This is a genomic window from Bacteriovorax sp. As-1 (assembly GCF_058446905.1).
Window position 1 is genome coordinate 3471616 of sequence record NZ_CP184341.1, and the last position, 57351, is coordinate 3528966.

Sequence of the window (57351 nt, forward strand, 5' to 3'; positions counted from 1 at the left end):
GCTTGAATGGTTTTCATTGCGTGGTCTCTACGTCAAACTGCCAGATGCGTCCGTCGATGTCTTTAATAGAAAGACTTTTTTCGTCTTCGCTCTCTGAGGCGATCTCTTCGCTGATTTTTTGGTCGGATTTGCGGTAAAGAAAAAAATTGTATTTGCTTTTGATTTCCTGGATCTGCTCTTTTTCCTTGAGCTTAAAAGCAAACTTAATCCCCAGGGACTTAAAGTTTTCTTTTTCTACTTCAGGAAGTTCGATGAGTTTTAAATTGAGCCCATCATTTATCACCAGGTCTTGTTCGGGGTCGACTTCAAATTCAAACACGTCGGATAGAAAATCCATCATTCGGATTTTATCCTGACTGTAAAGAATAAGGGGCCCACAAACATATTCCATATATGTTTATGGTAAAAAAGTTTCTATAGTTTGGGAATATATTTAAGTGGCAAATAAGTTGAGCGCTGAACACTTTCTCCGCGGCACTCTTTGTCCCCACACTTTGCCGGGCGGTCACACCCTAATTGAAAGTCGGTTTTAAAGTCGTCGTCTCCACGAACCAGGATTCCTTCAACCATTTTTGATTTGATTCCCAAAACAGGAGAACCAGAGTTTCCTGAGAAGGTGTCGGCATTAGTCTTAAAAACGAAGTCCAAAGTGTTGTCTCTGATCATAATATTAGAAGTCAGCATTTTTGGCATTCCCAATGGATGCCCGATCACCATTAGTGATTCATTGGTTGCCGTTTTTCCATCTCTTCTAATTTTTAATGGGGCTCGGTCCGTGATGGGACGCTCAAGCCTGATTAAGGCGTAATCTAATTTTCCGTTTTGCGACCAGCTCACCAGCTCTTTACACGCATAGGCCTTCTCTTTAGAAAAAGTCACCGTGCTTTTTGGTGGAAGAAAATCCATGCGGTCGTCGTAATCTAAAACCCAGGTCTGCTTTTTACATTCGTATTTGTCTTTTACACAGTGTCCGGCCGTCACGATTAAATCAGGCGCCACCATAAAGGCCGTGCATGCAGAAACGAGAGGTTGATCTAAAAAGCGCTCTCCATCACAGAAATTAAGCCCGGTTTTTAAATCGCGGGTCTCAATTCCAATCGTCGTTTTATCATTAGACGTAATTCGCCAGTTAGGAATTTGAGCCAGGATAGCGCGGGAAAAAGTAAGCGCCTCAGCGTCGTACTGGACATCCAGATCGCTTATAAGCGTGCGGTTGTCTTCGCCATAAATGACCTTGTCATTGAAGGCGTCAACAGTGTTAGCGTGAGTGATATCGGCCTGAACCAACACCAATAATAATGGCAATGATAATAATAAATTCATGCCCTACGATTTATAGAATGGGCCGCATTTTGATAAGAAACAATCGAAAGACAGGTATTTTTTACAGGATTTTTGGGTCGTGAACTCTAAATAAAATTTTAATTTTTGCCTTGGATTGGATTTTTTGAATAAGTTTTTTGTGAAGCTCTTCCAGTTCGGTTGACTCAGTGGTGTTTAAGGCCTTTTTAAGAAAGGATTTTTTAGAGAGACCAATGACATGAGGGTTTCTAAGCCCACGGGCCAGAAGCTCTTCTTCAAGCTCACTGTAGCGATTAATCAGCGCCCAGTTTTGCTCATAGGTCTTGGAAAAACCAAACCCGGCATCAAAGAGAAGCTGCTCCTCCATCCCAAATTCCTTAAACCAGTTATAGGCCTTATGAAAAGCATCAGCAGTGGACATGACAATATCTGTGGATTCATCAAGAAATTTCATATGATCTTGGACTTGTTGGCGGGAAGGAATATGCGAAAAAGTGTAGATATAAGCGAATTTCTTTCCTTTAAGAGATAAAAGAGCTGATTTTAATTTGTCGTCTAAAACGCCGCTTACATCGTTAAAAATAAAACGAGCATCGTCGTGAAGAGCGCCGAACATCTCACTCATCATCAGAAAACTTTGAGGCTTATAAGTATCAAAAGAAATCAAGCGCCCCTGAAAGTTGTAGTCTCTGCTGGCGTCCAGAAAATCGCGAAAGCGCGCGACTTCTTCATCCAGTGGCACAAAACTATTCATGGGTGCGGTAGACTCAAAACCAAAATCACAAATAACACTTTTATCGGCGAGAAAAGATGTGAGTTGTTCTTCAAAATGTTTTTGATTAAGAGAGCGGCCTTTATCAGAAAAAGAGTCGGGAGTCCTGTTGATGACTCCCAAACTCTTATATTGGTCTAAATTCATTAAGCTAGTACTGGGTCTAATCCTTTAGAAACTTTTGGCCCTTCATCTTTTGAAGAAGAGTCAGATCTTTTGTCCGATTTTAGCGGAACACCGATATCAATTCCCGCCACAACATCTTTTACTTGTTGGAAGTCGATTGTCTCCCAAGCCATTAAAGCGTGGGCCAGACGGTCAAGACCATCTCTGTTTGACTTAAGAATATTGATCGCCTGACGGTAGTTCTTTTCAACGATGCGGTTGATTTCTTCATCGATCTCTTGAGCTGTTTTCTCAGAGTAATCTACGTTTTCACCCATACCTGTGAAAGCAGATTGACCCGACTTATGGTAGTTGATCGGTCCCAACTTCTCACTCATACCCCACTTACAAACCATTGAACGGGCCAGTCCCGTTGCTCTTTCAATGTCGTTAGAAGCTCCTGAAGTCATCTGTCCGTAAACGATTTCTTCAGCACAACGTCCACCCATTAAGAAGGCAATGAAGTTTTCTGCGCGGTCATTTGTTAGAGAAAGCATGTCTTCATTTGGAAGAGTTTGAGTCACCCCAAGAGCTCCACCACGAGGCATGATTGAGACTTTGTGAATAGGGTCAGTGTGTGGAAGGTTCATACCAACCAGCGTGTGACCTGCTTCATGGTAGGCAGTCATTAGTTTTTCTTTATCAGAAATCACAAGGGACTTTCTTTCAGGTCCCATTAGAACTTTATCTTTTGCTTGCTCGAAGTCTTCGTTTGAAAGCTTCTTCTTGTTGTTTCTAGCAGCGTTTAGCGCAGCTTCGTTAACAAGGTTAGCAAGATCGGCCCCAGTAAATCCTGGAGTTCCTTTAGCGATTGTTTCTAGATCAATATCGTCTTCAAGTGGAGTCTTTTTCGTGTGAACTTTAAGGATTCCAAGACGACCGCGAACATCTGGAGCACCAACCATGACTCGTCTGTCGAAACGACCTGGGCGAAGAAGAGCTGGGTCAAGAACGTCAATACGGTTTGTCGCTGCAATTAAGATTACACCTTCATTTGATTCAAACCCATCCATCTCAACAAGAAGCTGGTTAAGAGTTTGTTCGCGTTCATCGTGTCCACCACCAAGACCTTGACCTCTATGGCGTCCAACCGCATCGATCTCATCGATGAAGATGATACATGGAGCGTGTTTTTTACCTTGCTCAAATAAATCTCTTACACGTGAAGCCCCAACCCCTACGAACATTTCTACGAAGTCCGATCCTGAGATTGAGAAGAATGGAACGTCTGCTTCACCAGCAACAGCTCTTGCTAGAAGAGTCTTACCAGTTCCTGGAGGACCAACAAGGATAACCCCTTTAGGGATCTTCCCACCAAGTGCCGTGTATTTTTTCGGGTCTTTTAGGAAGTCGACAACTTCTTCAAGTTCTTCTTTGGCTTCCTGAACACCTGATACATCAGAGAAAGTGATTTTCTTTTCATGTGGATTTAGCATTCTTGCACGTGACTTTCCAAAGCTCATCGCCTTGCCGCCACCAGCTTGGATTTGTCTCAGGAAGAAATAGAAAATAACAATCAGAAGAATCATCGGTCCCCAGTTAAGGAGAAGTGATGTGAAGAATGTTTGCTTTTCTTCTTCTTCGTAGCGAGGAACAATGTTGTTTTCGCGAAGAATGTTAAAAGTGTTATCTCCCGTGCTTCCAGTTAAAGTGAAGCGAGAGCCATTCTCGTATCCTGGTTTGAATTTACCAAGGATTGTTTTATCACCTTTGAAAGTAACTTCTTCAATATTCTTTTCCTGCACGGCCTGAACGAAAACCGGGTATTCAATGTGCTTGATATCGTTTTTATTAACAGTCGCTAGTTTTGCAACCAGGGCCATCAAAAGGATTACGACAATCCAAAGTGTGAGAGTTTTTTGCTGAGGTTTCATTTAAATTCCTTCTTAGTCGTGTGGTCTATTCAAAATTGAATAGGCCTTATTATTCTATAAACCCAAGACAGAAGAATCAAGTATGAGAGCGGCTTTAGCTAACATTTGTCTATCAGGTGCGCAGAGTAATGGAGTAAAGGTGTAGGAGATTCCATGCTTCTTTAACCACTCACAAGTAACTGGCAGTAAGGGATGCATGAATTTGGAGCTCTTTTTTAGTTTTTTTTGGGGGTCAATCGCCAGCAGCGGAAAGGATAAAGACGCTGAAAGCTCAGGAATCTGCGTTTTTCTGGAGATGTAATCCCTTAATTTTAGGTCGAAGTCTCGGTAAAAATCTTTATGCTTTTCCCCTAAAATCAGCAAATGGGTACGCATCAAATAAGCGCTCACGCCTCCAGAGAGATTGACCGGGCCTTTAAAAGGAAAAGTCGCCGGGTTTTTCATGATCTCGCTCTGGGCATTGAGAAGCTTGTTCACTTCCTGATCAATTTCACCACGCGTACTTTTTGAGAAGCGATGAATAGTGTCTTTAATTTTATTTTTATAAAGCGCGAGATTATCGGAAACAAACAGGGCCCCTCCAGAGGCCTCTTCAATCACCGAGACATCACATTGCCTGCATTTGTGGTGCAGATTATTCATCACGGCCAGTTGATTGTGGCGAGAGACATAATGCTTAAGCGCCTGTGGGTACTTGGCATGAATCTGATGAGTGACTGATAAGCGCAGGGCATTTCGCTCGAACTTATCACTGTGGTTACTCATGTCTTCAAGCCAAGAAAGTTTTTTGGCGCGGGCATAGCGCAGGATTTGTTTTTTACTCACGCACATAAAAGGACGAACGATTCCCCTATTAAAAAGCGGAATCCCCAATGTGGATTTCACGTGCGACTGTTTAAAAGACTGCATCAGCGTCCATTCAAAAGAGTCATCGATATGATGAGCGGTATAAACCCAGTATCCCCTTTTGATAAAATCGCTGTAGATTTTTTTTCTTTCGGCCCTCGCCTTTTCTTCAAAATTTTTTTCATCTAACGATAAATTAAAATGAAAAATATTGACCTTAACGTCGAGCTGATCTGCGAGCTTTGTGACCAGGTCTTCTTCTTTTTTATTTTCTAGAGGACGGGTTCCATGATTGAAATGAATGAGTTCGAAGTCCTGATTAAAACTTCCTAAAACATCGGCCAAGGCCACGGAATCGACTCCGCCCGAGACAGAAATGGCCATCTTCTTATCCGGGTGGATAAGCTCGTGTTCGCGGATAAAACCCCTTACGTGTTCTTTGAAATTCAGGCAAAAGAGATGATGTTTTTTATGGCGTAATTCACTCATACTTAAAATTAATTCTAAACTGTTTGATCTTTTTTTGACAGGATTCTTGACAGATAACTCCCTTAAATTTAGTATGACCGAAAACTTTTTTATGGCTTGGTAGCTCAGTTGGTTAGAGCGATGGATTCATAACCCATAGGTGGGCAGTTCGATTCTGCCCCAAGCCACCAAAAAAAATCTTTAATAAATCCCCCGACTTTTACTTTAGGAAGAATGTTATGATCAGAAATCTAGTTCTTGCGTCAATGGTTCTTGCTTTAACGGCCTGCACGACTCCTTCTCAATCAACTTCACCAAAAGCTGAGGACAAAACTCCTGCTGCTGCACCGGTAGCAAAAAGTAGTGAGAAAAAATCAGATAAGTCAGCTCCATCAATGAAAAACAAAGCAAAAGAGTGCATTTGCACTAAACTTTGGATGCCAGTTTGTGGGGAAAACAACAAAACTTACGGAAACTCTTGTGAAGCGGACTGTGCTGGTGTGAAGTACACTGAAGGCGCTTGCAAAGACAAACTCCAAGACGTTTAACATCCGTTTAAAAAATCATTTTCTCTAAACGTTTGGCCGCTAAGAAGGCCATCGTAAAGCCGTTCTTATAGAGTCCATTGACTCTAAAGAGCTTCTTTTCTTCATCCAGAGCGCCGGCAATTAAAAGGCGCTTAGGTCCCTTGTGGCGAAGACCAGTGGTGATCTTATAATCTTTCATCTCACCGACATCAAAAGTTAAAAGACCTTTCATCTTTAAAAGAAGTTTCGATAGGCCATAGACGTCTGGAGCTTCAAAAGCTCCGATGGTTGTAAGGCTGCCGATAATAAGCTTTTTTTCCTGGGCATTTTTTCTATAAAGAACGTAATTCCCATCAATCGAGATATAAAAAGATTTCTCTCCCAAATCGATATCGCGCTCTAAAAAACTCCCAGCTTTAATAGTGTTTTTTTCTTCAATAGACTCAGCACCGACAGGAGCGTGAAAGCGTTCAAAGATTTTAGCAAAGGCCCCCGTAGCAAAAAGAATTTTGCGAGCAAGCACTTCTCTTCCATCTGCAAGCTTTACCGCAAATAACTCCCCTTTTTTCTCCAGGTCTTTCGCAAAAAAAGGAAAATTCGTTTTAGCGACAGTGATTTGTGAAGTCATCCACGCAGAAAAAATCTCCGGTGAAATAATATAAGAATTGTACTCCGTTCCCTGATGTTCATCATGGATTCGGGCATTTTTTATTGTGTCGAGTTTTTTATAACGACGTAAAAGTTTTTTAGTGTCGTTTTCATTGGTAGAAATGACTACACGTTTGACTTCTTCAACTCCTTTTGGACGATACTTCATATAAAGATCATCAAAAAGAAAAAAGGCTTCGCGCATATCATTGCCCAAAGGACTTACATCTTCTTCGATTCCATTGAGAGAAACGGTGGCACAAGTGCGCAGTGAACATGCGGGAGCAATCTCATTGGAGAAAATATGAGCAATAGTAAAATTCTGACTTTTGCTGGCAGACAGTGAGAGATTCCAAAGAAAACTCTGTGCCGCTACGCCATTACCAATGACGGCTAAGTCAAAAATTGTTTGTTTTTCTGAATTTCCCATAAATACACAATATGAAAAAGACTATTCATTTGCCAACACTTTTTATTATGATTATCGTTTTATTTTACAATTTTTAGATCACAGACAACACAGAAACTATTGGAGAATTACGAAATGTCACTAGAACAAAACGCTGTCATTTTTGCCGCTCAAGAAACGCAAATCAATGCGAGAAACGTCTTAGCAGTTTTAAACCTGCTAATCACAGAGCAATCGACGGTTCCCTTTGTAGCACGCTATAGAAAAGAAGCGACAGGTGGAATGGATGAAGTACAAATCAGAAACATCCATGAAGCGTACGAAAATTATTTAGAAAGAGAAAAGCGCCGCGAATACATCTTAGATGCCATCAAAAAAATGGAACAGCTGACTCCTGAGCTTGAAAAGAAAATCAAAGCGGCCGATACAATCAACCAACTGGAAGATTTATACGCTCCTTATAAGGCTAAGAAAAAATCAAAAGGGATGCTTGCGAAGGAAGCTGGTCTTGAGCCACTGGCAAATATCATTTTAGGAACACCAAAAACAAAAGAACAATTAAAAGCAGAATTTGGCGACCATTTCAATAAGCCTGATCTCAAGATCAAGTCGTTTGAAGACGCTTATTCGGGAGCTTTCGACATCATTATCGAATCAATGGCCCACGATACAGAAGTTAAAGACATTCTTCGCGCTGATTTCTGGAAAGATGCTGTTTTAAAATCTTCAAAAAGAGATAAAGCTGAAGAAGAAGACAAAGAGTGGATGAAATACAAAGACTACTTTGAATTCTCTCAAAAAATTTCTGAACTAAAAGAGCCAAAAGCAGGCCACCGTTTCTTAGCAATGAGAAGAGGTATGACGTCTAAGACTCTAAAGGTTGATGTTGTCTTCCCTGAAGAAGTGGCACTTGGATTACTAAAGAAGAAATTCTTTAGCTCAGGAAGCCTTGGCTGTCTTTCAGATCTGGAGCTTGCAGCTAAAAAAGCTTATATGAATTACATCTACCCTTCACTTGATCTGGAAGTTAAATCAGAACTAAAAAGAGTTTCTGATGAAACAGCGATCAACGTTTTTGGTGTTAACTTAAAAAACCTTCTGCTTCAGCCATACCTTGGTCCAAAAGCGGTTATCGGTGTTGACCCGGGAGTAAGAACAGGTTGTAAAATTGCCATCGTTGATAACACAGGGAAGTTTCTTGCAGACTGTGTAATCTATCCGCACGAACCACACATGAAAGTTAAAGAGTCGGCAACGATTCTCAATGCAATTATTGAGCAATTTAAAGTTCACCACATTGCTATTGGAAACGGAACTTATGGACGTGAGACACTTGCTTTCATTCAAGAGAACGTTAAGGAAGTGAAAGAAGGAAAAGTTAACGCCACTATGATTTCTGAGGCCGGTGCTTCTGTGTACTCAGCAAGTGAAATTGCCGCTGAAGAATTCCCGGATAAAGACGTTACAGTAAGAGGCGCGATCTCAATCGCTAGACGTTTTCAAGATCCTCTCGCTGAACTAGTAAAAATTGACCCAAAATCAATCGGTGTTGGTCAATACCAGCATGACGTTAACCAAGCTCGTCTAAAAAAATCACTAGAAGGTGTGGTTGAATCGTGTGTTAACTTCGTAGGAGTTGACATCAATACTGCTTCAGCTCCTCTACTTGCTTATGTTTCAGGTATCGGACCTGGGCTTGCAGGAAACGTGGTTAAATACAGAGACAGCCATGGAGCTTTTAAAAACAGAAAAGAAATTTTAAAAGTGACTCGTTTCTCGCCAAAAGTTTATGAACAAGCGGCAGGATTTCTTCGTATCTATAACGGAGAAGAGCCACTAGATGCCACATTCATTCACCCTGAGCGCTATGATCTTCTAGCTTCATGGGCAAAGAAAAACAATGTAAACACAAAAGAGCTTGTATCTGATAAAGAATTGATTTCAAAACTTGAAAGAGATTCATCACTAAAGGCAGAGCTAGGAGAATTAACTTTTAACGATATCGTTAAAGCACTTAAAGCTCCTTCGCAAGACCCGAGAACTGAGTTCAAATCTTTTGAGTACAGAAAAGACGTTTCAAAAATCACTGACCTAAAAATTGGTGAATGGTATCCTGGGCTAGTGACTAACATCACTCAGTTTGGAGCTTTCGTTGATATCGGGATTAAAGAAAATGGACTTCTTCACGTCTCTCAAATCTCTGACAACTTTGTTGAAGATGCAATGACGGCTCTAAAAGTTGGTCAAGAAGTTAAAGTTCAAGTTATGGACATCGACTACGACCGCGGAAGAATCTCTCTGACAGCAAAACAAGGAGCACAGGTTAATAGAAGTGCTCAGGCAACACCTGGCGAGAGACCAAGACGTGATGGACCATCTAAGCGTGATATGGAAAAAGCTCAAGCACCAAGTCCGGCGCTTAAGAACAACGCTTTTGCAGGATTAAAGAACCTGAAACTGTAATGACATCAAGTCGATTCAAAAAAAAGCTTATCCTATGGCTGCAATGTTTTGTTGTGGCCATGGGTCTTATCAGACTTGTCGGCGACACCTTTAGAATCAAAACACTCGACCAGATTGGATTTGCTTCTGGTTTTTCTCCACTCCCTCTGGTTTTTTCTGACCGCCAGGGTGTTGAAGACTTCGCTCACTTAATTAAAATTGATTACCAAACAAAAAGCGGCCTGAAAAAAAGCACGGTCTTTGATCAAAAATTTTACTCCAACATAGAAGGCCCGCTTAATTTAGTGGGCACTTACTCTGTGGCCATTGCATACTTCCCACGTTTTCCTGAAATGCTCTGGAAACCAGCACTCACCTATGGTTTTTGCCATCAGGGAAGCCTGGCACGGGCGATGAAAGAGACAGAAAATATCAGCAGTGTGGAAATTAATATCCATCACCTGGAGAAATCATCAGGACACTGGAAAGAGAGCTTTACATGCGCTCCTTAACCAACTCACAGTTTTTTTCGTTAGTGAGAATGCTCTTTGGGTTGTGGCTTATCCAGCATTTCCTTTTTCTTATTCCCTATGGCAGAGAGCTCTATAGTTCTGAAGGAATGAAAGTAGCGGGAGGTGCTCTTTATTTAAAAGAGTTACTTGCTCCTTTGCGCTCTCCTGCTGGCATTTCAACCCTGCTTGGTCTCTCTCTCTTAAGTTCCATTTTTTTTACACTGAAAATTAAAAGAGCATTAAATTCTCTTTTTCTTTGTTTCACTTGGGTGTTTTTCTTTCATCAGGACCTTCTGACTTATAATCCAGGAGTTCCTTATATTGGATGGATGCTGCTTGCTCTTTCACTGGTGCCGGATAACGAAGAGAGATTTTTCTGGGAGAATAAATCCCCTGAGTTTTCTTTTCCTCCGGTTTTATTCTGGGGTCTCTGGTTGGTTGTCACTCTAGGATACACGGCCAGTGGACTTCACAAATTTTTCTTCTCGCCGCTTTGGCGTGAAGGACGCGCGCTTACGTATGTTTTTGATTACCCGGCCACGCGAAGTGAGACCCTGGCCCAGCTCTATTTTGGGCTTCCACTCCTTATTCAAAGGATAGTTAATTGGTCAATTATTATTGTTGAAGGATTTTTTTTTCTGGCCCTTTTTATTCCGAAAGGAAGAAAGACATTGTGGATTCTCAACTCACTTATGCATTTAGGAATCCTTATCACTCTGAAATTCGCCTCATTATCAATTGTTATGTTAATCATTCATGCCTTCATGATTGAGGATGGATGGTTTAGTCCATATGGCGTTTCCAAACTTAGAGTATCATCAAAAAAATAACATTAGTCATTTAATAATTATTTATAAAAAATTTATCATTTCCAAGGGTTTTGACGATAAAGCTTTTGACTAACTTAAGCTAATGTCCCTTTTGGAGCTTCTTTATGACTAAATCAAAACGTTCGCTGATGTTCCGCTTGATGACGGCAATCAACCTGTCGGCACTTATTATTTTAATTGCCATGGGCGCTTTCAATCTCAATAGGACAACCACTGAGGTTGAGAAGCAAATTGACGATGCCACTGAAGCACTTATTCAATCTGTAAAATTCACGACTGCTGAATATGTAAAAAATGGAAACTATAAAAACATTCAATCTATCGCTGAAGACATGGTTGATGATGCCAGCATTAATGAAGTTTTCTTCTATGATAAAGATAAAAAAGTCATCGCTACTGCTAAAAACAAAGACACCACTGTTCACTCGCAGACAGAACATATCTTCAAACAAGAAAGTCCAATTATTAAACTGGGTGAAGAAAATAATGGTGCCGTGGGATACGTAACAATTAACTATAACCACAATGAAATAGCCCCTATCAAAAAAGATTTCATCATAAGCGGTATCATAGCCAACATCATCTCTCAGATCATCCTTGCCTTTGTTATGTGGTGGACATTGTCACGAAGCTTAAAAGCAATGAATTTAACGACTGACAAACTTAAAGAAATTACAACGGCCACAAGAGAGAGCTCTACTGAACTTGAAAGTATTTCTCACGAAGTTTCAAGCTCGGCCAACGAACAGGCCGCTTCTATTCAAGAAACGGTGGCGACTCTTGATGAGATCACCTCACAAGTTAATACCACTGTAGACAGTGTTGCCAACTCTACGAAAAAATCTGAAGAGTCACTTTCTATCGCAACGGATGGAAAACATGTTGTAGATGAAATGATCGGCTCGATGGAGGCCATCGGAAAAAGTAACCAGGATATTATGGAAGAGATCGCCCGCGGAAATGAGCGCATTGGTGGAATTGTTAAGATCATCAATGAGATCTCAGAAAAAACCAAAGTCATTAACGATATCGTTTTCCAGACAAAACTCCTTTCATTCAACGCTTCTGTTGAGGCAGCACGCGCTGGTGAACATGGAAAAGGCTTCGCAGTAGTAGCTGAAGAAGTTGGAAAACTTGCTCAGGTGTCTGGTAAGGCCTCAACTGAGATCGCCGACATCCTGAATGACAGTATTGTTAAAGTAAATTCAGTTATTGAAGAAACAAACCGCAACGTGAAGACTTTAACTGATGCCGGAAGCCTGAAAGTTGATGACGGTATGAAGATTGCTGCTCGCTGTGGAACGGTATTAGAAGACATCGTAACAAATGCTACTGTTGTAAAAAATATGCTTAACGAAATCTCGATTGCTTCTAAGGAGCAGGCCGAAGGTGTCCGTAATATCGCTGCGGCCATGAATCAACTTGACCAGGCCACTCTAAGCAACAATAAGGCAGCGGCCCAGTCTTCTGAAAATGCAAAACATCTCTCAACTCACGCTAACTTTCTTCAAATTGCCGTCACAGACCTTGAGACGGAAATCTTTGGAGGGAAAATAACCGTTGAAGCCTCTCAAAAAAAGGCCCCAAAGAAAGAGATGCCAAAAGAAGTTGAAGTTTATAAAGAAGTGACAAAAAAGATTGAAGTTAAAACTGAAGTGCATGCTGAAAAGCATTTAGACATGCCTAAAAAGGAAGCACCAAAAGCAGAGGCCCCAAAGGGCAAGAAATCTTTTGAGGCCCCTAAAAAGGACAACGTCCTGCCAATGGTAGCAAAAAAAGAAGTGAAGCACGCTGCGCCAGCGGCAAAAACAAAAGTGGCAGCGAACTCTACTCCTGCTTACGATGACCCAAGATTTGAAGACGTTTAAAAACTGCCCCACTACAGTGGGGCTTTTTTATTTTTTATTTGACAATATCCCTTTCAATCTCTGAATTCACTCCTAAAAGTGGCCCTTCTTTTCAGATGATTAAGTTTCATAAACAATTTCGTCACTTGCATTTATTCACCCATGAATCCAGGCTGCCCGAATTCAAAATGCAATTACTTTCAAAAAAACACCTTTTGTAAAAAAGATGGATATTACCTGCGCAAAGATGACTCCCGCCAAATCCAGCGCTACAAGTGCTCCGCTTGCTCTAAAAAATTCTCTCGCGCAACTGGCACCTTAGAGTTCGGACAGAAAAAGAGACGCATCAATAAAACCATTTTTAAAATTCTCTCTTCCGGAGTCTCGATGCGACGATCAGCGATCATTCTCGGAGTTCATCGAACGACGATTGATAGAAAACTCGTCTATCTTGCCCAAAAATCAAGACAAAAGCATGCCGATCTCCTTTTGAAAATTGGCACGCAAAAAGTCGAGCGTCTTCAATTCGATGACTTGATCACTACCGAGCACACCAAACTTAAACCTCTTTCCATTTCAGTCGCCGTCGATGCTCAATCTCGAGTTATCCTGGGCGCTTTTGTCTCTCAAATTCCGGCATTTGGACACCTGGCATCGCTTTCCAGACGAAAATATGGAAAAAGAAAAAGTTATCATAAAGAATCGATGATGAAGCTCTTTGAACAGATAGCTCCGGCGATTTCCTCTCAGGCTGAAATAAAAAGTGATGAGCATCGCATTTATAGAGAAGTGGTTCGAGAATTTTTTCCGGATGCTGATTACAAACAGTATAAGGGCGAAAAGGCGATGATCGCAGGGCTTGGCGAGCTCAAGAAAAATGGTCGCGACCCTTTATTTGCGATTAACCATACGTGCGCGATGTTGAGGGCGAATATTAATCGCTTGTTTAGAAGAACCTGGTGCACGACAAAGAAGCCTAAAAGACTTGAAGATCATCTCGCCATCTACATTGCCTTCCATAATTCTGTTCTATTAAGTTAATTAAAAAAAGATCAAACAAAAGTTAAAATTAAGTAATAAATGCGCCCCACTCTAGTAGGGCAGTTTGTTATGAGACAGAGCGGACATGATCTAAAAGATCATGTTCGCGCTTAAACTGATTAAGCGCAAAGATTGAAAACACCGACGAAATCGCATACGGCACTAAAAAAGAAATCAAAAGCCCCTTTCCTGTAATCAAAATCGGAATCTTTCTATCCACAAAAACATCCGGCATAATTTCCGGCGCATAATGATTAAAAAGCCATAGGAAAACAAGCCCACAACCCACTCCCATTCCTATAGAGAGAATGCTCATTAAATGCAGGAAGTACTTTGTCGCGCGGTCGATCTTAGAAAACGAAGCCCCTAAAATCCAGAAGCTCGCCAGGTCAGACTTAATCTTGTTAAAGAAAATCAGAAGCCCTGAAGTAATACAAAGAGACACAAGTAAACTCATGGCCGCAAAAAGAAAAATCATCACAGTGCTTTCAAGTTTTAAGGCCCACACCAAAGTCGCGTTCTCCTCTTCCCATGTTTTAAGCTGAATACCAGTAGGAAGAAGTGAGCGCAGCTCTTTGAAATCCATGTCGCTATAAATGCGAACGCGGTTTATCAGGTGCGATTGAATTAAATTCTGAACAAGTGGAAGCCTCACCCAAATATGGTAGAGGTCGATCTCTGGAACTTCGGTAGAAATCGTGCGCTCAACCTGGATAGACTGGCTTCTTGGGACATCCCCCAGAAGATCATCAACGTGGGCCGGAGAAATCATCGTTAGTGTCTCAGGAGGTGCTACACCCACTTTATAAGCGAGTTCAATCGGCATAATGGCATCAACTTTTTTTTGATTCATGCTGCTTTGAAGTTCAACACGCAAAAGATCCGGCACATACCCATTCTGGTCAATTCCATGAACGAGAACTGGCGTAATAAAGGTTTGGTAACGAAGCAGAAGTTCGATTTCGTATTCTTTACTATAAAGGGCCTTTTTATCGTCTAATATTTTAAAAAGCTTCTCGTAGCCAGGATCATTTTTTGGGGCCTTATAATAAAGCGTCGCCTTTCCTAAAACGGATTTCGAGCGCACCATCAAACTGTTTTGGAGTCCCCCCATCGTGCTTTGAAGGACAATTAAGGCAAAAGATGAAAGAAAAAGGCCAACGACTGAGAGAATCAGCAATCGTTGGCGATTTTTTGCAGAAATTATATAAAAGAAAAAATACTTAAGATACGTTACAAACACTACTTCGCTTTCTCATAAAAGGTGGTTTTTGTTTCCACCAGGTCCGTTAAGTATGAGTTAGGAGTATAGCGTTCGCGGTCAACTGTTTCACTAAAATTCTTTAAAGCGCCCAGGATTTTATCCAATCCTTCGCTATCGGCGTAACGCAACAGCCCGCCTCTGAATGGAGGGAAACCAATACCAAAGATCAGACCTAAGTCAACATCTGCAGCTGTTTCAACGATTCCATCTTTTAAGATGGCCGCAGCTTCATTGATCATTGGAAGAAAAAGTCTCATCTGAAGTTCAGACTCGCTCATTTTCTTTTTTTCTTTTGGCAGAAGTTCTTCAACTTCAGGGTTTGGACCTGTCACTTTTCCTTTTTCATCGTAAAGGTAAAAACCTTTTGATGTCTTTTTCCCAAGGAAATTCTTTTCAGAAAGTTTCCCTGACATTTTTGAAGGATAAGCGCGCGCTCCAAGACCATCGTGCATAACTTTTCCAACTTTAACCGCAACGTCGATACCAACTTCATCCAGAAGTCTTGCAGGGCCCATTGGCATACCAAAATTTAATGCTGCCTGGTCAAGGTCTTTTACCGAAACCCCTTCTTCAAGCAGGTATCCCGCTTCGTTAAGGTATGGCATAAGAATCCTGTTAACTAAAAATCCCGGACCGTCTTTAACGATAACCGGAGTTTTCTTAACTCTTAAAACCCACTTATGAAGAGCTTCAATCGTCTCTGGAGCAATCTTGTCGTGGATAATGATTTCCACCAGTGGCATCAAGTGAACCGGGTTAAAGAAGTGAAGTCCCGCAAAGCGCTCAGGTCGCTCCAGGGCCTTAGACATTTCCTGCACCGACAGTGAAGACGTATTACTTGTTAAAAGAGTTTCAAGGTGAACTTGTTTTTCTGTTTCAGCAAAAACTTTCTTCTTGATATCCATGTTTTCAACTACGGCTTCAATAACCAGGTCGATTTTTTTAAAACCTGAGTAATCAAGCTGAGCAGTGATTGATCTTTGTTTTCTTTCAAACTCATCAGGTGTAATTTTTTTTCTCTTAAGCGCGCCTTGGAAGTTTTGTGAAGACTGCTTTAAACCTAAGTTAAGAGCGTCTGTCGTTAAGTCTTTCATAATCGGCTGCATACCTGCTTCGGCCATAAGCCACGCAATCCCTCCTCCCATTGTCCCGGCACCAAGGGCCGCTCCACGAGAAAGAACTGGAAGAGGTTTTGTCGATTTTGGACCGTTGTATTTTTTTACGGCCTCTGACATGAAATAAATGTGCTGAAGGTTTTTACTTTGTTCGCTAATTGCGAGCTCACCAAAGGCCTGAGCTTCACTGGCCAAATAACTCGTGCGCCCTTTCATCATTCCTGAGTCCATGACATCAAGAATTTTTAGTGGGGCCTGGTAAAAGCCGTTTGTTTTCTTTAAAACACTTTCACGCACTTTTTGGAAAATGATTTTTCTTGTGACAAAGTTTTCTGTCGCAAGCTCAGTCATTGATTCTTTAATTGATTGAGGTTTTGCTTTTCTGTTAAAGAAATTCGGCGCCATCGCTAAAAGGTTTTCGCGAGGGTAAACTTCTTCAACTAATCCAATTCTCTTTGCTTTATCAGCGCGAAGAGTTTTTCCTGTCAGGATCATGTCTAGTGCATTTGGAAGACCAATCTTTCTTGGAAGACGGTATGTTCCCCCGAAACCTGGAATTAAACCAAGTTTAACCTCAGGAAGACCAAGAGAAGTCTTTGATGAGTTTGAAGCAATGATGGCCTTACATGAAAGTGAAAGTTCAAGACCTCCGCCTAAACACACTCCATCCACGCACACAACAGTTGGAATCTGAAGATCTTCGATACGGTTGTAAACGTTTTGTCCGCGTTCTGCTCCATCAGCAGCTTCTGCTTCTGTTCTCATACTGGCAATCAAGTTGATATCTGCACCGGCAAGAAAACAGTTCTCTTTATGAGAAAAGAAGATCGCTCCTTTTAGAGCTGTCCCTTTAGTGTGAAGCTCTTCGACGATTTCCATTAACTCCGTCATCGTTTCAACATCAAGAGTTGTCATTGATTTTGTGCTATTGTAACCAAAACCAATGTAAGCGATATCATTTTTATACTCTAAGCTGATTTTATTATTTGCCATATACTTCTCTCTTTTTATGAATTAACGAACCAGGTTTTCGACAACAACAGCTCCACCTTGACCACCACCGATACAAAGCGAAGCCAGACCGTACTTCCCTTTTCTTCTTCTTAGCTCGTGAATTAACGTCACCACAAGTCTTGATCCAGTTGAACCAACCGGGTGACCAAGAGCGATCCCTCCGCCGTTGACGTTAACTTTACTCCAGTCTAACTCTCCCCAAGCGTGATCTAATCCAAAACGTGCAGCGACTTCTTTATCTTTTAGACCAATCCCAACTGCCAGGATTTGAGCGGCGAAAGCTTCGTTAAGTTCAAACAGATCGAAATCTGAAAGCTTCAGGTTTGTTCTCTTCATCACTCCATCCATCGCTAGAAGCGGCCCCATTCCCATTCTCTCAGGCTCTAGTCCATGAAAGTGGTAGTCAGTCATTTTAGCAATTGGTTTTAAGTTGTATTTTTTAACAGCTTCTTCAGAAACAAAAAGAAGAGCTGATCCACCATCAGTGATCGGACAGCTGTTACCAACAGTGACTGTTCCTGATTTTTTATCGAAGTATGGCTTCATTTTGCCAAGCCCTTCAACTGTTGAGTTCGCACGAGGGCCAACGTCATCAGTTAAAAGTTTATTCAGTGATCCACCAATCGTGATTGGCAGGATTTCATCTTTAAATTTTCCTTCTTTTGTCGCTTGAGCAGCTTTTGCGTGAGAGTTGTTAGCATACTCATCTTGCATCTGACGAGTGATTTTAAGCTCTCTTGCTAAAAGCTCTGCTGTTTGCCCCATGTTTAATCCACAAAAAGGGTCTGTCAGACCTTGTTCGATAGCAACGATTGGAGTTAGGTAATGTGGACGGAAAGAACTCATGGCCGAAAGTTTCTCGCCCATTGTTTTGGCCTTCATAAGTTTGGCGAAAAGTTCAGTCATCTCTTTGTTGTACATTAAAGGCATTTGCGACATTGATTCAACACCGCCGGCAACAATAACGTCACATCTTCCCGAAGCGATTTTTAAATACGCTTGAGCAACCGCTTCCATTCCTGAAGCACAGTTTCTGTGAACTGAGTAACCAGAAGTTTTTTTATCAAGACCTGCTTCAAGGGCAATCACGCGTCCGACGTTTGGGTATTTCGCTGGAGTTCCTGTGTTTCCAAAGATCACTTCATCAACCTGGTCTGTCGGGATGTCTGTGTTATCAATTAAGTGCTTAACTAAGTAAGCTCCTAAGTATGGCGCTTGCACATCTTTTAAATCAAGGCCTGCTTTTGCTTGTGGCGTTCTTTTTCCATCGACGATGTAGACATCTCTCATTGACATAAAGTTCTCTCCATGAATTGGCTGCAATTAAGATTAATATGTTAATAATTCTATAGCGTCTTATGGATTTTAGAAAGGAATGTTTGAGAGGGAAATTTTTAATACTGGAGCAAAAAAAACGGGCTTCAAATGAAGCCCGCTCTTGTTAGATTTTCGTCAGAAGTTTGTTGGTTAGAATCTGATAACTAAACCAGCTTGAACTGCAGTTACATCACCATCTTCGATTTCTTTAGAGATGTTCTCTAAACGCCCTTGGTCTGGGTTAGTTGAAACCGTTCCAGCAGACTTTGAAATCCCTGAAGTAATGTTCTTTGTGTATGACAGGTCAAGATTTAATCCAATCGTCTCAGAGATATCGAATTCAGCACCTAGCTTAGCAGATCCTGCGAAAGCTGATGAAGAAAGCTCTTCGTTACCAAAGTTAACATATCCACTGTTATATGCTGTGTTGTTATCATACTTTAGACCAGTACGGTTAAAGCTTAAACCTGCTCCAGCATATGGTTTGAATTTCGAGTCTTCAGTAAAGAAGAATTTCCCTGTCGCTTCAACAACCAGCTTTGTGAACTTCATCGCTCTTCCTGAACCATAAGTTCCGTAATAACCAGTGTTATAGTTGTAGTTATAACCTGTGTTTACATATTCGTTAGCAACATCTGAAAGATCCATTGTTGCATAGTTAAGACCTAAACCAACAGAAACCTGTGGAAGAATCATTGTTTCAGCATTAACACCTAAAGACACGTTTGACTGAAGGTCAATTCTGTCACCTTTAATGTTGCTGATTCCAAGAGAAGGAATCACTTTTGATTTCTTTTCTTCTTTTACTACTGGAGCTGGCACTTCTACGATTCTTGTTTCAATCACTGGAGCTGGTGCAACAGGTGCCGGTGCAACTGGAGCAGGGGCCGCTTGAGTTGTTTGAACTTTATCTTCGTTTAAGTTGTTTAAGCTGTTATTGAAAGCACCTTGAAGCTTGTTTGTTAAAGCAATTTCTTGCTTCACGCGAATATCTTCAATTTTCTTTTCAACCATTAGCTTATTTCTTTCTTCTAGTTTTTCTCTTCTTCTCTTTAGAAGTTCAGAAGGAGATAGCTTTCCTTCGATTTCAATCTGGTCCATGTCCAGAGCGTCGCCGTTAGCTAAAGCGTCTTCTGCATCGTCAAGAACATCGTCTTGAGCACGTAGTGGAGCAGTGTGAGCTGTTGCTGCAATTAAAGCCGTAGCTAAAAACAAGCTCATAAACGTTAATCTTTTGTTTTCCACCTTAAGTTTCATAACTTCTCCTCATGTATAGACCTAAGCACTTCGGGGGTAGCCTGGCCTTAATCATTAATATGCCAAATCATGGTTAACGCCACGAGTTTAGCAGACTGAGGATGAATCACATTAACATTATGCAAAGCGTGAAAAGATTACAGAAGGTTGTTTACTTTTTAAACGGGAAATATTGGTAACGTTTTTTGCCACCGGTTGGCTGCACGTAACTATTGATTTTACAAAGGAGCTTACCTTTATTCGAGGGGTTAGAGCACTGGTCAATATTACCTAAGTACCTGGTTCTTATATAGCCAAAAAGCGAGGTCACGATGGCCGTAACCACCACCAGAAGCAGAATGTACTCCACTGCTGTCTGCCCTTTTTGGTTTCTCACAGGGACTCCTGCCAGCGCTTAATTTCAATAAGAGACGAGAAAGTCCCCAAAGAATCTTCATTATATGGGCCAAAATAAAGCACATTTTTAAGACGGGAAATTAAAAGAGGGGCACTGTCTTCCAGCACACCAGTGATCTTCTTTCTAAAACCCGCTTCCGTTCTCTTATAGGCGTTGTAGTCTTTATCTTCGATAAAGACGTCGAGCGTGAACTTCATTTTTGTATCCACCAACTCAAACGCGTATTCCGGAAATAGAAAGTTAAGGTCATCCATCAGAATGCTTTTGACTCTCTCTCGGATAAAATCGATTTTTGTCCCTTCTTTTTTGGCCATAATCATATTAAAAGTGGCCGTCTTCCCCTCAAAGTACACTTCCCAGAATGGTCTTTGCGTTCCGATTTTAATTGGTGAAGTGAAAACACATTTTTTCCCTTGAAGAAGCTTAGGGACCTCATCCTTAAAATGAAAAACTGTATTGAGGCAATTATAAGAAGCAGATTGAGTGGCCTGAAGCTTAATCGGAAGCCCTACCGGGTAACCTCCAATGAAGGCCATTTTTTGTGGTTTAATAAGACCATCATAGCTCTCAAGTTCAAAACTCTTCACTAACCCACTCTGGAATTTTAAGTCCTGTAGATTAAGTTTTTTAAACTCTCCACCAATAGAAAGGTGATGACTTAAAAGATCAGCAATCAATCTTTCGTGATCGAGCTTGTAATAAGGAGACACCAGAGAGAAAAAGAGGTGCATGATCTCCGACTTACTGCCAGTGATGCTTAGACGGTTTTGGAAAAACCCACGCATCATAAAAACCAGGGCATTAAAGTCATAGAGTTCTTGTTCAATCATCCCTTCTTTCTGACTGAAGTGAGAAAAGAAGTGATTGAAGTGCCCTTTTAAATCTTCCGGGATTGAATTTTCAAAAAGAAGCGACATTTTTCCTGCACTCTTCTCATTAAAAAGAAGTGCACTCACCTTCTGGCAGAAGTCATTATAAACAGAGTCAAAAGAGATGATCTCATTTTCATGAGAGAAAGTGCCTGAGAGTTTTTCGGCATTGTAAAAAAGCGAAGGAAACTTGCGGCAAAGCTCGCGGAAATTGCGGTGAGGGACATCGCCAAGCACCACTTGTTTTTTACCGACGTAAAAATACACTTTTCCGGGAGAGAGATAACTTTCAATGTTTCTTAAAGGGGCCAGGTCCATCGACTCACCCCAGGCCTTAATGAATTCCACGTCCAGACTGGTTAGAGAATTTGTGAAGAAATCACCATAATTAAAACGATCATCATCAAGAACTAAAACCTTCTTGCCACGGTTTAACAAACCGATAGACAGTAAAAAGGCAAAAAAATTGTGCCCGACAAGTGCGTAATCAAGATTTCTATTAAGCATCCTTACCCTAGAAGTTCAGCAATCACTGCTTTCATTTCACGCGCCGATTCCACTCGGAGCTCTTCGCGCTTTGATTGATTCAAAGTCTCTAAATTCATCGATTCCTTAATAGTATAAAAGGAATCTGCTCGATTGAGTACATGAATTTCGTCGGGAAGTAAGGAAGAGGCCAGGTCGTATTCTGTCGAGCGGCCGACTTTTGGGCCCACAACAACAGCGTTATTAGAAACAAAGGGCTCTAAAACCGAGTGAATTGATCGCTCATATCCTCCGCCCACATAACTAAGGCTAAAAAGACTATAGAGCTCACAGAGCACCCCGCCCATTTGCAAGATGACAACAGGATGATGAGTGTAGGTCGAATGGTTATTAACCACCCCGACATTCTCTTCTCCAAAAAGTTCAATACAACTCTGCTTTATACGCAGTACAAACTCGTCGTCTAGTTTATGAGGGGCAATCAAAAGATGCAGCTTCTTCTCTCTTATGGCCGCAATTAATTTTTCATCTTTTAAAATCGGCATATCTGAAGGCCAGGCACTTCCCAGGATGATCTTTTGATCAGCAGGCAATGCTTTTAAAACATCTAAATAAGTTGCGAGCACATCTTTTTGCGCCAGCACTTCTGCTGCCTTCTGCATTCTTGCTGTAATCCTCGGCACACGGAAATCGCATGAGAAAACTTTCTTAGGTGTTCCGGAAAAAAGTTTTGTGAAGTTTTCTTTTTCCTTATCTGTAGCGGCGATCACCACATCAAAGCACATAAAACTCTGGAGCTTAAACCACGATGTTTTTTTAAAAGCACCAGAGACAAGAATAAATTTTTTCTTAAAGAGTTTTAACGTCAGAAGTTCCGGGAAAAAATCATAGCGGCAAAAAACCACAACAGGTGCACTCACCCATTCCCATACACTTTGAAAATAAAGAAGATTAAATGGTGAAGCTGATAAAAGTGGAAGCCTTAGGAGACGAATAAGTTCAGGATGACTCTTATAAAGGTTATGGCATTTCACTTCAACAGAAGGAGATGAATAAATAATTTCAACTTTCTTCTTCAAAACGAGCACGGCCTCAATGAGAGGTCTAACCTGCTCTAATTCTCCCTCAGAAGATATCTCAAAACAGTAGTCGGCCTTAAGATTATCTCTTTTAAAGGAGCGACACTCTTCTTCCAGAAAATTCTGGCGCTCAAAGTTGAGTCTTTTTTTGAAAAATGGAACCAAAGGTCTTAACACGACGATCAAAATCGATAATGGTAAGCGGATTAATGTGGCCAACAATAGGAGGAAAATAAAAAATACTTGTGACATCGACGCTCAGGTTCTCAAACCAGTGCCAGCTTGTCACTTAATATTCTGTCACTTGTTGCGCTACGAGCTTTTCGACTAAACATTTCTTACTTTTTCTTACTCTTGGGCCTTTTATCGACAACTAATTAAAATAACATTGTAATCTTGAGTAAACTAATAAAGAATAATGAATCCGATTGCACGGGGTACACTGAAGTAACTATCTAATGAGGAGTGGAAGAGATGTTTTCTAAACTTACTATGAGTCTAGCAATGGCGATGAGCTTAATGCTTGCTAGTAACGCTATGGCGCAAACAACAACGACAAAGAAAAAGGCTGATCCAAAAAAGGCAACTGAGGCAAAAGCTCTAGAAGCTAAAAAGGCCGAAGAAGCTCGTCTTGCTGAAGCTGCAAAAAAAGCAGAAGAAGAAAAAGCACTTGAAGCTAAAAGAGCTGAAGAAGCAAAATTAGCTGCTGAAAAATCAAAAGAAGAGGATCAAGCAAGCATTTGGGGATATCTAAAATCTCACTTCAGCGCTTCTTATCACGGTGAGTATTACTTCACGAGAAAAGACCTAACAAGTTCAAACAAAGAAGATTACGATATTCAAGATTTAAGAATCATGCATAACCCGACTATTATCTATAGACCGGTGAAAAACTGGAAAATCTTAGCTACGTCTGAATTCAAGTACACGGATGCTACCGTTTTAAGAGGAACTTATATCAACCGTCACTATAGATCTCTTGTTCTAATTAGCCGAGAAAACGTTTTAACTGAAAAAGAAAATGGTATTAAGATGGATATCGGCGTTGGTCGTCGTATTTTCGACCGCAACCACGGGAAAGCTGCGGGTTACGGAAACAGTCGTATCAATACAAGCTTAAGCAAAAAATTTGGGGACAACCTTTCCACATCTTTACTAGTGCAATACCTGGCCAATGATCCTGCAAAAGGAAAAATTACTCAGTATACTTGGAAACATAGTTTGGAATTAATTCCATCTTTTACATTTCAGATCACTGATAAACTTTCGTACTTCTTTAATGATGATATCGTTATCAACACTCCATGGTATGGAGATACTTCTAAAGATATCGACTTCTCTCATGAAATGAATATCGGGGTTGTTTCATACCAGTTTAATGATAAAAACAGTGCATACTTTCAGTTTAAGTACTTACATTTCTCATACGCGCCATTTGATAAAGCACCAGATGTTAACGACTGGTTTGAATATTACATTGGTCACACTTACTCGTTTACTCCAAAAGTCAGCTTAACAGGTGAAATTGGATCTAAGATTTTCGCAGGAAGTGACGGGCGCGACTTTTTTGCAAAAAATATCAAATACCCAGAATTCGCTCTTTATTTCGACGTAGCTCTTTAATCAAAAATCAATGGGGTTGGGCCTTTGCCCAACCCTTTTTGTCGCCTAAGTCCTTCACTTTCACCCTAAATAATCTCTCCTAATATCCGATAAATAATCTGATAAACCGTGTTTTTTTAAGCACAAACCAGGGTTCGAGATTATGGCCAATCAAGCATTAAAAACTGTGACTCTTCAGGATTTCCTTTATAGCGAAGGAGAAGCTTGTCAAAACGTCGATGCCCGTGAGCACGTTTTTGAAATAAGAGCTGAAGTTGATTCAAGTTTTGGTTTTATCACGCTCTATGATTTAAAAAACTATTTGATCGATCACCACGATGAAGTCAAAGACTATCAAGTTAGAAATATCGACAGCACTGAATGGATTGCTCTTTTTGAACACCCTTATTTCCAGAGAAGAAAACCACAACTAGTTTCTGCAACAACTTTAAGCACAGACGATGAACAACAGTATTTCATGCTTAGAAACGGCCAGAAAACAGGCCCATTTGAAAAATATGAACTGACAACAATGCTGGAAGATAAAGAAATTCTTCTAACAGATATGGTGTCTACAAACCACGGTCACACATGGATGAAACTCTACCAAGTGGATGGATTTGACCGCAGGTCTCTAAAAGAATCAGATCAACTTCCCGGAGTGCCTTCACAAATTTTAATGCGAGAGCAAGAAACAGTCATGGCGATTTCTCCAGAGACAGAAGCGATCTCAGGGCTTGCTTACTTAAGCAATGTGAAGCGCGGTAAATCTTTTGAAAGAGAAAAAGTTGAAACATCATTTAGTTCAGATTCAAAACCGAGCACTAACAGCAGCACTATTTATAAATGGCTTTTAGTTGTTTCTATCGTGGGAATTGGTTACTTTCTTTTCCACATCAAAAATCAACTAAGCTCACCTTTTAGCAATAAAGAAGCGAAGTCAGTTGGTGAGCAGGCCGAAATGCTTGATCCAGTAAATATGAACGAGCCAATGGCGCCACAGACCAATCCAAGTGCGAGAAGCCAGCTAGGTGAAAGACGTCAAAATAATCAAGTCAATGACCAGGGACGCTCTGGAAAATTTGAAACGAGAAACCTGAATCCAATTAGGCCAAATCAAAGAAAATCATTCATGGAATCATCAAAATTCCAGGAAATTAACGCAGGTGAAGACGATCCGAATTATTTCTATGACAACACCAGTGCCATGGAATTAGACCCGGTTAGATCGCAGGTTTCAAAGGAAAACTTCGACAATTCTGGGTCAGAAGACGGTCCAATTCCTTCGAGTGACAACCTTTTTGAGAGTGAAGTGTCGAACTAAAATCACACTTTAACTTCTCGAATATTTTAGGTACTCTTAGGGTGAGGACAACAACATGAAAGAAATCACCCAAGAATTACTGAATTCATTTAGAGCACCCGCTTTTCCTGGCTCATTCTTTTTGAGCTTTGAAGGAATTGAAGGCGCGGGAAAATCAACTCAGATCATTAAATTAAAAAACTACCTGGAAGAAAAAAACTTCCGCGTTTTAGTTCTGCGCGAGCCGGGCGGAACTCCTTTTGGCGAAAAAATGCGCCAGGCAATTTTAGAAACAAAAACTGAGATCACGCCACTTGCGGAAGCTCACCTTTTTGCTTCTTCACGCGCTCAACTTCTCTCTGAAGTTGTTTTAAAAGAACTGGCCGTACCTAACACAGTTATCATCTGTGACCGCTATATCGACAGCTCTCTGGTTTACCAGGGGCACTCAAGAGGTCTAGGCGTTGCTGAAGTTCTAAACATTCACAACGTTTTCCCACTTAACCTGGTTCCTCACCTGACGTTCTATTTAAGAATCAATGTGGAGACATCAGAAAAACGCCAGAAAATGAGAAATGCTCCTAAGGATTATTTCGAATCAAAAGGTGTGGATTTCTACAAAAAATTAGTCGTCGGTTACGATCTTATGGCAGAGCTTTTCCCTAACAGGATTTTAAAGCTTGATGCAGAAGTGACTCTTGATCAGATGACGATGCAGATTTTTGAAGCGACAAATAAGCTTATTAGCCAGAGCAGGTCTGCTAATATGGAAGAAGAATTATAAGTGTCGTCTTCTCTTACACAGACTCTCCTTTTAAAGTATGAAAAAAACCAATTGGGTTCAGTGTATCTTGCCAGATATGGCGTGCACACTGATCCTAAAGAATGGGGACATGGATTTTTAAAGGCCATCACTCCTCTCCAAGACCACCCGGACGTTTTATGGGTGGAATTAGATAAAAAAGAAAATTCTTACAAGGTTGAGTCTCAGGGGATTTTAGATCTACTAAAATTTCTTAACTACAAGGCCTTTGAACTCAAAAAGAAATTTATTTTCATCACAGATGCACACCTTTTAAGCACCGTTGTCTCAAATAAATTGCTTAAAGTGTTTGAAGAACTTCCGGAAGATTTCTGCCTCTTTCTTTTTGCTCCTAAAGATGAAAATCTTCTGGCCACAGTTGAAAGCCGTGCGATTAAAGTCCTCCTTCCTTCCGGCGAAGACAAAACTGATTATGATGCTCCCCCACTGAAATTTGCTTCCGCTCAGGAACTTCTCGCCGAACTCAAAGCTTCAGAGGATGAACTTCTCTTAGAGAAAAAGTTTATTGAAGAGCGTCTAAATAAAACCCTTAAAAGTGCGAGTTTTAAAGACTGCTCAGAAGAACTGGAAAAACTTAAGCACTACTCAGAAAGTGAAGCTTTCAACAATACCAAGCTCTCACGTTTATCCCTGTTTTTTTAGTTTTGACTTACTGCTATGTGCAGTGACTTCCGTTCGTAATTCCCTAGAATGTAAGGCTAGACCTCATTTTTTACGGAATTTAATTTAATGCAACCCAATTCTCAAGATACAGCATCAACATATGAAGATGCAGATACGCTAAACGAAGAAATTTCAAACGATACCATCGAGATTGATGAGTCAGAAAGCGAAGCTTCTGATGAGACTGTCGATCAAAGCGAAAAAGAAAACTCACGTTTTAAAGAAGGTGAAATCATCACCATGATCCGCGTGCGCTTTCCTGGCAACGCCCGCTCGTTTCCTTTCTTAATCGGAAAACGCAAGTTTGCTTACGGCCAGAAAGTTGTGGCCATGAGTGATAGAGGGATGACTGTTGGTTACATCAACTCATTTCCTTACGATGTAACTTTCAACAAATCAATGCTCCCTATTCGCTCGATTGCCAAAGTGGCAACGGCCGAAGACATTAAGGCGCAGATTGAATTCCGCGATTCTGAAAAACGTGCAGAAGTCATTTGTTTACACTTAATTGAAAAATACAAACTGGATATGATTCTCACTCACGTGGAGTTCACTCAGTTTGGTAAAAAGGCCGTATTCTACTTCAACGCCCCAGCGAGAGTTGACTTCAGAGACCTGGTTAAAGACCTGGTGTATGAACTAAAAATGAGAATCGAGCTTCGCCAGATTTCAGTGCGCGACCGCGCTGCTGCTATCGGTGCGATTGGGGCCTGTGGGCTTCAGACTTGTTGTTCATCGTTTTTAAAGAATTATGGAAACGTGTCTATTAAAATGGCCAAGAACCAAAACCTGGCGCTTATCCCAAGTAAGCTTAACGGTGTTTGTGGTCAGATCAAATGTTGTATCAAATACGAAGACGATGTTTACTCAGACAAGAGAAAAAATCTTCCAAAAGAAGGAACATTTATCAGAGCGCTTAATGGCGACAGGGGTAAAGTTTTAAAACTTCACATCCTTGTTGAGCAGTTTGAGATGCTGACAGACACAGGGATCAAAAGAACATACGCAGTCAATCAATACCACGCCAAAGATTCTGAACTTCCAGGAGACTACCGTTTCCCTGAGACATTTGAACATATCACTAACGAGACATCGACAGTTATTGGTCTTTCAAAAGAAGAAAAACTTAAAGCTGATCAGTTCATGGAACACAACAAACTTAAGACGTTTGATAAAAACCTTGAAGGTGAAGAATTAGAATACGCTGAAAAGAACACTGACTTTGAAGAGTTCGACGATGAGGACTCTAATGAGATTGATGAAGTGATGAACGCTTCAGAAAAAATCACGGCGGAAGCTGAGCAGATTACAAAAGCTCACCAGCACCAGAACCAGAACCAACAACGTCGCCCACAACAACAGCAAGGGCAACGTCCTCAGCAGCAACAACAAAGACGTCCTGAGCACAACAGAAACCCGCAAAACCAAGGGCCAAGACCTCCGCGTCCACAAGGCGAAGCTCTACAAGCTCAAGGGCAAGGTCAACCAGGTGAGCCACGTCCACCAGGACAAGGGCGCAACCGCAACAGAAACAGGAACAGAAACAGGAACAGAAATCGCGAAGGTGGAGCTCCGAACCCAAACAATAATCAATCACAAGCACGTGATAATAACAACAAACCGAAAACCGAAAACTAGGAGAGGCCTTTATGAAAAGATTACTTCTTGCTTGCTCACTATTTTTATCCCTGCCGGTATTTGCTGAGACAAAAGTTCATGGAAATATCGAACTGTCGTCTGAAAAAGGTGTTGAAAGACACTACTACTACTTTGGCGTCCAAAGAGTGCACTCGTACTCATCGATCGCTTATCGTGTAACAAACACAGGTACAACTCCATTGAACATGATCCGCGCGACAATTGGCGGGACAAATTACGGTGCGAGCACAAACTGCCGCACACTTCAACCAAGAGAGAGATGTTCTTTCAGAATCGACTACCGTCCATTCTTCGAAGGATACCACACTGGAAGATTTATGCTTTCATTTGATCAAGACAGCCACATCGTAGTGGATGTTTCTGGACAAGCGACTCGTTAATTTTTAATTGAAATTAAGACAAAAAAAAGGCCCTCGTAATGAGGGCCTTTTTATTATTAGAAGTCACAGTTCTTTGGAGTTCTTGGAAACGGAATGACATCTCTAATGTTGTTCATCCCTGTAATGTACATAAGCGCTCTTTCAAACCCTAATCCAAATCCAGCATGTGGAACTGAACCAAAGCGACGAAGGTCTAAGTACCACCATAGTGGTTCTTTCTGCATGTGCATCTCATCCATTCTCTTCTCTAGTTTTTCCAGAGAGTCTTCACGTTGAGACCCACCAATGATTTCACCAACACCAGGAACCAGGATATCCATTGCGCGGACAGTTTTTCCATCCGGGTTTTGCTTCATATAGAACGCTTTAAATTGTTTTGGGTAATCCGTTACAATGACCGGCATTTTGAAGTGAACTTCTGCCAGGTAGCGCTCGTGTTCAGTTTGAAGTTCGTCTCCCCAGTTTGTCGGGTATTCGAATTTCTTAACAGCGGGGTCAACTTTTCCTAAAATCTCCATCGCTTCAGTGTAAGTGATGCGCATGAATTTTGAATCGCGAACGTGCTTTAAGATCTCCATGTGATTTTTTTCACAAGTCGCATCTTCGCGGTTGATTAAGAACTCAAGTTCCTTAGGAGCTTTTTCAAGCGCGTAAGAAATAAGATGTTTAATGTAGTCTGTTGCCAGGTCTGCAATTTCATCCAGGTCAGCAAAAGCAACTTCCGGCTCAATCATCCAGAACTCAGAAAGGTGGCGAGTTGTGTTTGAGTTCTCCGATCTAAATGTCGGCCCGAAAGTATAAACGGCTCCCAACCCCATAGCGTAACACTCACCTTCTAACTGACCGGTTACGGCCAGGAAAGTTTCCTTTCCAAAGTAGTCGCGAGAGAAATCAAGTTTGCCTTCTTTTGTCTTTGGAGACTTTGTGACATCTGAAGCTAGAGTTGAAACCGTAAACATTTCACCGGCCCCTTCAGCATCTACACCTGAAATGATTGGCGAGTTTAAATAGAAGAATCCTCTGTTAGAGAAGAACTCATGAGTGGCCATCGCTAAATGGTGGCGAACTCTCATGATCGCTCCAAACGTGTTTGTTCTAATTCTTAAGTGAGCTTGCTCTCTTAGGAATTCGAGCGATGTCGCTTTCTTTTGAAGCGGGTACGTTTCATCTGTTTTACCGATGATTTCAACAGACTTTGCCTGCATTTCAATTGATTGAACTTTCCCACCGCCTTTAACCAGGCGTCCAGTCACGGCAACCGCTGAACCAGAGAGAAGAGCTGCGACTTCGGCGTAGTTTGGCAAGACTTCATCGACGATAATTTGCAGGTTCTCTTGAGAAGAACCATCGTTTAAAACCAGGAATGAAAATTTCTTAGAGTTACGAACAGATCTTAGCCAGCCTTTAACCGTGGCGTCTGTATCAACGATCTCTTCTGTTAAAATTTTTTTTACACTTAAGCGGTCCATATTTTTCCTTATCTAATAAAATAATTTTTAAGCGAGTTGTTCTTTGATCTTTTTTACTTGCTCAAGACGTAAACGGGCCCCAAACTGTGTTACCAGTGTTGAAGAAGCAAAACAGCCTAATTTAGCGGCTTCCCCGTACGTCATACCGTTATTAATACCGTATAACATCGCCCCAGCAAAAAGATCTCCCGCACCGTTGGTATCGATCGCTTCAACCGGCATCGTGACAACCTGGATTTCTTCTTTTCCATCAAAAACTAAAGCTCCTTTTGGCCCTAGAGTGATGGCAAACGTCTTGGCAATTTTCTTTAGAGCGCTTACCGCCTCTGTCAGGTCATTAGACTTTGTGTAAGCGTAAGCTTCTGCTTCGTTACAAAATAGTAAGTCAACACCGTCACCGATCATTTCTTTTAGACCATCAGCAAAGAAGTTCACCATGTTTACGTCGGAGAATGTCAGCGCCGTTTTGACATTGTGAGTTTCAGCGATTTTTTTCGCTTTGACTGAAGCGTCTTTCCCTGTCGGGCTCGCTACTAAATACCCTTCAATATAAAGGTAATTAGAATTTTTGATATGCTCTTCCATCAATTCTTTTGTAGAGAAATTTGATGTGATTCCTAAAAAAGTATTCATTGTTCTGTCGGCGTCAGGAGTGATCAGAACGATACACTTTCCAGTGACACCTGATTCAAGTGAGCTTGAAGAAAGGTTAGTTTCAACTCCGTTGTCCATCAGGTCTTTAAAGTAAAAATCCCCTGTTTCATCGCTGGCCACTTTACATGAGTAAAAGCTTTTTCCACCAAATTGAGACACGGCAATCATCGTGTTAGCAGCAGAGCCACCACAAGATCTTTTATGTTGAGTTCCATGAAGAGTGTTAATGATTTCTGTTTGACGTTTTTCATCTACCAGGGTCATAAGACCTTTTTCAATGTTGGCCTTTTTTAAGAAGTCCTCTGTGACTTCAAATTCCATATCGACCAGGGCGTTTCCAATTCCATAAACGTCAAATTTCTTTGCCATAACCTACTCATTCCTTTTAATATAAAATCTCTTTTTTGATTGATTTAGAATAATGAAAAACCGCTAAAAATGAAACAAAATAAACCTGCAAAAGAAAGTGCCACCCGTCTTGTTTACTCCAGCGATGGCTCCCATTTAAAACTCTGCAAAAAATGTGGTGAAGACCCATGCGTTTGCGCTGACTCACCTCTCCAATCGATGCCCATTGATCCGGCCAAAGTGACCTTGAAGTTAAAATTGGAAAAGAACCAGCGCGGTGGAAAGCTAGTGACAGTGATTCACGATTTTCCTTTTAACCCAACTTACTTTGAAGACCTGGCCAAAAAGCTAAAAAATCACTGCGGGACAGGTGGGACTTATAAAAAAGAGGCCAAGCCCCAGATTGAACTTCAAGGGGATCAACGAGATAAGGCCGAGGCCCTTTTAACGAAATTGGGTTTTAAAACTAAGCGCAGCGGCGGCTAAAAAATCTTGTACATATCGTAACGAGTGCTTTTTCCAGTGTAGCTTGCTGTCGGTTTTTCTTTGATTGGTTCAGCTTCAAGCGGACGCTTGACCACCACTCTTTCTGTCGCGGTTTTTAAGGCCCACTCTAAAAATTCTTTTGAGTCCGGGTCATCTCCGACGATTTCCTTAAAGATGCGCATTTCTTTGCGGGCCAGGGCCGATTTCTTTTTCGCCGGATACATCGGGTCGTAATAAATCACTTCGGGTCTTTCTGAAAGTGTGAGTGTTCTGGCATCGCCGAACTCTAAATGAAAATCCACGGGAAATCTTCGCAAAGCGTCTTTTAAGAGTAGAAAAACGGCCGGGTTGCGTTCAAAACTGGTGAGTTTTGCTCCAAAAAAAGAAATCAATAAACTGTCTTTACCCGTGCCACAAGTAGTGTCCCAGATCAGTCTTTTTTCACCACTTCCGCGAATCCCGAGCGCTTTTGCCAGCGGTTCTTTAGAAAGTGCGTACTTTTGTCTCTGGTGATATTTCATGAGTTCTTCAAAATCAAAACTCATCTCCCCCAATTCATTGGAGTGAAATGATAAAATCCCCTCACGGTAGTATAAATAATCGCAGAGATCACATAACTTACGCTCTGGTTCAACTACCAATGAAAAACGCTCATTTTCAGTAAGTGCGGACTTTAGAAAATCCGGCCACAAAGAAGCGTTCTCATCGCTCATTTTTATCTTTATCAACTCATTCATTATTAGCTATTATAGGCGCATATTTTGCGTTTTAAAAGAACCATCCAAAAAGGAAATGAAATGACTACGAATTTCAAAAAGCTTCCCTATGACCCGACAAAACTGCCGCGCGAGCTTAACAAATACTACATCTCTTCAACTAAAGAAGAGCAAGGCGAAATGCTTAAGGCCCTTGGAGCAAAAGAGCTAAAAGATTTATTCTCGCACATCCCGGACAACGTGAAATTTGATAAGGCGCCATTCGTGACAGAAGAATTAGGTTACAACGACCTGATCGCTCACATGGAAGCTCTGGCCGCAAAAAATAATTTAAAAACTTGTTTCATCGGCGATGGTTTAAAAAACTACAAAGTTCAAGACATCGTTCCTTACGTTTGTGACCTTAGAGGGTTAACAACAGCGTACACACCATACCAACCAGAAAGATCACAAGGAACACTTCAAACTCTTTGGATCTACTCTTCAACTCTTTCAATGCTGACAGGTTTTGAAGCAATCAATGCTTCTTTCTACGAAAGATCAACAGCGCTTTATGAGGCGATTCAAACAGCAACAAGACTAGTAAAAGGTTCAAACACTGCTCTTGTGTGTGAATCACTTTTCCCGGGTGATATTGAAGTTCTAAAAACTCAAGCAAAAGAAACTGGGTTAAACATCATCACTGTTCCTACAGATAAAGACACAGGGATCACAAACCGCGACACTCTTCACAAAATGGCCACAGAACTTGGTGGGAAATTGGCATGTATCGTATTTCCTCAAGTCAACAACTATGGAAACCTTGAAGACGTTCACGCCTTAACTGACCTGTGTTCAGAACTTCAAGTTCAATCGATTGCGATTTTCGATCCAATGCTACTGGCCACTGAAGGACTTATTCAGCCATCTGAATTCGGAAGTCAAAAGCAAGGGGCCAACATGATTGTTGGTGAAGGACAACACTTAGCCATCGGTCCAAACTTCGGAGGCCCAGGTCTTGGGATCTTCGGGATTCGCTACAACGACAAAAATAAAAACGACATCAGACAAACAGCAGGACGTTTCGTAGGAAAGGCCCGCGACATCAACGGAAAAGACGCTCTATGTATGGTTCTTTCAACAAGAGAGCAACACATCCGTCGCGAGAAAGCGACATCAAACATCTGTTCTAACCAATCTTTCATAGCAAGTGCGGCCGGAGCTGCAATTCTAGCTCGCGGTGAAGATGGTATGACTGAAGCTGCTCTAGCAGGTCGCGATTACGCTCTTCAAATGGCGCAAATCCTGACTCAGAATAAGGGAGTTAACCTGGCTTTCCCTTCAACTCCTTTCTACAATGAATTCGTGCTTGAGCTTCCAGTAAAAGTGAAAGACCTTCAAGCAAAAGCTTCTAAAGCAAACCTTCAACTTGGTGTTGATGTCTCTAACCGTCTTCACGACGGCAGAAACCTGCTTCTTCTTTCATTCTTCGACGTGCATAACGATGAAGACCTGGAAAAATTAGAAAACTTCTTTGCAGAGAATTTTGAAGCAGAAGAAAACGATGAATTCCTTCCGGAAATTCCAGAGGACTTCTTAAGAACAACTCCAGTTGGTCTGCCAAATCTTGAACTTGAAGACATTAAAGCATTCTATAAAAAACTAGCTGACCTAAACGTAAGCCCGGACGACAACATCTACCCGCTTGGTTCATGTACAATGAAATACAACCCGTATATCAATGATTGGGCAGCAGGACTAAAGGGCTTCACAGACATTCACCCTCAAGCGCCAATTGAAGACGTACAAGGGTCACTGGAAGTTCTTTATGAAATCCAGGAAATGTTTAAATCAATCACTGGTCTTCCAGCTGTCACAACTCAACCGGTTGCTGGAGCTCAAGGGGAACTTGTTGGTCTAAAACTTTTCCAGGGCTACCACAGAAATAATGGTGAAGCTGATACAAGAAACATCGTTTTAATCCCAAGATCTGCTCACGGAACAAACCCGGCAACAGCAACAATGGCAGGATTTGAAACAAAAACTGTCGATGGTGTTCAGTACGGAATCGTGATCATTGAAGCGGATAACCGCGGTCATATCAACTTCGATCAATTAAAAGCTGAAGTGGCAAAATACAACACTCGCATCGCTGGTGTTATGGTAACGAACCCAAATACATCTGGGTTATTTGAAACGTCATTTAAAGAAATGGCCGATTTAATCCACGGAGTTGGTGGTCTGGTTTATATGGATGGCGCGAACATGAACGCGATTGCTGGATGGATCGACCTGAACAAAATGGGCGTCGATGCTGTTCACAACAACCTTCATAAGACTTGGACAATCCCTCACGGAGGTGGTGGTCCTGGAGATGGTATCGTTGCCGTTTCTCACCGCTTAGTTGACTACCTTCCAGGTATCCAGGTTGTGAAAAAAGGAAACTTCTTTGACGTAGAAAAAGCTCCTAAATCAATCGGGTCTTTCCACCGTCACGTTGGTAATTTCGCTCACAAAGTGCGCGCTTACACATACATCAAAGCTCTTGGTGGAAACGGTGTTCGTGACATGTCTGGGGTTGCAGTTCTTGCTGCTCGCTACTTATATGAAAAACTAAAACCAGTGTACCCTTCGCTTCCAGAAAACTGTGAAAATGAAACTCGTATGCACGAATTCATTCTTACAATCTCAAAAGAGACATTTGATAGAATCGAAAAAGGCGGAACACCAAAAGCACAGGCCATCGCAAAAATTGGAAAGCTATTCCTAGACTTCGGTCTTCACGCTCCAACTGTTGCCTTCCCTGAAGTTTACGGATTAATGATTGAGCCAACTGAGTCTTACTCAAAAGCTGAACTAGATCGTTTCGTGGAAGTTGTTAAGGCCATCAATGGACTTATTAACGAAACTCCACACGTCCTAACAACAGCTCCTCACTTTACACCGGTAAAGAAAGTAGACGAAGTAGACGCCAATAAAAATTTAACGTTTATGGAGGAGTTAAAGCACCTTCCTCACCTTTACCACAACGTGATTGAGCCGACTGTTCTATCGAACATGAACATCAATGAAATCTGTGTGGAAATTCAAAAAGCACACCAAAAGTGTGTTGAAGCTTAAAAAAAAATAAAAAGGCCCTCATTAAGAGGGCCTTTTTTTGCTCTCATACTACAAACTAATCTACATCAGGGAAGAAAAATGCATGATTAGCTTCTGTCATTTTATTGATGTTTTTAATATCTCTTTCAATTTTCTCTTCTAATGTTTCCCAAATTTTAAACTGCGTTTTTAGTGGGTTCTTCAAAATCACTTTTGTTTTTGGAGAAATTTCCACCGCACCTCTTACGATCCCTTCAGTTAAAGCAACTGTGTAGTCTTTAAAGATATTAATTCTTTTTCCATTGATTAAGGCCTTGGCAATTTTTGGCCCAAACGGAGTTTTTACCCACTCCAGAGTCATCCCTGAGAAACTTAGAGGCTGGCCAAAATGCGCCAGTGTTTCACAAAGAGTTCTAAGAAGAAGCCCGTTTACTTTTACAGTGTAAATTGACCACCCATGGGTGTCTTTCATATCAAACACTCGTGGAATTGAGTTCATAATGTCGCGTCTATTAATGTTTCCGATTGGGAAGTTTTCACCATTCATTGAAGAGACATGCATCGCTAGGTCTGTTCCCGCTTTTTCTCTAAGAGCATCAGCGATAAAATAGGCCCACTTTCTCGATCCCGACTTATCTTCTTCTTTTAAGTCTGAGTAACCAACATCTTCATTAAGCCACTCACGACCGTACATCTTATCTAATTCGTAATCAGCGTCTTCAACCAGTGATTTCACTTCCTGGTCTTCTCCGTTATATTTCACCGGAACAAGTTGGTAGGAAACCACTTTTAAAGGTTTTCCTTTTTCTAAATCAACAACGATTCTTCCTAAGTATTTAGTGTGAAACCCCGCCTGAACAACTGGAACTTTTACATCTCTTTTGTTTTTTTCATAAAGAGGTTCAAATAAAGTTGTGTGTGAGTGTCCACCGACTACTAAGTCGATATTGCTGGTTTTTTTAGCAAGTTTAAGATCGCGGTTGACTCCAATATGAGTGAGAGCAATGATGAAGTCGTTGTTTCTTTTCTTTAAGATTTTTTCATAGTCTTGAGCCGTCTTATAAGGGCTTTCAATCGTGCTTCCATCAAGAGTCCAGCTGAAGAAAAAATCACTTGTTGTCAGTCCTAGAATCGCAATTTTAATTCCATCGATTTCTAGTTCTTTATAAGCTTGCAGTTTGTCTCTGATATTTGGGTATTTCGAGCTCGATGCCACGTTGGCCGCAAGAAAAGAGAAATTTAAATCGGTATTCTTTAGGATGTCATCTAAACCTTGAGCACCCATCAGGTAATCGTGATTGCCCAGGGCCACGGCATCGTAACCGACGTTATTGTGGACGTTAAAACTCTTTTGACCTTTGTCGGCCATGTAATAGATATTTCCTTCTAAGAAATCTCCACCATCAAGAGTGATTGTTGAAATTCCCTCTTTTTTTGCTGCATCTTTGTAGTAGTCGATCAGCGCTTTTAGCCTCGAAGAACCCCCGACTTCTGAGTCGTGATTCGTGTTATTGAGGAAAGAGTGAGTGTCATTGGTGTGGAGGATCTGGACTAATTTTGCATGAGCATCGCTAAACGTTAGACTGACCCCTAGAGAAAGAGCTAAAAATGATGTTTTAAGCATAAGTACCTACTAGGTTGAGTTTGTTTTTATGCCTGACTTTTCGGATTCTTGACCCGACGCTAAATATTTTCTATCATAGCTCCCGCCTGATTAAATCAGACCGGAAAATAGTGCTTCACCCGTTGGTCTCAATGTGTTAAAAATGCGAGACTTACCTTTTATTTAGGATCATTCATGCTTAGTTCAATGAACACAGCTCCGCGCTGCACATTCGCCATTATTTCCCATCCCGATGCCGGTAAAACAACGATGACTGAAAAGTTGTTGTGGTTTGGTCAAGTTATTCGCGAGACCGGAAAAGTGAAAGCAAAAGACGGCAACTATGCAAAGTCGGACTGGATGGAAATTGAAAAGGAACGTGGGATTTCAATTTCATCTTCTGTAATGAGCTTTCCTTACAATGAAAGAGCAATGCACTTACTCGATACTCCGGGACACAAAGATTTCTCGGAAGACACTTATAGAACCCTAACAGCTGTTGAATCAGTTCTTATGATGATCGACTCTGCTAAAGGGGTTGAGGCGCAGACGATTAAACTTATGGAAGTTTGTCGTATGAGAGATACGCCGATCGTAACGTTCATGAACAAGTACGACCGCGAAGCGATGGACCCGTTTGCTTTACTTGAAAACGTAGAGAAGATTTTAAATATCCAGTGCGTGCCAATGACCTGGCCGATTGGTTCAGGTGTAGACTTCAAAGGAGTTTACGATCTACGCACAAAACAAATCATGTCGTTTAAAGACGCTAAAGATCCATTTAACCCAATCATCATCGATGCCGAAGATTTAGATTCAAAAGCTGTTGTTGATTTCGTGGGCGCAAAACTGCTTGAGACACTAAAAGAAGAGTTAGAACTAGTCAGCACCTTGATTGGAGATTTCAGCACAGAAGAATTTCTTCACGGAATCCAAACGCCAGTATTCTTTGGATCGGCGCTTAACAACTTCGGTGTAAAAGAAACACTGGATATGATTTCGACAAACTCTCCGGGGCCAAAACCTCGCGAAGTAAAACTTGCTCCATTTGAATCGGATTCTCCTACTCAAATGATTGACCCTAATTCAACGACTGAGTTCACCGGATTTATTTTTAAAATCCAGGCGAACATGGATAAAAAACACCGCGACCGCGTCGCTTTCATGCGCGTGTGTTCAGGGAAGTTTACAAGAAACCAAAAAATTTACCACGTAAGAAGCGAGAAGGAATTAAAGATCCCGACTCCACTTATGTTTCAGGCACAGGATAGAGAAATTACTGAGGAAGCATTCCCAGGTGACATTATCGGTCTTCACGACACAGGAAAATTCCAGATTGGTGATACATTTACTGAAAAATCAAAATTCATGTTTACGGGTATCCCTAACTTTGCTCCGGAAATTTTCAACAAAGTTATTCTTAAAGACCCGATGAAAGCAAAACAACTTGAAAAAGGTTTGCAACAGCTTTCAGAAGAAGGAACCGTTCAGCTCTTCACTCGCCATACAACTGGTGAAAAAATCCTGGGTGCCGTAGGGGCCCTGCAGTTTGAAGTTGTAAAATACCGTTTAGAAGACGAATACAACGTAAACGCTGACTATGAAGGATACTCTTTTGTTGGTGTCCGTTGGCTTAAGTTTGAAAACGAAAAAGACCAGGACAAGTTCATGGCCAACAACTCTTCTAACGTAGTGTACGACCACAAAAAGCGTATCTGTTTTTCTGTGCGCTCCGAGTGGGACCTAAAACTCGTGATGGAAAAGAACCCAACTGTTCACTTCTTTAAAAACTCGGATTACCGCTAATGAAATCATTAAGCGATATCATCACTGACCCGGTTCTTTTTTTGGATAAGCTTTTTACATTGATGGAAAAGGCAGGGATGAACGTTGATAAATACTACCTTGATCACATCTGCTACTGCGTAGGAAGTGAATCAGAGTATCAGGAAAAAAGAGCAGAGCTTAATCTTCATGGCGAGATGCTAATTGAATCAATGGTCAACGGGCGCTTAATTGCCACCTATAAACTGCACTCTCCTATTTTATACAGAGACAGAAAAATTGATGTCCTTGAGCTTCCAGCTCCGAAACCAGGACACTCATACGCTTCGGGTCTTGAGCACGTAGAATTCGTAGCAGAAGAGTCATTGCAGTCTATTGTAGACACTTACCCTTCTTGCTCTTTTGAGACTCAAGGGATTAACAAAGACATCAACGCTGACATTACTCTTAGACTTGGTGAATACTGCATCCGCTTTCACAACCAGACACTTGAAGATGTTATCGTAGAAGAAAAGAAACTCATGGGTAAAAACTAATGTCTGACTTAAGCACCATTAAAAACCGTTTAGAAAAAAATTATAAGCACAGAGTGAAATGGGCAAAACGCGAAGGTATCGAAGCTTTCCGTCTTTATGAAAAAGACATCCCTGAATTCCCTTTTATTGTCGATGTCTATAAAGACAATGCCGTAATCTTTGAAAAGCGCGATGAAGAAATTGATGCGGACAAATTCTCGCATTTTGAATTCATCATTAGCGCGGTTAAAGACCTGCTTTCAATTGGCGAAGAAAAAGTTGTTATCAAATCGCGTTTCAGACAAAAAGGCACAACTCAGTACACGAAGCTGGAAGAAAAAAATGAATTCTTCCCAGTGAAAGAATATAAAGCAAACTTCCTGGTTAACCTTCACGACTACCTGGATACAGGATTATTCCTGGATCACAGGCCACTAAGACAAATCGTCACAAAGTCTTCTGAAGGCAAAAAAGTCCTGAACCTATTCTCATACACTGGCTCAATCAGTGTCATGGCCGCTCTTGGTGGCGCTCGTCAGGTGACGAGTGTGGATATGTCAGCAACCTATATGGACTGGGCAAAAAGAAATTTCGAAGAAAATGGAATTGTTTTAAAAGACCACATCTTTATCGTCGATAGCGCTCTTGAATATCTTGAAAAAGCTTCAAGCCGCTTTGATATGATCATCCTTGATCCTCCAACATTTTCGAACTCTAAAAAAATGGAAGAAGATTTTGAAGTGGAGAAAGACCAGGTGTTTTTAGTAAAGCACTGCATGCGTCTTCTGGCACCTGAAGGTGTGCTTTACTTCTCTAACAATAAAAGAAAATTTAAAATGGCCGACGAACTGATGGGCGCTTACAACATTCAGGACATCACAGGAAAGACGATTCCAGAGGATTATCGCGACCAAAAAGTTCACCACTGTTTTAAAATCACTCATAAGGGTAAAGCTTAATGAATCAATTTCCAGAAGCTATCACCAAGGCCCTAAGTGAAATGAAGATTGATTCGCTCACACCGATTCAAGAAAGTGCCATTCCAAAAATCCTAGAAGGACGCGACCTGGTGGCCCTGGCAGAGACTGGAAGTGGAAAAACCCTGGCCTTTGTTCTTCCTATTATCACTAAACTTATCGGTGCTCCTAAAAGACCGACAAAAATGCTTGTTATCACTCCGACGAAGGAGCTCTCTGAGCAAATCCTTGCCGTCGCTAAAAAATGCGCACGCTTTACTAACATCATTAGCACCAGCCTTTATGGTGGAAAGAGCTTTGATACACAGGTTAAAGAATTAAAAAATGGCGTGCACTTAATTGTAGCTTGCCCTGGTCGATTAAAAGATCATATTGAAAAAGAAACGATTGATCTAAGTGGTGTTGAGACAGTTGTTCTCGATGAAGCTGATCAGTTAATGGATATGGGTTTTCTTCCACACATTAAAGTGGCGATGGAAGCGACAGCAAACCGCAAACAGACCCTTCTTTTTTCTGCCACTATGAGTGAAGAAGTAAAAGCTCTGACAGAAGAGTTTCTAAAAGACGCTGAGACTATTGAATTTAAGGCCAACCAAACCAAAGCGGCCATCGCTGAAATCTTTGCTCCGATTAGCAATGAACTGCGCTACCCTTTTCTGCGTTTTTTATTAAAAGAGCACAAAATTAAGTCGTGTTTAATTTTTACTAAAACTAAAGAAGAGGCCAGAAGCCTTAACGCCCTTTTAGTCGCCGACAAATATAAAGTGGCCGTGCTTGAAGGTGACATGACAACTCACCAGAGAAAAAAATCTCTTACGGGTCTAAAAGAAAAAACCATCAATATTCTAGTGGCCACTGATATCGCCAGTCGCGGATTAGATATTCCTCACGTCTCTCATGTCATCAACATCGGTCCTCCTCAAAACAGTGACTCCTACATCCATCGCGTAGGAAGAACGGCCCGCCATGATAAACCAGGCATGGCGATCACTATTTACCTTAAAGGTGAAGAGGATTTTGAATTAGAAGAGATCCTAAGCGCTCAAGGCAAAGTATTAAGCCCTACAAAGTATAAGGAATTCAATTATCAACTGCGCCTTGATAAAAAGTCCCTTAAACTGATCTAATATTTGAAAAATAAATAACTTAGAAGTAGCACTCTGGCCCTGACCCGGCAAAAAATATTAAAAGTTCTGACTGCTTACCCAACAAAAAAAAATTCATGCTATACTCTTAAGAATGAGAACGTTGCTTTTGGACTGCAACTATTTTCCCGTAAAGATCATAAACTGGCAGAAGGCCATGATACTCCTTCTGACCGGACGGGCGGAAGTTGTCGATGAATATCAAGATAAACTCATACGAACCGTTTCCACCGCTTACCGTCTCCCCAAAGTTCTCCGGTTATTTCAAAATCATAAAATCTCTCTGAACGTCAAATTTACCCGCATGAATGTTTTCTTCAGAGACCAATTCCAATGCCAATACTGCTCAATCAAACTTCCTGCTTCTGAACTCACTTTCGATCACATCATTCCCGTTTCACAAAAAGGCCCAACCAGCTGGGAGAATGTCGTCACTTGCTGCAGACCCTGCAACGGTAAAAAAGGATCAAAGAGTTTACATGCCTCAGGAATGAATCTTCTTCGCCCGGCCAAAAAACCGCGCTGGTCACCAGAGCTTTGTCTCAGACTCTCTGATGAAGACCCGAGCGAATGGTGGAACTTCTTCCCGACATCAGCGAAGGCCGCTTCTTAATAACTAATCCCGATATTAAGACTCATAGAATTGACCTTAGGGTCTGTGCTCGACTTTGACCTGGTCACTGCATAGGAAGGAGAGATAGTCACACTCTCCCAAAGATCGATGTCAGCATAAGCTTCAATCGTATTGGACGTATCATTTTTTTCTAAAAGATTTTTTCCATGAGAGTAACTCACTCCCACTGACCAGAAACTTAAATCATTGTATTCGATATATCCTCCGGCCGATGAATCAGAAAGATTGCCGACAGTGTCTGAAATGTCTGTGTTATCGATGGAAGTGTTCTTAAAGGCCTTAAGAGTGCTGCTTCCTTTTGGAATGAAAGCATTTTTACTCCAGTCGATACCAAAGGTAAAAAAATCTCCAATCACTTGAGAGAATCCGATAGTCACTGAGAGTTTTTCATAACGTTCACTTTCCAGCTTAGAGTATTTCATCGAATCACTTTGCACGCCGATTGAAAATTTACTCACGCCAAAAGAGTGCTCTTTACTGGCCGAAGGACTGTTTTTTACTGTGAGTTTTCCGCTATAAGAAGATCCTTTGTAGTTATTGTAGTCATCAATCTGTTTGTACCCAACAGCAAACCTGATTGTTTGGTCAGGTTTATAAATTAATGTTCCTTTGTAGGAGTGGGCTTCGTTATCTGTTCCTGAATCACTGCTCTCCTGATTGGATTGACTGGCATAGAGAGAGACGGAAAGTTTTTGAGTCATCCCAAGGCCAAGACTGTAATTTTTGCCAATAGTCCCGGTAGAAGTTTGAGAAAGACCCGCTCCAAAATCAGCGGAGCGGGCCAAGCGAGGGGTCATCGTCGCTATAAGAAAAACAACTAAAACAAAGAGTGTCCAATTAGTCCTTTCGTCCTCTCCTTTCACTTCTTTGCTCTTTGCTGTTTTCTTTCTTCTCATTTTTTCTCTCTTCTTTTATCGCCTTTCTTTCTTCTTTAGCTTCACTCTTGGCTTCACTTCGGGATTCTTTCTGGTTCTCTTTTTTATTTTCCTTGGCGTCGTCGCTTGCCTCTTCTTTTGCTTCGTCTCGGGCCTCTTTCATCTCTTTTCTTCTTTCTCTATCTTCTCTTCTCTCATCTCTTCTTCTGTCATCTCTATCCCTTGGTCCATGCTCTCGTCTTCGCTCTCTTTCCTCTCTTCTTGGAGGTCTCTCCGGTCTGATGTCCAGGTCCTTGAGAGCTGAGAAGAAATCCTCACGGGAGATTTCCCCCGCCTTTAGTTTTTCTCTGAGCTCATCGAGCTTGGCCTTCTGCTCTTCTGTTAAATCAGACTTGGCTTCGGCCCTGTCTGAGCGCTCTTTTGTGGGTTTTGTTTTGTCGCTATTTTTGACAGTTTCATCAGTCTTAGTGTCCGAACCAGACTCTGATCCAGCGGAGGAATCCGTCGTCGTTGTCGTAGTCCCCGTGTCCGTTGACTCTTCTTGAGCAAGGACAGGAACGGAAGTGAGGATAAGGGCAGATAAAAGAACATGTTTCATAGCTATCACTCCTATTTTGGTCACTCCCTATTTGGAGTGGATCCTTCTCTAAACGGTAATAGAAGATTATTGAAAAAATATGGAGGTGATAAACTCCTTGAAAGGACTGGAAAATTCCCTATAAACAAAAAGGGCATTTTTTTCACCTTAATCACCTCTTTGTTTAAGGCCTTCCTGTGTTAGAATTTTCCTTATGAAAAAAATCAATCTTATAGGCTCTGCTCTTTTTATGACTCTAACTCTCCAGCAGGCGCTGGCCCTAGAATGCCCGGATAAAAAATCAGCACCGGTGTGTCCTACAAGTGGTGCCACACTTTTAGATGAAACTTATCCCACACAGGCCTTTGTTATTTCTAATCAACCTTACATACAAACCAAAGATGCAAAAAAAGTTACCCGCAATTTCGTCAGCAAAGTTATCGCGAACTACAATTATGAAAAAGTTCCGCAGATCATCCTTCCGATGACAGACAAAAAAGATTTTGATGTGCTGGTTGCAGATATTAAAAACCAACTGACACAAAAAAAATTACCTGCAGAAAAAATCGATGCCATCATCGGGCAAATTACTTACACTCCGATTCAAAGCTATACTTGGCAACAAGACTGGTTTGAATCTTTCGTTGATTTAAAAACCGGTGCACCTTCAATCAGACAGATCGAAAGCTACAACCGCGTCTGGCCAGACTCAGGAGAGAAGCTAAGTAAGGCAGGGGCGCAATGTGAAATAGGCCAGGGGGCCAATATTAAGGAAGCCTACTCTCCAAACGCCAGTGGCAGAAGTGAAGATGATGTTTCATTTGGTTCTGGAGAAATGGGAGGAAATATTGAAGGTGCCCCAGGTGGATTTTGTCTAGTCGGTGATAATCAGGGCTCAGTGTTTACCAATCAATTCTGCGGCAACCCTGATAACGTCATTCAACTGCAGACTTCATGGTTAGCAGTAGGTCACGTTGATGAAATTTTTAAGATCATTCCAACTCAGTATAATGATGGCCGACCAAAAGAGTGCGAGTTCTCTTTAATGGCCGCGAGCCCTAAAAAAGCAATGGAGCTCATGAGCAATCCGAAACAAGGGCAAATGCCTTTTATGGATCTCGATATCAACAATCCTGAAAAAGATGCTGCTGAATCAAGAAGCACTAGAACTAATATCCGCTTTGCCGGAAACTACATCACGTGCGAATACATCAATGGGATTATCAAAAGACGCCCGGGAGGAATTAAAACACTTCCAGCTGGAGCGCGCACAGTTTTGCTTAAACTGATTTTCAAAACGGCCCAAGCAAAAGACATGAGCAACGAAGAAAAAATGCTCCTTGAACTGCAGAATAACTGTTCACAGAATATCGATCAGATTTCAAACTATGAAATGCAAGAGATGATGAAACTCGATAAGAGCTTCACGACTCTTAATACTGCAATTGATGAATCCATTGAAAAAGATAAGGCACTGATCAAATCAAAAATTCTCTCTCGTCTTCCTCAATGCGCTAAATACTATGACGAACTGGATGTACCTAATATTTTCTATGGTGGTTACACTATGGAAAATCCAGAGACAAAAAAAGTTGAGTTAACAAAACCTGGGTCAACAAACTCGTTTCTTCCAAATCCAACAAACTCAGTTCTCATGAATAAAACAGTAGTCTTTCCAGACACTGGCAACAACCTGTTTAACGGTTATTTAAAAGACGAAATGAAAAAGAGAAAAATCAAATCTGATTTTATCTCCAGCTGGGATTATGCTCACCTTGGCGCTGGAAATATCCACTGCTCAAGCCACTCAATCCCACACTGTCGTCCAGCGGGGAAATAATTTATGAAAATTCTATTGCTCTCATTACTCGTTTCTTTTTCGGCCCAGGCTAAAGACGAACACAACTTTAGCTGTAATGTGGATAAAGAATCCAAAGTCGAACTCTCACTCCTGGATAAAAGCACTCCAAGCGTGAGCCTATTTCACAAAAAATCAAAGTTTGCGACATGCCAGTACGAAAACACTCCACTGACTCAAATGGGAAATCCTCGAGCGCAGGCCAATGAGACCCTATGGCATTTAAAGCTTAAAAAATGCGATTACTATTTTGAAGATAAAAAAGAGAAAATTCCAGTAGTGGAGGCCGCGATGTTTAAGCAGTCCCATGAAAAACGCGATCACTACTTTCTCATTGTCAAAGGCAGACAACCTCTAAAATGCAAGGCCGTTAAGTAAAACAGCCTAGCCATCTTTTTTAGTCGCTTTTTATTCAATTTTCATTCAATAAGGCCCTTCGGGGCCTTTTGTAAGACATTGTAATCCTTTAGAGATTAAACAAATCTTTTACTAAATAAAATATGACCTATAATGGAGGGATGAACATTGATAACAAGCTCCTCAATCTAAAAAGCTACTTGAGTGAAAACCGCCTTGGAAACACCGGGGTTAAAACCACTCTTAGTGATTCTGCCGTCGCAGGGACAGAAAAAAATAACGTCGATTTAAACCTGGATAGCGATTCAAAAAACCCGAACGATAAATCAAAAAAGAAACAAAAAAATAAAGAGTCCACAGCACCACAAAAAGAAATCAAAGAAGTGGCGCAGGTTAAAAGTGATGTCGAAATTAAACAGGCAAACTTAAAAAAATTAAACTTACTATAGGTATGAAAAAGCTCATATCCACATTCATTTTGGTATGCACCCCTTTGTCTCTTATGGGAGAAACCATCATCTTAAAAGCGGACCGCTGGTGCCCTTTTAATTGCGATCCAACATCTGCTCAAAGTAAAGAGTTAGGCTACATCGTCGAAGTGGCGAAACTTGTCTTTGAAAGAAAAGGCCACAACATCGACTACCAGGTGGATACCTGGACCAATTCTATTGAGAGTGTACGAAGCGGGCAGGCCACAGGTTTGGTTTCAACCACCATGCCCGACGCTCCCGATTTCATCTACCCGGCAAAAAGCATGGGAAGTAATAAAGAATGTTTTTACGTCAAGGCCCGCGACCCATGGGAGTATGTGAGCTTAAGCAATTTAAAAGGCCGCAAACTCGGCATTGTCGAGTCTTACGCTTATTCTGCCGAACTCACCAGCTATCTGATGGATCACCCTGAGCAGACAGTCAAAGGAACTGGCAGTCTTCCTCTCATGTCCAACATTGAGAACATGAAGGAAAACAAAATTGACACTATCATCGAAAACCCCTTTGTCTTTAATTACTTCACAGAATCCAAAAAAATCCGCGACAAATATGAAGAGGCCGGATGCACCGAAGGAGATCCGCTTTATATTGGATTCTCTCCTAAGAACCCTCGCTCCAAGGAATTCGCAAAAATCCTTACAGAAGGCATAGAAGATTTGAGAAAGGACGGAACTCTAGGTAAGATCATTACCAAGTATTCACTCAAAGATTGGAGTCCTTGATCATGAACTATTGGCTTATGAAAAGTGAGCCGGATGTCTTTTCCATTGATGACCTCAAAAAAAAGAAAAAATCCGGATGGGATGGTGTTCGCAACTACCAAGCTAGAAATTACATGCGCGATGATATGAAAATCGGCGATGTGGTTTTATTCTATCACTCTAGCTGTGAAATCCCGGGCATTGCCGGACTGGCAAAAGTGTCCAAAACCTCTCACCCTGATCCTTCTCAGTTTGACCCTAAAAGTGAATATTATGACGAAAAGGCCACGAAGGAGAACCCTCGCTGGTTTATGGTCGAAGTAGAATTCGTTGAAAAATTCGATCAGGTTGTAACACTTTCAACTCTAAAAGACACAAAAGGATTAGAAAGCATGCCGGTGGTCCAAAAAGGATCTAGGCTTTCTATCAATCCGGTAACCGAAAAAGAATTTAAAATTATTTCGAATCTAAGATAAGTCTTTAAGGTGCCGAGTGTTTTATACGGCCAAAGAAAAAAGAATAGTCAAAAATAAATAGAATACGTCAGAGTAAAAAAAAGGCCCTCGCACTGAGGGCCTTTTTATTAAACTACATTCTTCTTGGATACAGGTTGATCGGTTGGTTAACTTCAACATTTCTGTTGCCACCCGGTGCCGGGAAACGAATCCCTTGAAGCACGTCTTTCATACAGTCGCGGACTTTATCAGAAGTGATTTCTTCTGACGTGATTGAAGATTTCTTCACACCACCGTCGCCACCGATCACAAAGTTAAACAGCATAACCCCTTGAAGGCCATCTGGTTTATTTTGTTTTTCAAGCTCTGACTGGTAACAGCTTCTAAATTGTGGAATGTGATCGCGAAGAATTCTTCTGATCTCATCCGGGTTAATTGTCGAAACGGCTACTTTCTCAACTGGAACACCGGCAACAGAGATTGATCCTTTTTGAGCCAGGCCATCAAACCCTCTCGATGAATCGATTTTTCCTTTTGCTGATCCAGTTAAGCTACCAACGTTTGTTGCAACTTTGGCCATGTTCGCTGTACCATTAGGTGAACCTGTAATGAAGCCGTCTCCGCCTCCACCACCAACACCGTTACCGATACCGCCACCACTACCAAATCCAGCGCCACCGTCGTCTTTAGCACCTTTAGCTGCTGCTCTTTTTAGACCCTGACCACTTTTTCTGATTGAATCAGTAACGTTAGTCATGTCCAGACCTTGGTATGTATCTCCAGATCCACCAGTGTTGTTGTCTTTGGCCTTCACCTGGCTAGGTGCTGAACCTGAACCCACTGTTGTTCTTGGAGCTTTTCTTACATCAGTTCCTGGCCTATAAGCTTCTTTCTTTCTTGAAGCTGGGTCACCTTTTTGAACGTCTTGAACTTTCTTCTGGTTTTTATCCCCGATGCGATCAGAGTTTTTAACCACTCTATCAGTTCCGTTCTTCACTTTTTCTTCCGGCTTTGGCTGAACAACTTTTTCACTTTCTGCCGCAGTCACATTGTTTTTCACAATTTTATTTTTTGCCGGCGGAGTCACTAATTCCATTTTAATCGGGATTAGCTTTGGATCATCCTTTAGCTTGTGCTCAAGGTGAAGCTCCGGCATCTTAATCAAAAAGAAAAACAAGTGAATAATGAAGCTTCCGATGAACGCACGTTTATTAAAGCGCTTCGTCTCTTGCTCCATATTGCTTTCGCCGGGAGTGTATAATGGTTTTTTCTCAGCACTCATACTTTACCCTTTGCTGTTTTTACTTAAGTCTCTTAGATGCATCTTCTTCCGCAGCGATCGAGAAGTTTTTAGCTCCTGCGCTCTTTGCGATATCCATGATCTCAACTGCTTTTCCTAAAAACGCCTGAGTGTCACCTTCAAGGATAACTGACTCAGTTTTTAGTTCAGCAAGCTTTGCTACCATTTCTTCTGAAAGTTTTGCTTCTTCAACATACTTTCCTTGAAGAGCAACTTTACCTTCTTTATTAAGCGTGATGATTAAAATTTCATCCTGTTTTTTTTCATTGGTGATCGCAGTCTTTGGAAGCTCGATATCTAGTCCCGACTCAAGCGCCGCTGTCGACGTTACCATGAAGATAATCAGAAGAACGAGCATGATATCGATAAGCGGAGTAAGGTTTACTTCCGCCATGATGTTGTCATCACCATCGTTGTTGTTATTTACGTTCATTGCCATAAGGCACTCCTAAAGTTTAAAGATTCTAGTTCTCGCTTACTTTTTTGCAGAGTTAAAGCTTTCAGCTAAATCACCAATGCCGTTTTTGAACATTGCTAGCGATTCACCGATTTTTACCAGAATGTAGTTGTAGAAAAGTAGAGCTACTACCGCTACAAGAATCCCGGCCGCTGTTGCGATAAGAGCTTCTGAAATTGAAGCTGATACGATCGCAAACCCTGCTTTACCAGCAGCACCGATTTCTTTAAATGACCCCATGATCCCCCAAACCGTACCGAAAAGGCCAACGAATGGAGCTGATGAAGCTACAGTACCAAGGATCCAGATATTTTTCTTTAGACCCATTGATGTTTCGTTAAGACGACGTTGCATACGCGCTTCCCACTCTTCAGAAGATGAAGCATCTTCGAAAACTGCAGAGTGTGGTTTAGCAATTAGTTCAGGACAGTTTTTGTACAGCCATTCCATTTCATTGAAACGTTTTGATTGAATGATTCTCATTCCTTCGTCATAGAAATACTTAGCTTGTTTATTAAAGTTCATTAGGAACCAGATTTTTTGAATGGCAACTGTCCAAACGGCTACTGAGAAAATAAGTAGCGGGTACATGATAAAGCCACCTTGCTTAAATAAATGCATCAATTCCATTTGCAGACTCCTTGATCTGTAAGTATCGTAATTTATATTCGACTCATTCGATTATAAAACCTTTACGGCTAATTTAATTAATATTTTAGCTTAGTTTTCATTTTTTCATAAAAGCTTTTTACTCCGGTAATATTATCTCTATCTGATTTTCATTTAATCTCATGTATAATCTGTGAGTATGAAAAAACATTATCCAATTATTTTACTCAGTCTTTCACTCTCAACAATGCTTGCTTTTAAAGCTGGTGACGAAATTGAATTAGACAGTTTTTTAAATGCACGCGCTAACCCAAATTTTTTACGCTCGGCCGCAAATATCAAGACCACATTAAAAAAAGGCACGACTGGTGATGTTTTAGAAATAAAAAAATTCTCATCCGGCAATTCTGGGATTAAAATAAAAATCACAAGTGGTACTCATGCTGGTGAGTCTTACTGGGTTTATTACAACAAAAACAATCCGGCGATTAAACTCACAGATAAAAAACAAAAAGACTCAACAACTCCAGAGAGACTTAATTTGAAAGACTCTCCTCGAAGTGAGACTTTAAGAGATACGGCCGCAGTTCGCGATTTAACGGAATCGGCATTGGTCCAAACATCAATGCAAGCACAAACGTTAACCAGCACTGTAAATGAAACGCTAACACCTCCGGTTTTAGACTGCCCTCCAAAAGTAGAAACAAAACCTGAAGTTGTTCTCTCATCTGTTTCTGAAGATAACTACCAGGTCTCTGATCTCGTAGCCCCCTTCAGAGACAGACCGGGAGTTCGAGACGGCTACCCTAGCTGCCGAAGCACAAACTCCAGATCAGTCTATGCTGTCTGCCGAGTTGGCGCAGACACAACTCCACCAGATGGATTTAAAATTTTTAACGGCGGCCCTAATGCCATCGTTCCGACCAACGAATACTACATCAACCGCACCTTTGAATTTGAATCTCCAGGAAGGGCCTCATCAGATATGAAACTAATGGTTTCAGATGCCCCTGACGATATAACAAGCCACACCACTTACAGCATTATGCTTTTTTTCCCGCGCACCACTCTTCCTTCTATTAAGGAAGTTGGCGATGAACTCCATGTGACACTGCCAAATGGTGAAGCGGTTAAGTATAACGCTAAAACCGGAGAGATTATTGGCGGCGTATTAACCGAAGGCAAAATGGCCCAGGACCCAAAAAATAAAAACAAAGCTTTCCCTCCTGCTGTAAAGTATAACGGCAGTGGCGTAGTGATCCGCGCGGATAAATCCGGCGATCTTCCTTATGGTGACACTGAGCTTAGTGACGGAAGTAGTGCTCCTTCCATCACAATCGCGACAGTGTCAAAAAAAGGACACAAAGACTGTAAGATTCCATCAAAAGATATTTGGTATAACGATGCCCAAAAGAAAGATATCCTCATCCGACCTGAGTATGCAAATGATGAAGGCCTTGACAGTTTTTTAAAGAAAAAATGTGGCTTTTCACTTTTTTAATTTCAAAAAGTAATCAACAATAGAATGTCCGATCAAATCTAATGGAATTTATCCATAGGAGTTTTTATGAAGTCTATTGTTCTACTTGCCATGCTTTCGTCTGTGTCTGCTTATGCTGAATTCGACGAAACACTTATCCAAGCACCTCTAAAAGAATCTAACGAAGTTGAACTCAACGGCATTAGCTGTCGCACACGCAACCACAATCGTTGGGACATTTGTTACGACATCGATAGAAACAACAATTACACTGAAACAAGTTTTAAATTTCAAAATAATGGAGTTAACAGAATCGTTCCGATGGAAGGTTACGGAGTCGGCCGCGATTTTGAGTTCCAATTCCAGGATATGGCACGATCAGACCTTGGGCTTTTAGTATGGGACTCTCCGGATGAAGTGGAAAGCCACGCTCACTTAAAAATGATGTACTTCTTCCCTAGAACAATCCTGCCAGCGATTCGTTATGAATCAGACGCTGAAAAAGACCTGGTCATTGTCACTCTTCCAACAGAAGAAGAAGTTGTCTTTAATGGCAAGACAAAAGAAATTATCAGTGGTGCTCTAACAGAAGGGCCAATTAAGCAGACCTCAAACGGTACAGCGGTTGCTCCTGATGTTCAGTACAATGGAAAAGGCGTTGTGGTTGAAGCCGCTGCCGTTGCCGACTGGCCGGTTGGATTTGAAGGAGAAAAAGCAAGCAAGATCGTTTCTGTTAAAAAGAAAGGACAAAAAACTTGTTTAATACCAGGAAAAGAATTGTGGTTCACAGACCACTCAAAAGGTGGGAACGTTTTCTTCAATAAAAAACTGATTTCTAACGAAGCCTTCGATAAATTTTTAAAAGGTCGCTGCGGTTTCGGGATTTACTAGAAGAGTCTGTCTTCTTCGATGGTCGTGATATTGTAAATTTGTTTTTCCAAATCACTTTTTCTCACATAAACATAGCTGGTGGAGTCCTCGCAACGAACGCGGGGATTTCTCGGCAATGTGGGATTCTTTTTTCTGCATTCAATTAAATTATCCATATAAACTTTAGGATTGCCGGCAGTCTTAAACTGGCTGGCGCACTTGTGGTAATTAGGGTTCTCTTTTTCGTAATAGCCGCAGCCATAACCCCATGAGTTGCGCAGGATATACTCAACCTCACATGTGTCTTTATTAAATCTCTTTCCCACAATGCTTGAAGCGTGGGCCATGGTTTTTCCCTTCCTACCGGTTAAAAAATCTGCATAATACGAAATCCCCACCGGAATCCCGCGGTTCAAGTGAGCATCAAGTGAGCTCATTAATTCTTTAGGAGACTCTCCTATTTTAATGGTCTTACTTTCAAAAGTCGGATGGTCAGTAAAAAAACCTTTGGTGAATTTTTTATCGCAGGCCACGTTCACTAAGTTGGCCAGCGCATTTTGCTTAGCTGATCTCACTAAAACATTTTTAATCGTGTTTAATGAAAGGTTGTTAAAGACGGTATTAATCGTTTTCAGGTCATCACAACCCAAGCGAGCTTTTGGTGCATCGTAAATGATATTTAAAATCTCACCGACGTTACAGCGGTTTTTAACAGCACAACGGTAATCTTCCACATAAGAGTAGTCTTCACTAGAGAGATCGCGCTCGTAACAAAAACCTTTTTCTTTAACTACTATCAAGGCCTCATGGATACTTCCCCCTTCGGCCACGACTTTCTTATTGAGCTTTGAGAGATCTTCGGAACTTAGTCCTTTTAATGATTTTCCATAGGAGCTTTTTTTACTTTGATTGTACATCGCCGAAATACCTATCGACGACACACTATGGCCTTTAGTGCGGTAATTAGCACCTCTTACCCCACCGACAACACTCGAGCCTTTTGTTTTATAAAGATAATGAGTCAAAAGATCAGCGGCCGTAAAACCGTAACACCAGCCAATACTGTCCTGGTCTCTAATGGGAGGCATTTCACTTGTTAGATCGACGGGACGAGTGAGTTTATCAAGAAGGCTCGCGTCCGGGCAAAAGGACGCCGCTAAAGCATTTTGCCCAAGGCATAGAAGGCCCGATAAAAAAATCAACATCCTGTTTTTAATCACAGATCTTACTAATCCACGTATTTTACTTTCTGTGCGATAGTCGCATTGTCTATAAAAGAGCCATCACTGAAGATACAGCGGCTAGTTTGAACCCACTTCGTTTGAACTTGATACTCCATAATCTGTGGAGTCCCGTGATATTTCTCACAGATTTTAAATCCCAAAGAGCCTGTGACTCCGGCCATTTCACTCATCTTGATTTCAATAGTTCCAAGATTCTTGCTCTGGCAAACCTTGTTATGGGCACAGGGTTTTGATGAGATAAAGAGTTTTGAGGCCAGGTCATAACAATAACTTTCATTATTTATAACTTCTTTATTCTGCTGGATGTATTTCACTTTTCCATCAATACATTCAGCAAAAACACTTCCCATGGAAATGGCCGACAAAACAAGTACATTTAAAATTTTAAGTTTTACACCTTTCATACACTAGTATCTTCTCAAAAAATTACAATTTCTGTCAGTCGGAAAAAACCATCATTCTATTACAATCTCCTTGGAAAAGCGTCATTTTGAATGCACAATAAACCCGACCAATTTCATTCACCCCACACTTCAGGAGAAGTTCATGAGCCGACTGGATAATATCTCGCTGGGAAAGATTGTTGTTATTAGAGAAAAACTCTTAAAAGCACAGAAGGACGGTCAAAAGATCTACCGTTTTGAATCGGGAGATCCAAGCTTTGATGTTCACCCGAATGTTAAAAGCGCTATCGAAAAGGCCCTAGAGGCCAACAAAACTCACTACATTCCTAACAACGGTATTCCAGAGCTAAGAGAAACTCTTGCTCAAAAGTTAAACACTCAAAACAAAATCCCGGTTAAACCAGCTCACATCTCTATCACTAATGGGGCCATGCACGCTTTATACGTCACTTACCAGTGCATCGTTGAAGAAGGCGATGAAGTGATTGTCCCTGATCCAATGTGGACAGAGGCCGTAGAAAACGCGCGCCTGGCGGGAGCAAAAACAATTGGGATCGAATTAAAACCAGAACACAACTACGTTTACCGTGCCGCTGATATTGAAAAAGCGATCACGAAAAAAACAAAAGTGATTTTCTTAAACTCTCCACAAAACCCAACGGGGGCGATCATTCCTTTAGAGGAGTTGCAAAAGATCGCCGAGCTTGCAGTAAAAAATAATTTATGGATCGTCAGCGATGAAGCTTACGAGCATATTCTTTTTGATGGCGGGACTCACACTTCTATCGCTTCATTAATTCCTACTTACGACAAGACCGTCTCAGTTTACTCATACTCAAAATCATACGCGATGAGTGGTCTGCGCTTAGGTTACTTCGCTTCAATGAACGAACTCTTTAATGACCGTGCAGCTAAACTTCTTCGCTGTACAGTTAATGGAATCAACAGTATCTCTCAATGGGGTGCTATCCACGCAGTAAAAGACACTCCAGCACAATGGTATGCAGATATGAATGCTGAGTACTTAAAGAGAAGAAATCTTTTCTTAGACTCGCTAAAAGATCAGGACATCCTGACTCCTTATGTTCCAAAAGCTGCTTTCTACCTATGGTGTAAAGTAAGGCCGGGAATTGATGTTGAAAAACTTTCTGAAGAATTGGCACAGAAAGGAATTGGAAATGCTCCGGGAAGCTGTTTTGGCGATTCACCAGAGAGCTTGCAGTCTATTCGTCTTGCTTTCAGCTGCGACACACAGATGATTGTGGAAGGATCAAAAGAGTTAAATAAGTTCTTAAGAGACTACAAATAAAAAAAGGCCCCAACCGGGGCCTTTTCTATTTGTACTTTACATTGCAACCATACGGTCTCGAAGTCGCCACCGCAATCGCCTTTCCGGCCATCCCCGCATTAAGCGCATCAGCAACATAATTCTTCGACTGTGGAATCACTGCCGGTTCAGACGAACTGTTGTCATCAATCGCTCCAGCATAAACAACTTTTTGCTCAGGAGAAATAACAAACATATGTGGAGTTGTTTTTACTCCATAAAGTCTTCCCACCGATCCACTTGCATCAGTTAAAAGAAAGGATTGATTGGCCTTAAGCTCTTTTACTGTTTTTTCAGCATCAGCAGCTTCCTGATAACCTTGCTCACCTTTAGCAGATGAATTAATCGTCAACCATACGACACCTTTATCAGTAAATGTTTTTTGCAGTGTCTGCATGTTATTGCTTCCGTAATGTTTTTTGACGTAAGGACAATCTTTATTAAACCATTCCAGAACAACCCACTTACCTTTGAAGTCATTAAGCGCATGCTCTTTGCCTGCAAGGTCATTTAATTTAAAATTAAGTGCATCTGATTTTGGTTTTACTTCTGCGAACGCTGAAATAGAAAGTAACAAAAGAGAAGAAAATAATAAGTGTTTCATATAAACTCCAGGGATAGTTCAACCCTATAAGCATAAAACACTTACCTTATTTGACCTACGAGAAGATGGAAATTATTAGATCTTACTTCAGCAATGGCAGGTCAATCACAAATCGAGTATTCGGACAATTTCGATCAAGAAAGAGCCTTCCACCATGAATTTCAACAATCCCTTTGGAAATTGAAAGGCCAAGCTCTAATTAAAGTCGACTGACGTACTCAATAATTTTTTTCGTGCGCTCTAAGTGGGTCTTAGCCTCTATAACTAAAGAAACCGCATCATTTTGCTTAAGGCGGCCTTGGGCCATTTTTGAACAGATGACTGGCTCCAGAGGATCAGTGATCGCATAGACTGATTTATGTTGAGGCCACAGGTTTGTAGTATCGTTTGATCCGCCTGCACAAAGTGGGATCAGATGATCAATCTTAAACTCTCCACGCGGCATTTTTGCGATAGAATAATTAAACTTCTGGTCATACTCATGGATGATGATTTCCTTTGTTTCATAAGAAACATCGCGATCACAGTAAGCGATTTTTTCCGGATAACGAACCTTAGATGGCTGGTCGCAAAGCTTACCTGGAGTCTCTGAGAGCTCCGGTCCCGTCGGGAAATCCTGTGCAGAGATCTCTCCTGCAAAGATAAGAGTAATAAAAAGGGCCGAGGTGATTTTCAATGCGTTTTTCATAGGCACAGTTATAATGGAGTTTTTCAAATCTTTCATAAGAGATTGGCCCTTTTGAAATTTTTACATTAAAAGGCCCAACAAAATTTAATCACTAATCACTAAAGACCGTGAAAGTGCATTAGAGGATCGGCGTATTAATCGAGTCCTTTACGTCTAGGGCCATTAAGCACTTAGAGAACAGGTATCACCTGCGCCCATATCAACTTCAGACTGAGAGAATGCATCAAATGAAACAAGAAGAAGAATCACTATGCCCATCAAAACGATGGCAAGATTCTTCACATGCAAAAACTTTGCGTTCATAAAAATCTCCCCTAAAAAATAAAGCGAGGGAGAAATTAGAATAAATGAATCGACCTTGGCGACGGGCCAGGGTCGTATTTACTTAAAAAAGCGGCGTTTGTAAGATTTTTTGGATAAATGTAATATTCATTTTTCGAGGTGGTCTCAATTAGGCCTCGATAATCTCCACCCAATAGTTGTCCGGGTCTTTAATAAAGGCGATATCCTTCATTCCCCCTTCTCCTAATTTCTTTTGAAAAGGGACACCAAGTGCTTCAAAACGCGCACAAGCAGCTTTGATATCTGGAACAGAAAAACAAATGTGCCCAAAGCCGCGAGGCTCAGTGTTCCCGTTGTGGTACGGAGTCTTTTCTTCCAATTCTGTTCCATGATTATGAGTTAACTCTAAAACACCGCTAAGACCTGCAGTAAAACGTGCACGCGATTTATC

Annotated in this window: 56 protein-coding genes, 1 tRNA gene and 1 pseudogene (2 of these 58 cut by a window edge); 29 read left to right on the top strand and 29 right to left on the bottom strand. The window is 41.2% G+C overall.

What is annotated here, in order from left to right; all coding sequences use genetic code 11:
- The 6 genes from ACN20O_RS17560 to tilS all read right to left on the bottom strand — a co-directional run.
- Positions 1-17 carry the start of an amidohydrolase family protein gene (locus tag ACN20O_RS17560; protein ID WP_491635612.1) on the bottom strand. It extends 1264 nt beyond the left edge of the window, so 17 of the gene's 1281 nt are visible here — the first part of the coding sequence; the start codon lies at positions 15-17; the stop codon falls past the left edge of the window.
- The gene (locus tag ACN20O_RS17565) at positions 14-340 is read right to left on the bottom strand and encodes a hypothetical protein (RefSeq protein WP_491635614.1); all 327 of its coding nucleotides are present in this window, start codon (positions 338-340) and stop codon (positions 14-16) included. The genes ACN20O_RS17560 and ACN20O_RS17565 overlap by 4 nt, the downstream gene beginning before the upstream one ends.
- A gap of 74 nt (positions 341-414) precedes the next feature.
- Positions 415-1323: a trypsin-like serine peptidase gene (locus tag ACN20O_RS17570; protein WP_491635616.1), complete on the bottom strand. Its 909-nt coding sequence runs from the start codon at positions 1321-1323 to the stop codon at positions 415-417.
- A 61-nt stretch (positions 1324-1384) separates the two neighbouring features.
- On the bottom strand, positions 1385-2221 hold the full coding sequence (locus ACN20O_RS17575) for a dihydropteroate synthase (RefSeq protein WP_491635618.1): 837 nt from the start codon (positions 2219-2221) through the stop codon (positions 1385-1387).
- Positions 2221-4113 carry an ATP-dependent zinc metalloprotease FtsH gene (ftsH, locus tag ACN20O_RS17580; protein ID WP_491635620.1) on the bottom strand — a complete coding sequence of 631 codons (1893 nt, stop codon included), beginning with the start codon at positions 4111-4113 and terminating at the stop codon, positions 2221-2223. The genes ACN20O_RS17575 and ftsH overlap by 1 nt, the downstream gene beginning before the upstream one ends.
- Before the next feature lie 54 nt (positions 4114-4167).
- Positions 4168-5448: a tRNA lysidine(34) synthetase TilS gene (gene tilS, locus ACN20O_RS17585; RefSeq protein WP_491635623.1), complete on the bottom strand. Its 1281-nt coding sequence runs from the start codon at positions 5446-5448 to the stop codon at positions 4168-4170.
- Positions 5449-5541: 93 nt separating this feature from the next.
- On the opposite strand from tilS, the gene ACN20O_RS17590 reads away from it, so the two are divergent.
- Both ACN20O_RS17590 and ACN20O_RS17595 read left to right on the top strand, forming a co-directional pair.
- Positions 5542-5618, top strand: a tRNA-Met gene (locus ACN20O_RS17590).
- A gap of 48 nt (positions 5619-5666) precedes the next feature.
- A complete protein-coding gene (locus ACN20O_RS17595) occupies positions 5667-5975 on the top strand; it encodes a Kazal-type serine protease inhibitor family protein (RefSeq protein ID WP_491635625.1) in 309 nt (102 codons plus the stop codon).
- A 7-nt stretch (positions 5976-5982) separates the two neighbouring features.
- Here the strand turns inward: ACN20O_RS17595 and ACN20O_RS17600 are convergent, their stop codons facing one another.
- Entirely contained in the window at positions 5983-7032 is a 1050-nt protein-coding gene (locus tag ACN20O_RS17600; protein ID WP_491635628.1) for an FAD-binding oxidoreductase/lyase, read from the bottom strand.
- A 114-nt stretch (positions 7033-7146) separates the two neighbouring features.
- On the opposite strand from ACN20O_RS17600, the gene ACN20O_RS17605 reads away from it, so the two are divergent.
- The 5 genes from ACN20O_RS17605 to ACN20O_RS17625 all read left to right on the top strand — a co-directional run bounded on the left by ACN20O_RS17605 (position 7147) and on the right by ACN20O_RS17625 (position 13683).
- Positions 7147-9474: a Tex family protein gene (locus ACN20O_RS17605; protein WP_491635632.1), complete on the top strand. Its 2328-nt coding sequence runs from the start codon at positions 7147-7149 to the stop codon at positions 9472-9474.
- Positions 9474-9965, top strand: a complete 492-nt coding sequence (locus ACN20O_RS17610) for a hypothetical protein (RefSeq protein WP_491635634.1) — start codon at positions 9474-9476, stop codon at positions 9963-9965. Before ACN20O_RS17605 ends, ACN20O_RS17610 begins: the two co-directional genes overlap by 1 nt.
- Positions 9953-10795: an HTTM domain-containing protein gene (locus tag ACN20O_RS17615; RefSeq protein ID WP_491635636.1), complete on the top strand. Its 843-nt coding sequence runs from the start codon at positions 9953-9955 to the stop codon at positions 10793-10795. Before ACN20O_RS17610 ends, ACN20O_RS17615 begins: the two co-directional genes overlap by 13 nt.
- A gap of 104 nt (positions 10796-10899) precedes the next feature.
- A complete protein-coding gene (locus ACN20O_RS17620; protein ID WP_491635641.1) occupies positions 10900-12663 on the top strand; it encodes a methyl-accepting chemotaxis protein in 1764 nt (587 codons plus the stop codon).
- 141 nt (positions 12664-12804) lie between these two features.
- Positions 12805-13683 carry a hypothetical protein gene (locus ACN20O_RS17625; protein WP_491635643.1) on the top strand — a complete coding sequence of 293 codons (879 nt, stop codon included), beginning with the start codon at positions 12805-12807 and terminating at the stop codon, positions 13681-13683.
- 67 nt (positions 13684-13750) lie between these two features.
- Here ACN20O_RS17625 and ACN20O_RS17630 read toward each other — a convergent pair whose 3' ends face one another.
- The 7 genes from ACN20O_RS17630 to ACN20O_RS17660 all read right to left on the bottom strand — a co-directional run bounded on the left by ACN20O_RS17630 (position 13751) and on the right by ACN20O_RS17660 (position 22667).
- Positions 13751-14863, bottom strand: a complete 1113-nt coding sequence (locus ACN20O_RS17630; protein ID WP_491635645.1) for an ABC transporter permease — start codon at positions 14861-14863, stop codon at positions 13751-13753.
- Between the two features lie 62 nt (positions 14864-14925).
- Positions 14926-17055, bottom strand: a complete 2130-nt coding sequence (locus ACN20O_RS17635; protein ID WP_491635647.1) for a 3-hydroxyacyl-CoA dehydrogenase NAD-binding domain-containing protein — start codon at positions 17053-17055, stop codon at positions 14926-14928.
- 21 nt (positions 17056-17076) lie between these two features.
- The gene (locus ACN20O_RS17640; RefSeq protein WP_491635649.1) at positions 17077-18372 is read right to left on the bottom strand and encodes a thiolase family protein; all 1296 of its coding nucleotides are present in this window, start codon (positions 18370-18372) and stop codon (positions 17077-17079) included.
- Positions 18373-18543: 171 nt separating this feature from the next.
- A complete protein-coding gene (locus ACN20O_RS17645) occupies positions 18544-19650 on the bottom strand; it encodes an OmpW/AlkL family protein (protein WP_491635651.1) in 1107 nt (368 codons plus the stop codon).
- Positions 19651-19801: 151 nt separating this feature from the next.
- Positions 19802-20026 carry a Flp family type IVb pilin gene (locus ACN20O_RS17650; RefSeq protein WP_102243656.1) on the bottom strand — a complete coding sequence of 75 codons (225 nt, stop codon included), beginning with the start codon at positions 20024-20026 and terminating at the stop codon, positions 19802-19804.
- The gene (locus tag ACN20O_RS17655) at positions 20023-21423 is read right to left on the bottom strand and encodes a hypothetical protein (protein WP_491635653.1); all 1401 of its coding nucleotides are present in this window, start codon (positions 21421-21423) and stop codon (positions 20023-20025) included. Before ACN20O_RS17655 ends, ACN20O_RS17650 begins: the two co-directional genes overlap by 4 nt.
- Positions 21424-21425: 2 nt before the next feature.
- Positions 21426-22667, bottom strand: a complete 1242-nt coding sequence (locus ACN20O_RS17660; protein WP_491635655.1) for a hypothetical protein — start codon at positions 22665-22667, stop codon at positions 21426-21428.
- 288 nt (positions 22668-22955) lie between these two features.
- On the opposite strand from ACN20O_RS17660, the gene ACN20O_RS17665 reads away from it, so the two are divergent.
- The 6 genes from ACN20O_RS17665 (at position 22956) to ACN20O_RS17690 (ending at position 28911) form a co-directional block, all read left to right on the top strand.
- The gene (locus ACN20O_RS17665) at positions 22956-24104 is read left to right on the top strand and encodes a hypothetical protein (RefSeq protein ID WP_491635657.1); all 1149 of its coding nucleotides are present in this window, start codon (positions 22956-22958) and stop codon (positions 24102-24104) included.
- A gap of 142 nt (positions 24105-24246) precedes the next feature.
- The gene (locus tag ACN20O_RS17670) at positions 24247-25407 is read left to right on the top strand and encodes a hypothetical protein (protein ID WP_491635660.1); all 1161 of its coding nucleotides are present in this window, start codon (positions 24247-24249) and stop codon (positions 25405-25407) included.
- A 55-nt stretch (positions 25408-25462) separates the two neighbouring features.
- Positions 25463-26170: a dTMP kinase gene (gene tmk, locus ACN20O_RS17675; protein ID WP_491635662.1), complete on the top strand. Its 708-nt coding sequence runs from the start codon at positions 25463-25465 to the stop codon at positions 26168-26170.
- Entirely contained in the window at positions 26171-26851 is a 681-nt protein-coding gene (locus tag ACN20O_RS17680) for a DNA polymerase III delta subunit-related protein (protein WP_491635665.1), read from the top strand.
- 87 nt (positions 26852-26938) lie between these two features.
- Positions 26939-28510, top strand: a complete 1572-nt coding sequence (locus tag ACN20O_RS17685; RefSeq protein ID WP_491635667.1) for a PSP1 domain-containing protein — start codon at positions 26939-26941, stop codon at positions 28508-28510.
- A gap of 11 nt (positions 28511-28521) precedes the next feature.
- The gene (locus ACN20O_RS17690) at positions 28522-28911 is read left to right on the top strand and encodes a hypothetical protein (RefSeq protein ID WP_491635669.1); all 390 of its coding nucleotides are present in this window, start codon (positions 28522-28524) and stop codon (positions 28909-28911) included.
- Between the two features lie 56 nt (positions 28912-28967).
- Here ACN20O_RS17690 and asnS read toward each other — a convergent pair whose 3' ends face one another.
- Both asnS and ACN20O_RS17700 read right to left on the bottom strand, forming a co-directional pair.
- On the bottom strand, positions 28968-30380 hold the full coding sequence (gene asnS / locus ACN20O_RS17695; RefSeq protein ID WP_491635671.1) for an asparagine--tRNA ligase: 1413 nt from the start codon (positions 30378-30380) through the stop codon (positions 28968-28970).
- A 27-nt stretch (positions 30381-30407) separates the two neighbouring features.
- Positions 30408-31403: an adenosine kinase gene (locus ACN20O_RS17700; RefSeq protein WP_491635674.1), complete on the bottom strand. Its 996-nt coding sequence runs from the start codon at positions 31401-31403 to the stop codon at positions 30408-30410.
- Between the two features lie 69 nt (positions 31404-31472).
- Between ACN20O_RS17700 and ACN20O_RS17705 the strand changes: the two genes are divergently transcribed.
- Positions 31473-31868 (top strand): translation initiation factor, encoded by a 396-nt coding sequence (locus ACN20O_RS17705; RefSeq protein WP_491635676.1) that lies wholly within the window; start codon positions 31473-31475, stop codon positions 31866-31868.
- Here ACN20O_RS17705 and ACN20O_RS17710 read toward each other — a convergent pair.
- Positions 31865-32581 (bottom strand): class I SAM-dependent methyltransferase, encoded by a 717-nt coding sequence (locus tag ACN20O_RS17710; RefSeq protein ID WP_491635679.1) that lies wholly within the window; start codon positions 32579-32581, stop codon positions 31865-31867. The genes ACN20O_RS17705 and ACN20O_RS17710 overlap by 4 nt on opposite strands.
- Before the next feature lie 84 nt (positions 32582-32665).
- On the opposite strand from ACN20O_RS17710, the gene gcvPB reads away from it, so the two are divergent.
- Positions 32666-35683, top strand: a complete 3018-nt coding sequence (gene gcvPB, locus ACN20O_RS17715; protein WP_491635681.1) for an aminomethyl-transferring glycine dehydrogenase subunit GcvPB — start codon at positions 32666-32668, stop codon at positions 35681-35683.
- A gap of 55 nt (positions 35684-35738) precedes the next feature.
- On the opposite strand, the gene ACN20O_RS17720 is transcribed toward gcvPB, so the two are convergent.
- Complete coding sequence (locus tag ACN20O_RS17720) at positions 35739-37286, bottom strand: bifunctional metallophosphatase/5'-nucleotidase (RefSeq protein WP_491635683.1); 1548 nt, start codon at positions 37284-37286, stop codon at positions 35739-35741.
- A 174-nt stretch (positions 37287-37460) separates the two neighbouring features.
- Here ACN20O_RS17720 and ACN20O_RS17725 point away from each other — a divergent pair, with 174 nt between their 5' ends.
- The 6 genes and pseudogenes from ACN20O_RS17725 (at position 37461) to ACN20O_RS17750 (ending at position 42300) form a co-directional block, all read left to right on the top strand.
- The gene (locus ACN20O_RS17725; RefSeq protein ID WP_491635685.1) at positions 37461-39071 is read left to right on the top strand and encodes a peptide chain release factor 3; all 1611 of its coding nucleotides are present in this window, start codon (positions 37461-37463) and stop codon (positions 39069-39071) included.
- Positions 39071-39586 (top strand): VOC family protein, encoded by a 516-nt coding sequence (locus tag ACN20O_RS17730; protein ID WP_491635688.1) that lies wholly within the window; start codon positions 39071-39073, stop codon positions 39584-39586. The genes ACN20O_RS17725 and ACN20O_RS17730 overlap by 1 nt, the downstream gene beginning before the upstream one ends.
- Complete coding sequence (locus ACN20O_RS17735) at positions 39586-40524, top strand: class I SAM-dependent methyltransferase (RefSeq protein WP_491635691.1); 939 nt, start codon at positions 39586-39588, stop codon at positions 40522-40524. The genes ACN20O_RS17730 and ACN20O_RS17735 overlap by 1 nt, the downstream gene beginning before the upstream one ends.
- Positions 40524-41669 (top strand): DEAD/DEAH box helicase, encoded by a 1146-nt coding sequence (locus ACN20O_RS17740; protein ID WP_491635693.1) that lies wholly within the window; start codon positions 40524-40526, stop codon positions 41667-41669. The genes ACN20O_RS17735 and ACN20O_RS17740 overlap by 1 nt, the downstream gene beginning before the upstream one ends.
- Before the next feature lie 175 nt (positions 41670-41844).
- Positions 41845-41904, top strand: a pseudogene (locus ACN20O_RS17745) (hypothetical protein); the annotation flags it as partial.
- 87 nt (positions 41905-41991) lie between these two features.
- Positions 41992-42300, top strand: coding sequence for an HNH endonuclease (locus ACN20O_RS17750; protein WP_491639301.1), 309 nt, complete (start codon positions 41992-41994; stop codon positions 42298-42300).
- Here the strand turns inward: ACN20O_RS17750 and ACN20O_RS17755 are convergent.
- Positions 42297-43217: a hypothetical protein gene (locus ACN20O_RS17755; RefSeq protein ID WP_491635695.1), complete on the bottom strand. Its 921-nt coding sequence runs from the start codon at positions 43215-43217 to the stop codon at positions 42297-42299. The genes ACN20O_RS17750 and ACN20O_RS17755 overlap by 4 nt on opposite strands.
- On the bottom strand, positions 43159-43794 hold the full coding sequence (locus ACN20O_RS17760) for a hypothetical protein (RefSeq protein WP_491635697.1): 636 nt from the start codon (positions 43792-43794) through the stop codon (positions 43159-43161). Before ACN20O_RS17760 ends, ACN20O_RS17755 begins: the two co-directional genes overlap by 59 nt.
- A 193-nt stretch (positions 43795-43987) precedes the next feature.
- On the opposite strand from ACN20O_RS17760, the gene ACN20O_RS17765 reads away from it, so the two are divergent.
- The 5 genes from ACN20O_RS17765 to ACN20O_RS17785 all read left to right on the top strand — a co-directional run bounded on the left by ACN20O_RS17765 (position 43988) and on the right by ACN20O_RS17785 (position 47656).
- A complete protein-coding gene (locus tag ACN20O_RS17765; protein ID WP_491635699.1) occupies positions 43988-45613 on the top strand; it encodes a protein-arginine deiminase family protein in 1626 nt (541 codons plus the stop codon).
- 3 nt (positions 45614-45616) lie between these two features.
- Positions 45617-46009 carry a hypothetical protein gene (locus tag ACN20O_RS17770; RefSeq protein ID WP_491635701.1) on the top strand — a complete coding sequence of 131 codons (393 nt, stop codon included), beginning with the start codon at positions 45617-45619 and terminating at the stop codon, positions 46007-46009.
- 140 nt (positions 46010-46149) lie between these two features.
- Entirely contained in the window at positions 46150-46437 is a 288-nt protein-coding gene (locus tag ACN20O_RS17775; protein ID WP_491635703.1) for a hypothetical protein, read from the top strand.
- Between the two features lie 53 nt (positions 46438-46490).
- Complete coding sequence (locus ACN20O_RS17780; protein ID WP_491635705.1) at positions 46491-47201, top strand: substrate-binding periplasmic protein; 711 nt, start codon at positions 46491-46493, stop codon at positions 47199-47201.
- Between the two features lie 2 nt (positions 47202-47203).
- The gene (locus ACN20O_RS17785; RefSeq protein WP_491635707.1) at positions 47204-47656 is read left to right on the top strand and encodes an EVE domain-containing protein; all 453 of its coding nucleotides are present in this window, start codon (positions 47204-47206) and stop codon (positions 47654-47656) included.
- A 112-nt stretch (positions 47657-47768) separates the two neighbouring features.
- Here the strand turns inward: ACN20O_RS17785 and ACN20O_RS17790 are convergent, their stop codons facing one another.
- The 3 genes from ACN20O_RS17790 to ACN20O_RS17800 are packed head-to-tail and all read right to left on the bottom strand — an operon-like array spanning position 47769 to position 50022.
- Positions 47769-48917 (bottom strand): AgmX/PglI C-terminal domain-containing protein, encoded by a 1149-nt coding sequence (locus tag ACN20O_RS17790; RefSeq protein WP_491635709.1) that lies wholly within the window; start codon positions 48915-48917, stop codon positions 47769-47771.
- 19 nt (positions 48918-48936) lie between these two features.
- Entirely contained in the window at positions 48937-49374 is a 438-nt protein-coding gene (locus ACN20O_RS17795) for an ExbD/TolR family protein (RefSeq protein ID WP_491635711.1), read from the bottom strand.
- 36 nt (positions 49375-49410) lie between these two features.
- Positions 49411-50022, bottom strand: coding sequence for a MotA/TolQ/ExbB proton channel family protein (locus ACN20O_RS17800; protein ID WP_102243686.1), 612 nt, complete (start codon positions 50020-50022; stop codon positions 49411-49413).
- Between the two features lie 178 nt (positions 50023-50200).
- On the opposite strand from ACN20O_RS17800, the gene ACN20O_RS17805 reads away from it, so the two are divergent.
- Positions 50201-51502, top strand: coding sequence for a hypothetical protein (locus tag ACN20O_RS17805; RefSeq protein WP_491635714.1), 1302 nt, complete (start codon positions 50201-50203; stop codon positions 51500-51502).
- A 66-nt stretch (positions 51503-51568) separates the two neighbouring features.
- Complete coding sequence (locus tag ACN20O_RS17810) at positions 51569-52372, top strand: hypothetical protein (protein WP_491635716.1); 804 nt, start codon at positions 51569-51571, stop codon at positions 52370-52372.
- Here the strand turns inward: ACN20O_RS17810 and ACN20O_RS17815 are convergent.
- Together ACN20O_RS17815 and ACN20O_RS17820 are read right to left on the bottom strand one after the other, a co-directional pair.
- Positions 52369-53556: a C1 family peptidase gene (locus tag ACN20O_RS17815; RefSeq protein WP_491635719.1), complete on the bottom strand. Its 1188-nt coding sequence runs from the start codon at positions 53554-53556 to the stop codon at positions 52369-52371. The genes ACN20O_RS17810 and ACN20O_RS17815 overlap by 4 nt on opposite strands.
- A 23-nt stretch (positions 53557-53579) precedes the next feature.
- Positions 53580-53999, bottom strand: a complete 420-nt coding sequence (locus tag ACN20O_RS17820) for a hypothetical protein (RefSeq protein ID WP_491635721.1) — start codon at positions 53997-53999, stop codon at positions 53580-53582.
- 142 nt (positions 54000-54141) lie between these two features.
- On the opposite strand from ACN20O_RS17820, the gene ACN20O_RS17825 reads away from it, so the two are divergent.
- Positions 54142-55308 (top strand): pyridoxal phosphate-dependent aminotransferase, encoded by a 1167-nt coding sequence (locus tag ACN20O_RS17825; RefSeq protein WP_491635723.1) that lies wholly within the window; start codon positions 54142-54144, stop codon positions 55306-55308.
- 25 nt (positions 55309-55333) lie between these two features.
- Here the strand turns inward: ACN20O_RS17825 and ACN20O_RS17830 are convergent, their stop codons facing one another.
- From ACN20O_RS17830 to gloA, 4 genes are all read right to left on the bottom strand, one after another.
- Positions 55334-55930, bottom strand: a complete 597-nt coding sequence (locus ACN20O_RS17830) for a thioredoxin family protein (protein WP_491635725.1) — start codon at positions 55928-55930, stop codon at positions 55334-55336.
- A 199-nt stretch (positions 55931-56129) separates the two neighbouring features.
- Positions 56130-56618, bottom strand: a complete 489-nt coding sequence (locus ACN20O_RS17835; protein WP_491635727.1) for a hypothetical protein — start codon at positions 56616-56618, stop codon at positions 56130-56132.
- Between the two features lie 162 nt (positions 56619-56780).
- On the bottom strand, positions 56781-56921 hold the full coding sequence (locus ACN20O_RS17840) for a hypothetical protein (protein WP_491635729.1): 141 nt from the start codon (positions 56919-56921) through the stop codon (positions 56781-56783).
- Between the two features lie 148 nt (positions 56922-57069).
- Positions 57070-57351: the 3' portion of a lactoylglutathione lyase gene (gene gloA / locus ACN20O_RS17845; RefSeq protein WP_491635731.1), read on the bottom strand. 222 nt of this gene lie beyond the right edge of the window; 282 of the gene's 504 nt are visible here — the last part of the coding sequence; its start codon lies off the right edge, out of view; its stop codon occupies positions 57070-57072.

Excerpts from the sequence above, each read along its gene's own strand:
- ACN20O_RS17565 (WP_491635614.1), bottom strand. The coding sequence starts at position 340 with ATGATGGATTTTCTATCCGACGTGTTTGAATTTGAAGTCGACCCCGAA.
- ACN20O_RS17570 (WP_491635616.1), bottom strand. The coding sequence starts at position 1,323 with ATGAATTTATTATTATCATTGCCATTATTATTGGTGTTGGTTCAGGCC.
- ACN20O_RS17575 (WP_491635618.1), bottom strand. The coding sequence starts at position 2,221 with ATGAATTTAGACCAATATAAGAGTTTGGGAGTCATCAACAGGACTCCC.
- ftsH (WP_491635620.1), bottom strand. The coding sequence starts at position 4,113 with ATGAAACCTCAGCAAAAAACTCTCACACTTTGGATTGTCGTAATCCTT.
- tilS (WP_491635623.1), bottom strand. The coding sequence starts at position 5,448 with ATGAGTGAATTACGCCATAAAAAACATCATCTCTTTTGCCTGAATTTC.
- ACN20O_RS17595 (WP_491635625.1), top strand. The coding sequence starts at position 5,667 with ATGATCAGAAATCTAGTTCTTGCGTCAATGGTTCTTGCTTTAACGGCC.
- ACN20O_RS17600 (WP_491635628.1), bottom strand. The coding sequence starts at position 7,032 with ATGGGAAATTCAGAAAAACAAACAATTTTTGACTTAGCCGTCATTGGT.
- ACN20O_RS17605 (WP_491635632.1), top strand. The coding sequence starts at position 7,147 with ATGTCACTAGAACAAAACGCTGTCATTTTTGCCGCTCAAGAAACGCAA.
- ACN20O_RS17610 (WP_491635634.1), top strand. The coding sequence starts at position 9,474 with ATGACATCAAGTCGATTCAAAAAAAAGCTTATCCTATGGCTGCAATGT.
- ACN20O_RS17615 (WP_491635636.1), top strand. The coding sequence starts at position 9,953 with ATGCGCTCCTTAACCAACTCACAGTTTTTTTCGTTAGTGAGAATGCTC.
- ACN20O_RS17620 (WP_491635641.1), top strand. The coding sequence starts at position 10,900 with ATGACTAAATCAAAACGTTCGCTGATGTTCCGCTTGATGACGGCAATC.
- ACN20O_RS17625 (WP_491635643.1), top strand. The coding sequence starts at position 12,805 with ATGAATCCAGGCTGCCCGAATTCAAAATGCAATTACTTTCAAAAAAAC.
- ACN20O_RS17635 (WP_491635647.1), bottom strand. The coding sequence starts at position 17,055 with ATGGCAAATAATAAAATCAGCTTAGAGTATAAAAATGATATCGCTTAC.
- ACN20O_RS17640 (WP_491635649.1), bottom strand. The coding sequence starts at position 18,372 with ATGTCAATGAGAGATGTCTACATCGTCGATGGAAAAAGAACGCCACAA.
- ACN20O_RS17645 (WP_491635651.1), bottom strand. The coding sequence starts at position 19,650 with ATGAAACTTAAGGTGGAAAACAAAAGATTAACGTTTATGAGCTTGTTT.
- ACN20O_RS17655 (WP_491635653.1), bottom strand. The coding sequence starts at position 21,423 with ATGCTTAATAGAAATCTTGATTACGCACTTGTCGGGCACAATTTTTTT.
- ACN20O_RS17665 (WP_491635657.1), top strand. The coding sequence starts at position 22,956 with ATGTTTTCTAAACTTACTATGAGTCTAGCAATGGCGATGAGCTTAATG.
- ACN20O_RS17670 (WP_491635660.1), top strand. The coding sequence starts at position 24,247 with ATGGCCAATCAAGCATTAAAAACTGTGACTCTTCAGGATTTCCTTTAT.
- tmk (WP_491635662.1), top strand. The coding sequence starts at position 25,463 with ATGAAAGAAATCACCCAAGAATTACTGAATTCATTTAGAGCACCCGCT.
- ACN20O_RS17685 (WP_491635667.1), top strand. The coding sequence starts at position 26,939 with ATGCAACCCAATTCTCAAGATACAGCATCAACATATGAAGATGCAGAT.
- ACN20O_RS17690 (WP_491635669.1), top strand. The coding sequence starts at position 28,522 with ATGAAAAGATTACTTCTTGCTTGCTCACTATTTTTATCCCTGCCGGTA.
- asnS (WP_491635671.1), bottom strand. The coding sequence starts at position 30,380 with ATGGACCGCTTAAGTGTAAAAAAAATTTTAACAGAAGAGATCGTTGAT.
- ACN20O_RS17700 (WP_491635674.1), bottom strand. The coding sequence starts at position 31,403 with ATGGCAAAGAAATTTGACGTTTATGGAATTGGAAACGCCCTGGTCGAT.
- ACN20O_RS17705 (WP_491635676.1), top strand. The coding sequence starts at position 31,473 with ATGAAACAAAATAAACCTGCAAAAGAAAGTGCCACCCGTCTTGTTTAC.
- ACN20O_RS17710 (WP_491635679.1), bottom strand. The coding sequence starts at position 32,581 with ATGAGCGATGAGAACGCTTCTTTGTGGCCGGATTTTCTAAAGTCCGCA.
- gcvPB (WP_491635681.1), top strand. The coding sequence starts at position 32,666 with ATGACTACGAATTTCAAAAAGCTTCCCTATGACCCGACAAAACTGCCG.
- ACN20O_RS17720 (WP_491635683.1), bottom strand. The coding sequence starts at position 37,286 with ATGCTTAAAACATCATTTTTAGCTCTTTCTCTAGGGGTCAGTCTAACG.
- ACN20O_RS17725 (WP_491635685.1), top strand. The coding sequence starts at position 37,461 with ATGCTTAGTTCAATGAACACAGCTCCGCGCTGCACATTCGCCATTATT.
- ACN20O_RS17730 (WP_491635688.1), top strand. The coding sequence starts at position 39,071 with ATGAAATCATTAAGCGATATCATCACTGACCCGGTTCTTTTTTTGGAT.
- ACN20O_RS17735 (WP_491635691.1), top strand. The coding sequence starts at position 39,586 with ATGTCTGACTTAAGCACCATTAAAAACCGTTTAGAAAAAAATTATAAG.
- ACN20O_RS17740 (WP_491635693.1), top strand. The coding sequence starts at position 40,524 with ATGAATCAATTTCCAGAAGCTATCACCAAGGCCCTAAGTGAAATGAAG.
- ACN20O_RS17750 (WP_491639301.1), top strand. The coding sequence starts at position 41,992 with ATGAATGTTTTCTTCAGAGACCAATTCCAATGCCAATACTGCTCAATC.
- ACN20O_RS17755 (WP_491635695.1), bottom strand. The coding sequence starts at position 43,217 with ATGAGAAGAAAGAAAACAGCAAAGAGCAAAGAAGTGAAAGGAGAGGAC.
- ACN20O_RS17760 (WP_491635697.1), bottom strand. The coding sequence starts at position 43,794 with ATGAAACATGTTCTTTTATCTGCCCTTATCCTCACTTCCGTTCCTGTC.
- ACN20O_RS17765 (WP_491635699.1), top strand. The coding sequence starts at position 43,988 with ATGAAAAAAATCAATCTTATAGGCTCTGCTCTTTTTATGACTCTAACT.
- ACN20O_RS17770 (WP_491635701.1), top strand. The coding sequence starts at position 45,617 with ATGAAAATTCTATTGCTCTCATTACTCGTTTCTTTTTCGGCCCAGGCT.
- ACN20O_RS17775 (WP_491635703.1), top strand. The coding sequence starts at position 46,150 with ATGAACATTGATAACAAGCTCCTCAATCTAAAAAGCTACTTGAGTGAA.
- ACN20O_RS17780 (WP_491635705.1), top strand. The coding sequence starts at position 46,491 with ATGGGAGAAACCATCATCTTAAAAGCGGACCGCTGGTGCCCTTTTAAT.
- ACN20O_RS17785 (WP_491635707.1), top strand. The coding sequence starts at position 47,204 with ATGAACTATTGGCTTATGAAAAGTGAGCCGGATGTCTTTTCCATTGAT.
- ACN20O_RS17790 (WP_491635709.1), bottom strand. The coding sequence starts at position 48,917 with ATGAGTGCTGAGAAAAAACCATTATACACTCCCGGCGAAAGCAATATG.
- ACN20O_RS17795 (WP_491635711.1), bottom strand. The coding sequence starts at position 49,374 with ATGGCAATGAACGTAAATAACAACAACGATGGTGATGACAACATCATG.
- ACN20O_RS17800 (WP_102243686.1), bottom strand. The coding sequence starts at position 50,022 with ATGGAATTGATGCATTTATTTAAGCAAGGTGGCTTTATCATGTACCCG.
- ACN20O_RS17805 (WP_491635714.1), top strand. The coding sequence starts at position 50,201 with ATGAAAAAACATTATCCAATTATTTTACTCAGTCTTTCACTCTCAACA.
- ACN20O_RS17810 (WP_491635716.1), top strand. The coding sequence starts at position 51,569 with ATGAAGTCTATTGTTCTACTTGCCATGCTTTCGTCTGTGTCTGCTTAT.
- ACN20O_RS17815 (WP_491635719.1), bottom strand. The coding sequence starts at position 53,556 with ATGTTGATTTTTTTATCGGGCCTTCTATGCCTTGGGCAAAATGCTTTA.
- ACN20O_RS17820 (WP_491635721.1), bottom strand. The coding sequence starts at position 53,999 with ATGAAAGGTGTAAAACTTAAAATTTTAAATGTACTTGTTTTGTCGGCC.
- ACN20O_RS17825 (WP_491635723.1), top strand. The coding sequence starts at position 54,142 with ATGAGCCGACTGGATAATATCTCGCTGGGAAAGATTGTTGTTATTAGA.
- ACN20O_RS17830 (WP_491635725.1), bottom strand. The coding sequence starts at position 55,930 with ATGAAACACTTATTATTTTCTTCTCTTTTGTTACTTTCTATTTCAGCG.
- ACN20O_RS17835 (WP_491635727.1), bottom strand. The coding sequence starts at position 56,618 with ATGAAAAACGCATTGAAAATCACCTCGGCCCTTTTTATTACTCTTATC.
- ACN20O_RS17840 (WP_491635729.1), bottom strand. The coding sequence starts at position 56,921 with ATGAACGCAAAGTTTTTGCATGTGAAGAATCTTGCCATCGTTTTGATG.